Origin of the sequence: Streptomyces sp. NPDC016459, assembly GCF_040632845.1 — a bacterium.
GTDB lineage: Bacteria > Actinomycetota > Actinomycetes > Streptomycetales > Streptomycetaceae > Streptomyces.
The window spans coordinates 55452-113122 of the sequence record NZ_JBEYCR010000001.1 but is presented as its reverse complement, the minus strand read 5'-3'; the positions used below and the strand labels follow the sequence as shown (position 1 = coordinate 113122).

Below are 57671 nucleotides of genomic sequence, written 5' to 3'. Positions count from 1 at the left end.
GAGCCTGGACGGCGTCTTCGGCCTCCTCGCCAACGTCGCCTGGACCTCGCTCGGTCCGGTCGCCGTCGACGACATCGAGAAGGTCCGGCTCAACGCGCGCGCCGAGGGCCTGCACCTCGCCGTGACGAGCATCGACAAGTTCCCGCGCATGACCGACTACGTCGTGCCCGCCGGTGTCCGCGTCGCCGACGCGGACCGGGTCCGCCTCGGCGCCCACCTCGCGGCCGGCACCACCGTCATGCACGAGGGCTTCGTCAACTTCAACGCCGGCACCCTCGGCACCTCCATGGTCGAGGGCCGGATCTCCGCGGGTGTCGTCGTCGGCGACGGCTCCGACATCGGCGGCGGCGCCTCCACGATGGGCACGCTGTCGGGCGGCGGCAACGTCGTCATCTCGATCGGCGAGCGCTGCCTGATCGGGGCCGAGGCGGGCGTCGGCATCGCCCTCGGCGACGAGTGCGTCGTCGAGGCCGGTCTGTATGTCACCGCGGGCACCCGGGTCACCATGCCCGACGGCCAGATCGTGAAGGCCCGCGAGCTCTCCGGCGCCTCGAACATCCTCTTCCGCCGCAACTCGGTCACCGGCGCCGTCGAGGCCCGGCCGAACAACGCGGTCTGGGGCGGACTCAACGACATCCTCCACAGCCACAACTGACCCGGTGACTCTGCGTCACCGTCGGCGTTAGACAGGCGCAGAGTCCCTGCACGCAGGCAAGGCGAGGAGTCGACATGAGGATCAAGCCCACGGCCGTCGGGGTGCTCACGGTGGTGGCGGTGCTGCTCCAGGCCGGCGCGGCCCGCGCGGACGAGACACACACCCGCAACGGGCCCACCGTGAACAACGGCCCCAGCGTCTTCCTCCATACCGGGCAGATCGACGACCCGCTGGAGGACGTCCTGGAGCACGCGGCGATCCTCGGCAGGACCTACACCACCGACGCCGCCTGAACCAGCCTCTCGTGCGCCGCCCGCAGCCCGTCGGCCGTCTCCCGGTCGGCGGGCTGCAGCGGTTCGCGCACCGGTCCGCCGAGCAGCGCCTTCGCCGTCACCGTGCCGGGCAGGCCCGAGGCCATCATCAGCTCGGCCAGCGGCAGGGTCAGGGCGTTGAGCCGGGTGGCCTCCGCCGGGTCGCCCGCGTCGAAGGCGTCCAGGACGGCGCGGAGCTGACGCGGCGCCACGTTGGCCACCGTGCTGACGTAGCCGGCGCCCCCGACCGCGTACAGCGGCAGGTTCAGCTCCTCACAGCCCGAGTAGTACGCGAGCGGGGTCTCCGCGATCAGCCGGGCCGAGGCCAGCAGGTCGTACGAGCAGTCCTTCACGGCCACGATCCCCGGGTGCTCCGCGAGGCGCCGCATCGTCGCCGGTTCGACGCGGGTGCCCGTGCGGCCGGGGATGTCGTAGACCATCACCGGCAGTCCGGTGGCGTCGGCCACCTTCAGGAAGTGCGCCTCGACGGCCGCCTGCGGGGGGCGGCTGTAGTAGGGGGTGACGACGAGCAGTCCGTCCGCCCCCGCCCGCTCGGCCTGGCGCGCAAGCTCGGCGGTGTGCCGGGTGTCGGCGGTGCCGATGCCGGTGAGGACGGAGGGTCCGGGTCCCACGGCCTCCCGGACGGCCCGGACGAGCGCGGCCTTCTCGGCGTCGGTGGTGGTCGGGGACTCGCCCGTGGTGCCGTTGAGGACCAGGCCGTCGCAGCCGTCGGCGACGAGCCGCACGGCGAGGTCCCCCGCCGCGTCGAGGTCGAGTGCGCCGTCGGGCGTGAACGGGGTGACCATGGCGCACAGGGCGCGGCCGAAGGGGCGTTCAGTGCTCATCCCGGCAGTCTGACCGAACCGGATGGTGAAGGTCCACTTAGATCTGCTTGGTTCGAGAGGTAAGCGGAGCTGAAGGGTGGTGCCGCGTCGGCCCCGCCGGGAACGCGGCGGGACACGCCCGCGCTCAGCCTGAGCGCGGGCGCCTGACCGGCCGGATCGCGCTACGGGCGGAAGCGCAGTACCTGCGGGTCGTGGTCGCTGTCCTGGTCGGCGAACTCCGCGTTGATGTGCACGCTGTCGTACGTGAAGTGACGCACGCCGGGGCTGGTCAGGATCTGGTCGAGAACCTGGCTGTTGCCCTGGTAGACGTACGAGTAGCGCTCGCCGCGCGGCAGCGACTTCACGGCCGGGTACAGCACGCCGCCGTCGGTCAGCGCCCGCGTCGTCTCCGAGAACTCGAAGTCGTTGATGTCGCCCACGACGAGGACGTCGGCCTGCTTCTCCAGCGCGACGACGTCCTTCACGAAGGCGTTCACGGCCTGCGCCTGGAGCAGGCGCTTGGCCTCGGAGGAACGGTTCGGCGGCTGGTGGTGCGAGGTCAGGCCCTCGTCGCCGCCCTTCGAACCGAAGTGGTTGGCGATGACGAAGACCGTACGGCCGCGGAAGACGAACTCCCCCGCGAGCGGCTTGCGGCTGCTCTCCCAGGCGGTGTTCGCCGGGTCGATACGGCCCGGCGAGACGGTCAGGGCGGCGTGGCCCTTGTGGCCCGTCACCGCGGTGGCGGTGGTCGCGTCGCCGCTCGCGCGGTCCGTGAAGGAGACCCGCTCGGGGTTGAAGAGGAAGACCTGACGGATGTTGCCGCCGGGCTCGCCGCCGTCCTTGTTGTTCTCCGGGTCGACCGAGCGCCACTCGTAGGCCGGGCCGCCGGCCGCCACGATCGCGTCCGTGAACTTCTTCACCGTCAGATCGGCGGCGACCGTGCCGTCGTTCTTGGCGCCGGTGTTGTCCTGGATCTCCTCCAGGGCCAGGATGTCCGGCGAGGCGAGGTTGTCGACGACCGCCTTCGCGAGCGCGTCGAACTTCTCCTGCGGGTCGCTCGGGTCGAGGTTCTCCACGTTGTACGTGGCCACGGCCAGCTCGTTCTTGTGCTGCCGGTCCGTGGTCTCGCGCTCCAGGCCCCGGTCGACGACCGTGCCGAGGGTGCGGGCCGTCAGCGTGTAGCCGCCGAACTGGTTGAAGTCGAGCGGGCCCTCGGTCGTGCCGGTCAGCCGGTCACCGACGTTCGCCTCGGGGAACGGCTGCTGGGCGAGCGGGGTCAGCGACTGGATCTGGAGCCGCCCGGTGTTCTGCGACTCGTACGAGCCGTAGACCGTGCCGCCGCGCATGGTGCGGTTCTCCCACGGCTTCACCGTCACCCACAGCTCCGCGTACGGGTCGGTGGCGCCGACCACGCGCGAGGAGCCGATCCGGACGTTGGTGCCCTCGAGGGACTCGTAGTAGTCCAGGGCGTACGCCTCGGGGTCCAGCGGGAGGCCGTTGACGGAGCCGCCGGCCGCCGGGTCGCCCTCGGGGGCGTACGCGTCGGGCACGGACCAGGCCGAGATCGTCACGGGGGCCGGGACGGCGTTGCCCTGCGAGAGTACGGTGACGACCGGCTTCGAGAGCTGCGTGAGCGACTGGTTGCCCGAGTTCAGGCCACCGGGGACGTACTCGGTGACCGTGGCGTTCAGGCTGACCGCGTCACCGACGGCCACCGTCGGGACGGAGCTGGTGAAGACGAAGAGACCCTCGCTGGTCGCCGGGTCCGCGTCGGCCTGGGGGTCCTGGATCCAGAATCCGCGCGAGCCGTAGGTGCGGACGCCGGTGACGATGCCCGTCACGCCGGTGACCTGCTTGCCGACGAGGGGCGAGACACGGGTCGTGCCCTGGATGTCGTGGATGCGGACACCGGCGGCGTCCTCGGCCGCGGCGCTCGACGAACCGCCGAGCAGACCCGCGGCGAGGGCCGAGGCGACGACGGCGGAGACCGCGGCGGATCGCGCCACGGTACGGCCGGCAGATCTCGGTATGGAGGAAGGCATCAGGGACTCCGAGGGTGCTTGGAGGAACGGCAGAATCATCTACGCGCGTCAATCTCTTGGCAGAGCGCCCCACTTGTCAAGGGTCGACGGGTGTACGAAGGCTGACGGATCCGTGAACCGCCGGACGTCCCCCCGGATGCGTCTACGCTGAGAGCCGCTGTTCGAGCCCCCTTCACCCACCCCCCGAGGAGACCCCCGAGATGTCAGCGGAGCACCCCACCCTTCCCCCCGTTCGGCTCCTTGCGGACGCGGAGCTGGCGCGGGACGCCCTGGCCGCCCCCCTCCTCGCCCACGCGGTACGGCTCGCCCGCTGGGCCGGACCCGACACCCGGGTCGACGCGGGCGGCGAACTCGTCGACGAGCAGCTGCCCGAGGCCGTCGAAATCCTGGGCCTCGGCGACGACGAGGACGCCGAGATGTGGGCGGGCGACGCCTGGCGGCTCGCCGTCGACACCGGTCTGGTGGCCGTGGAGGACGGCCAGGAGGCCGAGGAGGGCGACACCGCGGGCCGGGCCGCGCCGGGCGAGAACCTGGCGGTCGTCACGGGCGGTTCGCCCCAGGACGTCCTCGCGCTCTGGCTCGAGGGCTTCGACACGGTCTTCGCCGACGCGGTCGCGCCCGTCCTGGACGACCTGGACGCGATCCTCGACGAGGACGGCGAGATCGACATCGAGTCGCTGGACTGGGACCCCGAGGTGGAGGCCGAGTTCCTCGAAGGCGTCCTCGGCAACCTCTACCTGCTGACCGTCAGCGAGGCCGGACCCGGCGAAGGGCCGGTGCCGCTGCCCGCCCTCGCCGCCTCCATGGTCGTCCCCGACGACATGGGCGAACCCACCGACGACGTTCTGGAGCAGGTCTCGGACGCGATGATGCGGCTCGACGAGCAGTTCCGGCTCCTGGAGCCGATCGGTCTCGTCGACTACCAGCCCGTCGACGAGGCCCTGATGGCCGAGGAGGGCGAGGAGCCCGCGCCGCCCGTCGACGACGAGGACGTCACCCGGTACGGCATGGTCCGGCTCACCCCGCTCGGCCTCTACGGCGTCCGGGCCAGGCTGCTGGAGGCCGGTGTGGACGCGCCCGCCGTCGGCGACCTCGCGGAGAAGGGCGCCGACGCGCTCCTCGACGGGATCGCCGCCTACCCGGAGGCCGCGGCGCGGGAGGAGACCGCCGCGTGGCTGGCCGGACGCGACGGGCTCGGTGCGGCCCGGGAGCTGCTCCACGCCGCGCGCGGCGCGGACGCCGGCTCGCCGCTCCGCCGCCTCCACTGCCAGCAGACGCTCTCGCTGGTCGGCCCGGAGGCGGAGCCCGCGGTACGGGAGGTCCTCGACGACGCGGAACTCGGCGGCCTGGCGCGGGTCTGGCTCGCCGAGCGCGGCGCGACGGACGTGCCCGCGCCGCCGGAGTCGATGGTCTTCTGGCTCGCGGTCGACACGATCGCGGCCCAGCTCGACGCGGACGGCGACCTGGAGGAGCTCCAGGAGCTGATCGAGGGCCTCACCGGCCGCCACAGCGGCTTCTTCGAGGGGGCCTGGCGGGTGGAGCACCCGGCGACGGCGGAGGTCCTGGAGGCGATGGGACGCCTGCACCGGGACAAGAACACGGCCAAGGAGGCCCGCAAGGCGGCGTTCAAGGCCCGCTCCAGGTCGGGGTCCTGACGGCCGGGTAGGTAGGGCGGGTCGGGGCGGACGCCGGGTCGGGTCGGGGCGGGTCAGTAGGCGCGTCGGGCCGGTAGGCGGCGGCGTCGGCGTCGGGTCGGCGGGGCGTCCTGCCGGGGCCGGGGCCCGCGCCCGGGGGTTTCGTGCTCCGGTTCCGTGCCCGGCGTTTCGTGCCCGAGGTCAGTGCCCGGCTTTCGTGCCCGGCGGTGTTCCCGTGGCGTTCAGGCGGTGTTCGTGACGGCGCGGGAAGGTGACCCGCGACATCCGGCCAGCACAGGGAGAACGCCACACCATGCCCCTCAACCGCAGAGAGTTCAGCAAGCAGTCCGCCGTCGCCGGTGCGGGGCTCGCCCTCACCGGGGTCGTCGGCGCGCTCGCCACCGCGCCCGAGGCGCTCGCCTCCGACGACATGGAGGCGTACGGCGGCCACGACCACGGGCATGACCACGCGCACGGCCACGGCCACCGGCTCGGTTACGGACCGCTCGTCGCCGACCCCGAGGGGATCCTCGCCCTGCCCGCCGGGTTCTCCTACCGCGTCGTCACCCGCACCGGTGTGACCCGGCTCGAGTCCGGCGAGTTCACGCCGTCCAACCACGACGGCACCGCCGCCTTCGCCGGGCCGCGGGGCACCACGTACCTGGTCAACAACCACGAGCTCAAGGGCACCCGCGACAAGTGGGCCCACCCCGTCCCGCTCACCGAGGGCCTCGTCTACGACCCCGCCGCGGCCGGCGGCTGCACGGTCGTCGAGGTGCACCGCGACGGCACCGTCGCCGAATGGGTCGGCATCGCCGGCACCTCCACCAACTGCGCGGGCGGCAGCACCGCCTGGGGCACCTGGCTGACCGGCGAGGAGAACTCCGACCGCGCCGGCGTCAACGGCATGACCAAGGACCACGGCTACGTCTTCGAGGTCGACCCGCGCGACCGCCGCGCCAACCGCGACCCGAAGCCGATCAAGGCCTTCGGCCGGTACGACCACGAGGCCGTCGTCATCGACCCGAAGCGCGGCCACGCCTACCTCACCGAGGACGCCTCCAACCCCAACGGGCTGCTCTTCCGCTGGGTGCCGCCGAAGGGCTTCGAGCACGGCCGCGGCAAGCTCCGTACCCTCGCCGACGACGCCGGTGTGCTCCAGGCCGCCAAGTGCATCGACTCCGCGGGCCGCTTCGTGGACGACCTGTCGCGGGCGAGCCGGATCGGCACCGTCTACGGCGTGGACTGGGTCGACGTCCCCGACCGCGACGGCCGCACCACCCCCGTGCGCAAGCAGTTCACGGACGGCCGGGTCACCCGCGGCCGCAAGCTGGAGGGCATGTGGTGGGCCGACGGCGGCGCCTACGTCGTGTCCTCCTACGCGCGCGCGGAGAGCCCCGGCGCCGCGCACGACGGCCAGGTCTGGTTCTACGACCCCAAGCGCCGCACCCTCACCCTCAAGGTACTGCTCGGGGTGAACGCGACTCCCGACGACGAAACCGCGGACGGCGCCTACGACGGCCCCGACAACATCACCGTCTCCCCGTACGGCGGGCTCGTCATCGCCGAGGACGGCGAGGGCGTCCAGCACCTCTTCGGCGCCACCGACTCGGGCCGCACCTACCCGATCGCCCGCAACGACCTCAACGACAGCGAGTTCGCCGGGGTCACCTTCTCGCCCGACGGCGACACGCTGTTCGCCAGCATCCAGAACCCGGGCATCATGGTCGCGATCACCGGCCCCTGGCGGCGCCAGCCGCGTCGCTGACCCCTGGTCGGTTCCATGGACCGACATCTAACATGTCAGTCCATGGACGCATTACGGCCGGTGGGCCGGACCCTGCTGCGTGACCGGGCGTACGAGACGCTGCGCGAGGCCATCGTGCGCGGCGACCTCGCCCCCGGCGCTCCGCTCAAGGACGCCGACGTCGCCGAACGGCTCGGGCTCTCGCGCGCCCCCGTGCGCGAGGCCCTGGCCCGGCTCTGCGACGAGGGGCTCGTCGAGACCAAGCCGCAGAGCTACACCCGGGTCACCCGGCCGGTCAGCCGGATCGTCAGGGACGCCGCCTCGGTGGTGCGGGTGATGCACGAACTCGCCGCCAGGACCGGGGTGCCCCTCCTCGGCCCCGAGGGCGTCCGGGCCATGCGCGCGGCCAACGAGCGCTTCGCGGCCGCCGTCAGGGCCTCCGACGTGGAGACCGCCCTGAGCGCCGACGACGAGCTCCACGAGGTCCTCGTCATCGCCAGCGGCAACCACGCCGCGGCCGCCACGATCGCGCGGTACACCCCGCTGATCCGCCGTGTCGAGCGCCGGCTCTTCGGCGACGCCGGAAGCTGCGGATCGGCCGAGCTGCACGCCCGGCTCATCGACGCCTGCGAGGCCGGCGACGCGGCGGAGGCGGTACGGGTCACCACGGAGATCTGGGCGGCGCTCGAACAGCTCGCGGACGACGCCATCGAGGTGGCCGAGGTCACGGGCATCCCCGGCCCCGCCGCACCCCCGTCGCCGATGTCCCCGCCCCCGTAGCCCCGGGGAACGCCGTCCACGCAGCAGTCACCCACCGGGAGCCGCCTTGCCGATCACCGACTTCGACCGCTACCCGCTCCTCTTCGGACCCTCGCCGGTCCACCCGCTCGAACGGCTCTCCCACCACCTCGGCGGCGCCACCCTCTGGGCCAAGCGCGAGGACTGCAACTCCGGGATCGCGTACGGCGGGAACAAGACCCGCAAGCTGGAGTACCTGGTCGCCGACGCCCTCGCCCGGGGCTGCGACACCCTCGTCTCCATCGGCGGCGTCCAGTCCAACCACACCCGCCAGGTCGCCGCCGTCGCCGCCCGCGCCGGACTGCGCTGCGTCCTCGTCCAGGAGAGCTGGGTCGACTGGCCCGACCCCGTCTACGACAAGGTCGGCAACATCCTGATCAGCCGCCTCGCGGGCGCCGACGTGCGTCTTGTCCGGGCCGGTTTCGGTATCGGCTTCAAGGAGAGCTGGGAGCAGGCCCTGCGGGAGGTCGAGGAGAGCGGCGGGACGCCGTACGCGATCCCGGCGGGCGCCTCCGACCACCGGCTCGGCGGCCTCGGCTTCGCGAACTGGGCGTACGAGGTGGCCGAGCAGGAACGCGCGCTCGGCGTCCTCTTCGACACCGTGGTGGTCTGCTCGGTGACCGGCTCCACCCAGGCCGGCATGGTCGCGGGCTTCGCCGCGCTGGCCGAGGAGGGCGGTCCGGCCCGCCGGATCATCGGCGTCGACGCCTCCGCGAAGCCCGGTCCGACGCACGAGCAGATCACCCGGATCGCCCGGGACACCGCCGCCCTCATCGGGGTCGAGCGGCCGGTGACGGCTGCCGACGTCGAGCTGGACGAGCGCTACCACGCCGGGGAGTACGGCGTCCCGGACGAAACCACCCTCGACGCGATGCGGCTCGCCGCCCGCGCCGAGGGCATGGTCACCGATCCCGTGTACGAGGGGAAGTCGATGGCGGGTCTGATCGACCTGGTGGACCGGGGGGAGATCGGCCGGGACTCGACCGTGCTCTACGCCCACCTCGGCGGCCAGCCCGCCCTCAACGCCTACAGCGCGCTCTTCTAGACACGCGGGCCGAGGCCGGTCGCTCAGAGGGCCTGGGCGGCCGGCTTCACCATGCCCCGGACGGTCCGGGACTTCACGAACTCGCCCAGCGCCGTCATCTCCCACTCACCGGAGAACTGCTTGATCAGCTTGGCCATCATCACGCCGGTCTGCGGCTCCGCGGTGGTCAGGTCGAAGCGGACCAGTTCCTCGTCCGTCGCCGCGTCGATCAGCCGGCAGTAGGCCTTGGCGACCTCGGTGAACTTCTGGCCGGAGAAGGAGTTGACCGTGAAGACCAGACCGGTGGCCTCGGCCGGCAGCCGGCCGAGGTCGACGACGATCACCTCGTCGTCGCCCGCGCCCTCGCCCGTGAGGTTGTCGCCGGAGTGCTTGACCGAGCCGCCCAGGATGGTCAGCTTGCCGAAGTAGCAGCTGTCCAGGTGGTTGCGCTGGGGGCCGTACGCGATGACGGAGGCGTCCAGGTCGATGTCCTTGCCCCGGTAGGCGGGCTCCCAGCCGAGGCCCATCTTGACCTGGGAGAGCAGCGGTCGGCCGCCCTTGACCAGGGACACGGTCTGGTTCTTCTGGAGGCTGACCCGGCCCTTGTCGAGGTTGATCTTGCCGGTGGAGACGGGTGCGGCGGCCGGGCGAGCGGGCGGCGTGGCGGCCGCGACGCGGGGGTCCACCGGGGCGACGGGCGGCGCGGGCGGGGCCGGGGGCGCGACGGGGGCGGGCGGGGCGACGGAGGCCGCCGGGGCGGCGGCGGGCGTGTCGTCCACGGAGACGCCGAAGTCCGTCGCGATGCCCGCGAGCCCGTTCGCGTAGCCCTGGCCGACGGCGCGGGCCTTCCACGCGCCGTTGCGCAGATAGATCTCGACGACCACGAGCGCGGTCTCGGTGGCCAGCTGCGGCGGGGTGAAGGTGGCGAGGACGCTGCCGTCGTCCGCGTTGCGCAGGGTCGCCGTGGGCTCGATGCCCTGGAAGGTCTGGCCCGCGGCGTCCGGGCTCGCGGTGACGACGATCCTCTCGATGCCGGGCGGGAGCGCGCCGGTGTCCACGAGGATCGCGTCGGGGGCGGAGCCGCCGCCGGAGCGGTAGGTGACACCGGGTCCTGACGGCTGGTTGTAGAAGATGAAGTCGTCGTCCGAGCGCACCTTGCCGTCGGCGCCGAGCAGGAGGCCCGAGACGTCGAGCCGCACCGGGGCGGCGACGTCCACCGCCACGCGTGCGACGGTGAGAGGGATGTTCGAGCCGGGGGTCATAGCGGTCATGCCAGGGCTAACGATCCGGGCCCCTTTGCCGTTCCCTTACCCTCGCCGGGTTCGGCCACCTTGATTACCCGCCCGTCCCGGTCGGATCCGGCATATGAATATTCTTTCGACCATGGGTGCAGTGGGGGCGGAGGGGCCTCCGGGACCGGTGGGGGGACACACGGTGGACGGGAGCCGTTTCCGGACGGGGGACGTGGACGAGGCGCGCGAGGAGCTCGACGTCCGCTACTACGCGAGCCGTATGGACGTCGTCGACCGGGAGCGGCGGCCCTTCGCGGCGCGGTTCGACACCGTCGAGCTCGGCCCGTTGGTCATCGGCGACCTGAGCTGCGGGGCCGATGTGCGGATGAGCTTCGGGGAGCTGGGCGCTTACCACCTGAACGCGCCGCTCAGCGGCAGGATGGAGATGCGCCAGGGCGGGGCCCCGATCGTGGCGACGGCCGGGGAGGCGCTGCTCCTCGACCCGGCGGGGGACACCTTCCTCGACCGCTGGAGCGGGGACTGCCGGACGTTGTCGGTGAAGGTCGGGGCGGCCGAGCTGCGCGACCGCCTCGAACGGCTGATCGGCCGCCCGCCCCGGGGCCCGCTGGTCTTCGCGCCCGGCCTGGACATCACCCGCGGGCCGGGTCTGAGCTGGGTCCGCTTCGCCCGTCAGGTCGCCGCGGAGGCGCTCGCCGGCGGCGGCCTCGCCCGGCACGAGCTGGTGGCGCGCCCCCTGCAGGAGGCGCTGCTCAACGGGTTGCTGCTCGCCGCCGAGCACCCGTGGCGGGAGGCGCTCGCCAACCCGGCGGAGCCGCGCCGTCCGGCCCCGGTCAAGCGGGTGATGGACGCGGTGCGGGAGCGCCCCGAGCACCCCTTCACGACCACCGAGCTGGCGGCCCTGGCCCGGGTGAGCGTGCGCCGCCTCCAGGAGTCGTTCCGGGAGTACGTGGGGATGTCACCGATGGCGTACGTGCGCGAGGTCCGTCTCGACCGGGTCCGTGCGGAGCTGCGGGCCGCCGCGCCGGACGAGGTGAGCGTCAGCGAGGTGGCCTGGCGCTGGGGCTTCGGGCATCAGGGCCGGTTCGCGGCGCGCTACCGGGAGAAGTTCGGCGAGTCACCGTCCCGCACCCTGCGCGGGTCTGGCTGAGGGCGGTGCGCGCCGGTCCGCGCTCCCTGGGCCGACCCGCCGCGCAATCCGGACAGCTGCCGCGTTCCGCGGCTCGCGATGATCTTCGTCCGGGCCTACGGTGAGCGGGTCCGGTCTGCCAGCGCGCACCGTGACCCGGGCCCCGGCCGGCTCCCCCGTATCAGTCCGGCCGGGTCCTGCGTACCTCCGCCTCCGTGCCGTCGGCGCGGCCGGTGCGGCCACGGGGCGGGTCCACGCGGTACGCGGTCAGTGCGGCCACCGGGGCGGGTCCACGCAGAAGTGGCCGCCCACGTAGAGGTCGTCGGCGCTGCCCTCGGGCGGGAGGCCCTTCTCGGCGATGAGCTTCTCCGCGTACGCCTCCGAGTCGTCCTGCGGTGCGAAGCCGAGCGCCCGCGCGGTGGAGAGGTCCCACCACGCGCGCGTGTTGGCGGAGGAGCCGTACACCACCGTGTGGCCGACGTCCGGAGCGGTGAGCGTGGCGTGCAGGAGGCGTGCGCAGTCGGCGGGGCTGAGCCACATCGACAGCATGCGGACCGAGGTGGGCTCGGGGAAGCAGGAGCCGATGCGGACGGAGACGGTCTCGATGCCGTGCTGGTCCCAGTAGAGCTGCGCCAGGTCCTCGCCGAAGCACTTGGAGAGGCCGTAGAAGGTGTCGGGGCGGTGCGGGGTGCCGACCGGGACGAGCGGTTCGCCCTCGCGGGGGCGGCGGGTGAAGCCGACGGCGTGGTTGCTGGAGGCGAACACCACGCGCCGGACGCCCTCCTCGCGGGCGGCCTCGTAGAGGTGGTGCGTCCCGGCGATGTTGGCGGCCATGATCTTCTCGAAGCTCGACTCCAGGGAGATGCCCGCCAGGTGCACGATGGCGTCGACGCCCCTGACCGCCTCGCGCAGCGCCGCCCGGTCCGCAAGGTCGGCGACGATCGCGTCCGGCGCCCCGGGCACCGGGGCGACATCGAGGAGGCGGAGCTCGTAGCCGTACGGGGGCAGCAGCTCCCGCATCAGCGTGCCGACGCCCCCGGCGGCGCCGGTGAGCAGGACGGTGCGGGGTGCGGACATGGAGCGGATCTCCTCTGTTGGGTGGCATTCACAACCGTGGACACGCTAGGGAGCGGCCCGAGGGAGCGTCAAGGGTGTGAGATACGGCGGGTTCTGTTCTTGACCGGCCCTTCCGCCCTGTTCTAGCGTGCGGAGCGTCAGTGTTCAAGAATATGGATGACAGTCATAACTGTGCACGCGATGGCCCTGCACGACGGACTTCCCTGGGAGCGCCCGTGACCACTGCCCCGCTCGCCGGCCGGCTCGACGGCCTGCTGTTCTTCCCCGTCACCGCCTTCGCGCCGGACGGCTCCGTCGACCTCGACACCTTCCGCGCCCACGTGCGCGCAGGCATCGACGCGGGCGCCGCGGCCGTCTTCGCCTGCTGCGGCACGGGCGAGTTCCACGCCCTCACCCCCGAGGAGTTCCGGGACTGCGTCGCCGCCGCCGTCGACGAGGCCGCCGGCCGCGTCCCCGTCGTCGCCGGCGCCGGCTACGGCACCGCCCTCGCCGTGCGGTACGCCCGGCTCGCCGAGGAGGCCGGCGCCGACGGACTCCTCGCCATGCCGCCGTACCTCGTCGTCGCCGACCAGGCGGGACTGCTCCGTCACTACACCGAACTCGCCGCCGCCACCTCGCTCGACGTCATCGTCTACCAGCGCGACAACGCGATCCTCACCCCCGCCACCGCCGTCGCCCTCGCCCGCACCGACGGCGTCATCGGCCTCAAGGACGGCCTCGGCGACCTCGACCTCATGCAGCGGATCGTCAGCGCCGTCCGCGCCGAAGGCCTCGACCTGCTCTACTTCAACGGTCTGCCGACCGCCGAACTCACCGGCGCCGCCTACCGGGGCATCGGCGTCACCCTCTACTCCTCCGCCGTCTTCTGCTTCGCCCCCGACCTCGCCCTCGCCTTCCACCGCGCCCTCACCACCGGCGACGACACCACCGTGAACCTCCTCGTCGACGGCTTCTACCGGCCCCTCGTCGAACTCCGCGCCCAGGGAAGGGGATACGCCGTCTCGCTCGTCAAGGCGGCGGTACGCAGGGGAGGCCTGGACGTCGGCGAGGTACGGCCGCCGCTGAGCGAACCCGCCCCCGAGCACATCGACGCCCTCGTCCAGCTCGTCGAGCACGGCCGCGCCCTCCTCAAGGAGGCCGGCGCATGAGGACGGGAACCTTCGTCTACCCCTGGGACGTCGACGGCGACCCCGCCGCGCCCGCGCTCCTCGCCGGGCTCGGCCTCGCGCAGGTCACGCTCGCCGCCGCCTACCACTCCACCCGGGCCCTGACCCCCCGCCACCCCGCCCACCGGATCGTCACCGCCGAACACGCCGCCGTGCTCTATCCACCCGACCCGGACCGCTGGGCGGACCGCCCGCTCCGCCCCCACCCGGCCGGGGAGTGGGCACCCGGCGACTCGTTCGGGCGGGCCGCCGACGCCCTCGCCGCCACCGGTCTCGAGGTGCACAGCTGGGTCGTCCTCGCCCACAACTCCCGCCTCGGCGCCGAACACCCGGAGACCTCCGTCGTCAACGCCTACGGCGACCGCTACCCCTGGGCCCCCTGCATCGCCCGCCCCGAGGTCCGCGACCTGCTCGTCGACCTGGCCGCCGAGGCCGCCGTGCGCCCCGGCGCGGCCGGCACCGAGCTGGAGTCCTGCGGCTGGTACGGCCTCGCCCACCTGCACGCCCACGACAAGACCGGCGGCGTCGCCCTGGGGGAGCGGGAGCAGTACCTGATGTCGCTCTGCTTCTGCGCCTCCTGCCGCGAGGGGTACGGGGACGGGGGTGCCGACCCCGACGACCTGGCCGCCGCCGTGCGCCGCGCCCTGGAGCCGGTATGGGCGGGAACGGGACCCGCGGGCGGACTCGGCGCAGGGGAGGCCCCCGCCCTCGCCTGGCGCGCCGGGACCGCCCGAACCCTCCAGGAGGCCGCCGTCGCCGCCGTACGGGCCGCGGCGCCGCCCGGCTTCCGGGTCCTGCTGCACGCCGACCCGGACCCGTACCGCTGCGGCGCCGACGCCGGCACGGACCCGGCACACGTCCTGGGCCTCGCGGACGGGGTGATCGCCCGCCCGCCCCGGGTCGCGGACTTCGCCGCCCACACCCGCCCCGACACCGTCCTCGCCGCGAACCTCTCCGTCGTCGCCGGCATGGGCGGCGCCCCCGACCGGCTGACCGACGACGCCGAACGGGCCCGCGAAGCGGGCGCGACCGAACTGCGGCTCTACCACGCCGGCCTCGCCTCGGACGAGGACCTGACCGCCGTCCGCACGGCCCTGCGGAAACTCGCCTAGGCCTGTCGGCCGCATCCGTCGGGGCCCGCGGGCCCCGGCGCCCGCCGTTCCGGGGGCGGCGGAGCTCCCCCTCACCAGGCCAGGTCCTCCAGCGCGTCCATGTCCGGCAGCGCCGGCGGCGCCGGCTCACCGGCAGCGCCCGGCCGCAGCTCCGCCCAGATCGTCTTGCCGCGCCGGGCGTACCGGGTGCCCCAGCTCTCCGCGTACTGCGCCACCAGATAGAGCCCGCGCCCGCCCTCGTCCGTCGTCGCCGCGTGCCGCAGATGCGGGGAGGTGCTGCTGGCGTCCGACACCTCGCAGATCAGCGTCCGGTCGTGGAGCAGCCGGACCCGGACCGGATCGGCCCCGTACCGCACCGCGTTCGTGATCAGCTCGCTGAGGATCAGCTCCGCCGTGAACGCCAGCTCGTCCAGCCCCCACTCCGCCAGCTTCGCCGCCGCCGCGTTCCGTACGGGCGACACCGCCGACGGGTCCCGTGCCACCTCCCACTCGGCGATCCGGTCCCGGTCGAGGAGCCGCGTCCGGGCCACCAGCAGCGCGATGTCGTCGCGCGGCGAGGGCGAGAGCAGCGTCGCGAGGACATCCGCGCAGATCTGCTCCGGGGTCCGGTCCGCACGGGCCAGCGTGGACCGCAGAAGGCCGAGCCCCGTGTCCAGGTCCCGGCCCCGGTCCTCCAGGAGCCCGTCCGTGTAGAGGACCAGCTTGCTCCCCTCCGTCAGCCGCAGCTCCGTCGTCTCGAACGGCACGTCCCCCAGGCCGAGCCCCAGCGGCAGCCCCGGCGCGAGCTCGGGGAACTCGACCCGCCCGTCGGGACCCACGAGGGCCGGCCCCGGATGGCCCGCGCTCGCCACCGTGCACAGCCCGGACGCCGGATCGTAGATCGCGTACAGGCAGGTCGCGCCGGTGATGCCCTCCTCCCGCCGCCGCCCCTCGCCCTCCGGCCCCTCCGACCGGTCGTCGATCCGGGCCGTCAGCTCGTCGAGATGCCCGAGCAGCTCGTCCGGCGGTACGTCGAGCGTCGAGAAGTTGTGCACCGCCGTCCGCAGCCGGCCCATGGTCGCCGCCGCGTGCAGACCGTGCCCCACCACGTCCCCCACCACCAGCGCCACCCGCGCCCCCGGCAGCGGGATCACGTCGAACCAGTCACCGCCGACGCCCGCCTTCGCCGGGAGATAGCGGTACGCCACGTCCACCGCGCTCTGATCGGGCAGCACCCGCGGCAACAGGCTCCGCTGGAGCGTCACCGCCATCGTGTGCTCCCGGGTGAACCGGCGCGCGTTGTCGATCGCGACCGCCGCCCGCGCCGCCAGCTCCTCCGCGAACGACAGGTCCTCCTCCCCGAACGGCTCCGGGGTGTCCGCACGCCAGAAGTTGGCCATCCCCAGGACCACCCCGCGCGCCCGGAGCGGCACCGTGAGCAGCGAGTGCATCCCGAAGGCGAGGGCCCGCGCCGCCCCTTCCGGGTCCTGCGCCCGCCAGCCCTCCGCCGCCGCCAGCTCCGCCTCCACCACCGCGTGCCCCGCGTCGAGCGCCCTCGCCATCGGGGTGCTGGGGACGTCGAACCGCACGACGTCCCCGACCGGCTGGAGCGGCTGGTCGGGACGCAGCCCGCTCAGCGCCGTCCGCCGCATCTCCGTCGTCGCCGCCGCGGACCCCGGGGGCTCCTCGCCGCGCAGCACCGGTTCCAGCAGCTCCACTGTCGCGAAGTCCGCGAACCGCGGCACCGCCACCTCCGCCAGCTCCTCCGCCGTCCGTACGACCTCCAGCGTCGTCCCGATCCGCACCCCCGCCTCGTACAGCAGCTGGAGTCGGCCACGGGCCACGGCCGCACGGCCGGTGAGCGCGGCCAGCTCGGTGGTGTCCCGCATCGTCATCACACAGCCGGACTCGTGCCCGTCCGGGATCGTGGGCCGCACGCTCACCGCGAGCAGCCGGTCGCCCGCCCGGTGCACCTCGTCCGTCGCCGACCGCCCCGACTCCAGGAGCTCGACCGTCCTCGGGTCGAGCCCGAGCTCCGACACGTGCAGCCGCTCCGCGTCCGCCGTCAGACCGAGCAGCCGGCGCGCCTCGTCGTTGGCCAGCAGCAGCCGACGGTCTCCGCCCACGATCAGGACCCCTTCGCGCACCGCGTGCAGGACCGCCTCGTGGTGCTCCTTCATCCGGGTCATCTCGGCGGGTCCGAGGCCGTGCGTCTGCCGCCGCAGCCGTCGGCTCACCAGGGCGGCCCCGCCGACGGCGGCCACCAGCGCGCCTCCCGCCGCGCCCGCGAGCAGCGGCAGCCGCCCCTCCACCGCGTCGGCGACGCTCTCCAGCTCGACGCCGCTTGTGACCATGCCGACGATCCGGCCCCGCTCGTCCACCACGGGGACCACGGCCCGCACGGCGTCGTTGGGGGCGCCCCGGAACATCTCGGTGAAGGACTCGCCGTCCACCGTCGCGCGCGTGAGGTCACCGGTCGCCCTGCGGCCGATCAGCTCCGGCTGCGAGTCGGTGTACCGCACCCCGGTCGGGCTCAGGACCGCGATGAAGTCCACCCCCGTCGCCCGCCGGGTGGCCTCCGCCCGGTCCTGGAGCTCCGCCGTCGGATCGCGCGAGGCCAGTGCGTCGTCGACGCCGGGTGACTTCGCGAAGGCCTCCGCGACCGCGAGCGAACGGATCCGGGCGTCGTGCTCGGTGTCGCTCCGCGCCTGGTGCAGGGTCACGAACACGGCCGCCGCGATCACCAGGAGCGCGATCAGCGCCTCCAGGACGAACACCTGCCCGGCGACACTCCGGAGCCCGGTCCTGCCCTCCCGCGTCCGCCGCCGGTCGCGTCCCACGGCCCGGTGGGCGCCGGTGCCTGTGCCGTCGCGCCGGTCGCGGGCCGTCATCCCGTGCTCCGTGCGATGAGCAGCGCCACGTCGTCCGCGGCGCCCGGCCGCCGCAGCGCCCGCAGCAGCAGGTCGCAGGTCTCCTCAAGGGGCCCGCGCGCCTCGTCGAGGAGGCCCACGAGCAGCGCGAGCCGGTCGTCGATGGCCTCGTCGCGGGTCTCGACGAGACCGTCCGTGTACAGCACGAGCACGTCTCCGGGCCGGAAGGGCACCCGGGTCGTACGGAACGTGGCACCGCCCACCCCGAGCGGCAGCCCCGGCGGCACGCCCACCAGCTCGGCCGGTCCGTCCACGGGGACCCGCACCGGCGGCAGATGGCCCGCGTTCGAGATCCGGCACCGGCCGCGGGCCGGGTCGTGCACGGCGAACAGACACGTCGCGATGTAGTGCTCGAGGCCCGCCGTGATCCGGTCCAGATGCCGCAGCACCTGGGCGGGCGCGAGATCGAGGTCCGCGAAGGCGCAGGTCGCGGTCCGCAGCCGCCCCATCGTCGCCGCCGCGTCGATGCCGCTGCCCATGACGTCCCCCACGACCAGGGCCGTCTTGCCGTCGGGCAGCGGGATCACGTCGTACCAGTCGCCGCCGACCTCGCTCGACGCCTGCGCCGGCTGGTAGCGGGCCGCGACCTCGAGCCCCGCCCGCTCCGGCGGCGTGCCGGGCAGCAGACTGCGCTGGAGCGTCACCGCCGAGTTCCGCACGCTCTGGTACCAGCGCGCGTTGTCGATGCTGACCGCCGCCCGCGCCGCGAGCTCCGTCGCCAGCAGCACGTCGTCACCGTCGAAGGGCAGCACGTTGCGGTCCCGCTTGAGGTCGAGCGCCCCGAGCACCTCGCCGCGCGCGATCAGCGGCACCGCCAGATACGAGTGCACCCCGGCCCGGGCGAGCTGCTCCGCCGCCTCGGGGCTCCGCGCGATCCGGGACAGGTCGCCGGGGCCGACGTGCTCCACCAGGACCGGCTTGCCGGTGTGCACGCACCGGGTGACCAGCCGGTCCGCCCCGTACATCGCGACCGCCCCCGGCGGGTCCGCCGCCGGCAGCGCCTCCGTCGGGGCCCCCGCCTTCACCGCCAGCGCCCGGAACAGCTCGGGCCCGTGCTCGGGCGCGCCGGGCCTGCGCAGCGTCAGGACGGAGTCGAGGACGTCGACGGCGGCGATGTCCGCCAGCTCCGGCACCACCACGGAGGCGAGCTCGTCGGCGGTCCGCTCCACCTCCAGGGTGGTGCCCACCCGGGCCGAGGCGTCCGCGATGAGCGCGAGCCGCCGCCGGGACCGGTCCGCCACCGCGTCCGCCCGGTGCCGCTCGGTCACGTCGATCACGGAGACCGCGACCCCGAGGACCCGGTCCTCGGCCCCTTCGAGCCGGTAGAAGGACACCGACCAGGCGTGGTCGCGGTCCGGGTCCGCGGGGGTACGCCCGACGACGGGCCGGTCGAGCAGCGGCGTTCCCGTGGCCAGGACGGTGCGCAGCGCCGACTCCAGGGCCGGCGCGTCGACCAGGGGCAGCATCTCGCCCATCCGCCGCCCGATGTGCTCCGCCGCCGGGATGCCGTTGATCCGTTCCAGCATCGGGTTGACCAGGACGTAGCGCAGGTCGGTGTCCAGGACGGCCAGGCCGATCGGGGACTGGGAGACGAGCCGGTCGGAGAGGGCGAGCTCGGTCTCGACCCGCTCGACGGCCGCGTGGTCGGCGGCGATCCCGAGCGCGTACAGACCGCCCAGGTCGTCGGTGAGCCGCATGTTGCGGAACTCCACGCGCCGGACACTGCCGTCCTTGTGCCGTACGGGGAAGGTGCCGGCCCAGGACGTGCCCGCGCGCAGCACCTCGCCGAAGAGGCGCATCGCCTCCTCCCGGTGCTCCTCGCCGACGATCAGCCGTGCCACGTACCGGCCGAGTGCCTCGTCGGCGCTGAACCCGAAGAGGGCCTCCGCCTGCGGGCTCCACAGCACGATCCGGCCCCGCGCGTCGACCACGATGGCGGCGACCCCGATCACGTCGAGGAGACCCCTGCCGTCCAGGGGCACACCCACCCGCCCCGCTGCCCCCGGGAAGGAACCGGCCGTCACACTGCCCTCCTCCCGCCGCGCGCGCCTCCTTCCATGCTCGCCGCCCGCCGACCCTCCCGCACCGCGAGCGGTGCGGGAGGGTGGGGACCGCCTCCGTCAGCGGGAGCCCCGGAGCGGCTCCGGCCGGGCCCGTGGGGACCGCGCCCGCCCCGGCCGCCCCCGTACCGTCAGTCCCGCCGCCCATCCCGCGCCGGCCACCGCGAGCAGCGGCAGCAGGACCCGGATGTCGACCAGGGCGACCAGGCCGGCGCCGAGCGCGAGGGCCAGTGCGTTCGGGACGAAGACCAGGGTGTTCGCGGTGGCCGCCACCCGGCCCGCCGCGTCCGCCGGGGCCTCCCGCTGCACGGCCGTGATCACCGCGACCAGCACCCACGGCAGCCCCAGGCCGATCACCGCGCTGGCCGCCAGGGCCGTCGCCTCGTACGGCAGCGCCCGTACGCCCACCGCCACCGCGAACAGCGCGAGACCGGCGGCGGCGAGCGCGCGCTCCGGCATCCGGCGCAGCAGCGGGCCGGTGACCAGGCCCGCGAGGACCGAGCCGGCGCCCTGGACGGCGTAGAGCACACCGGCGTACGCGGGGGAGTGACCGAGTCCCCGGTCCACGACGGCGTAGACCGCGGCCCCGTTCACCCCGGCGAGCAGCATCGTGAACGCCCCCGTCGCCACCAGCGGCCGCAGCACCGGCGACCCCCGCAGCAGCCGTACGCCCTCGACGGTCTCCCGCCGCCAGTGCCGGGACCCCGAGCGGTCCTGGCGGGCCTCCCGTACCGGCATCAGCGCGAACACGGCCGCCGCGAGCGCGAAGCTCACCGCGTCGAGGACGGCGACGGGCCCGCCCCCGTACCGGGCGAAGAGCCCCGCGGCCACGAGCGGGGCGATCAGCTTCATCGACTCGTTCGCGGTCATCCGCAGCCCGTTGAACGTGCCGAGCCGCTTCTCGTCGAGGACGGACGCGACCAGGGCCTGTTCCGCCGCCTCATGGACGGCGCCCTGCGTCCCGTACAGCACGAGCACCGCGAACAGCAGCCACACGCGGTCCGCCGAGTCCACCCACAGCAGCAGCGGCAGCAGGGCCGCCATCGCCCCGTCCAGGACGACCAGGAGCGGCCGCCGCCGCACCCGGTCCGCGAGCGTGCCGAGCAGCGGCCCGAGGAGCACGGGCGCCCACAGGGCGAAGGCGGTCAACGCCGCCAGACTGTCGGACCCCGTCAGAGACTTCACCCAGATCCCGGAGACCAGCCACATCGCCGTCGTACCGAATCCGGACACGACGACACCTGTCAGATACCAGCGCATGACCTCACGCTGGCCTCTGAGGAGGCCCCGGCGGATCGGTCATCTTCCCTAGGGAATCGTCCGGTTCCCCAGGGACTCGCCCGGTTTCCCAGCTACTCGTCCGGTTCCCTCGGGGTTCCTCAGGGGGTGTCCCGCACTCCCCGCTTCTCGTACCGCAGCGCCGCCCCCGTCGCCACCGCGCCCAGGCCCTCCCACAGGCCCACGCCCAGGAAGCCGGCCGGGGCGCGGCCCGTGACGACCGCGAGGGTGAAGACCGCGCAGGTGAGGAGCCGGAAGGGGACCGTCCAGCGGAAGAAGGGCTTCCAGTCGGCGAGGGCGGCCAGGACGTAGTAGACGCCCATGTTGAGCGCGGCCATCGAGGACGCCGTGACGAAGACGAGGGTGTGGTCGCCGTCCGCGCGGCCGCCTTCGGGCACGGGCTCGAAGCCCATCACCGTGAGCAGGGCGTCCGGTGCGACCAGGCCCACCACCCCCAGCGCGGCGGCCAGCACGCCGAAGACCGCCATGGTCCAGCCGGAGAGGGAACGGGGCAGGCGCACGGCGGTCCTCCGCGAGGTGAGAGCAGGATCGAGGGTTCGAATGTGTGCTTCGAATGTGTGCTCGGAAACGAGCGTGACCCTGCATACCGTGTGACGGGACCCGACGGCCAATCGGGCCCCGCCCGCCCCCGCCCCCGCCCCGCCCCTGCTCAGCTCACCTCAGCGCCGCCGCCATCATCTTCTGCGCCACCGGCGCCGCCAGACCGTTGCCGCTGACCTCGGAGCGGGCCGCGCCCGAGTCCTCGATCATCACCGCGACGGCGACCTGCTTCCCGGGCTTCCCGTTGGAGGGGGCCTTCGCGTAGGACGTGAACCAGGCGTACGGCGTCTTGCTGTTGTTCTCGCCGTGCTGCGCCGTGCCCGTCTTGCCGCCGACCTCGACCCCCGCGATCGCCGCGTTGGTGCCGGTTCCCTCGTCGACGACGGTCCGCATGGCGCTCCGCAGCTGCCCGGCCGTCGCGGAGGAGACGATCCGCTCGGTGTCCCCGTCCTTGACCGAGACCAGCGCGTCACCGTCGGAGTCGACGACCTCGGACACCATGTGCGGGGCCGCGAGGAGACCGTCGTTGGCGATCGCCGCCGACACCATGGCCATCTGGAGCGGGGTGGCGGTCATGTCGAACTGCCCGATGCCGGTGAGCGCCGTCTGAGCCCTGTCCATTCCGGACGGGTACACGCTGGCGTACGCCCGGACCGGCACGTCCAGCTCGTCCTCGTTGAAGCCGAACCTCTCCGCCATCGCCTTCACCTTGTCCTGCCCCAGGTCGGCGGCCATCTTGGCGAAGACGTTGTTGCAGGAGTACCGGAGCGCGGTGCGGATCGTGGCGTTCTCGCAGGGCGCGGAGGCGTTCTCGTTCCTCAGCACGGTCCGGGTGTTCGGCAGGGTGTACGGGTCGGGGCTCTTCGTCGCCGTGTCCACCGAGCCGAAGAGACCGTCCTCCAGCGCCGCCGCCGCGACGACCAGCTTGAAGGTGGAGCCGGGCGGCAGCGGCTGGCGCAGGGCCCGGTTGACCATCGGCTTGTCCTCGTCGGTGGTCCGCGCCCTCCAGGCGTCGCCGTCCGTCGTCCCGGCGATCCTCGACGGATCGTACGAAGGGGTCGAGACCAGGCCGAGGATCCGGCCGGTCGCGGGGTCGACGGCCACGGCTGCGCCCTTCTTGTTCCCGAGCGCCCGGTAGGCGGCCTTCTGGACCTCCGGGTCGATCGTGGTGATGACCGTGCCCGGCTCCTGCTGCTTGCGGGTGAGGGCGTCGAGCGGGTTCTTCAGCCGGTCGTCGGTGCCGTCGAGGACGTCGCCGTAGATGCCCTCGAGCTGCGTGGCGCCGTACGCCTGCGAGCTGTAGCCGGTGACCGCCGCGTACAGCTCGCCGTCCGTGTAGGTGCGTTTGTACGCGAGATCGTCTCCCTCCGTCTTCTTCGAGCCGGTGACCGGCGAGCCGGCCACGACGATGTCGCCGAGCGGCTGCGCGTACTGCGCGATGGTCTTCCGCCGGTTCTTCGAGTCGTCCGCGAGCGCCTTGCCTTCGTACGCCTGCACCCAGGTGGCCCGGCCCAGGAGGGCGAGCACCAGGAGCAGCACGAAGACCGACGTGTTCCTGATCGTCTTGTTCATCGCACTTGTGGTGACGAACGGGCTGGTAGGGGGCGTTCCGGATGTGGCCCGTTTCTCAGCGAACCTTCATCTCGTCGTACCTGCGCACACAAGTGGATGCGGGCACGCGGCCCCTGCGGACCATGCGGGCCGGACCTACGGAGTCCTCACCCCGCCCGTACGAAACCCGACTCGTACGCCAGGATCACCGCCTGCGTACGGTCGCGAGCGCCCGACTTCGCCAGGACCGCCGCCACATGCGTCTTCACCGTCGCCGCGCCGATCCCGATCCGGGCCGCGATCTCCGCGTTCGTCAGGCCCGTCGCCACCAGCCGCAGCACCTCCGTCTCCCGTTCGGTCAGGCGCCCCACCCAGGGCGGCGCCACCGGCGCCCGGTGGCGGGCGTGCTCGGCGGCCAGACCCCGTACCGCCGCCGGGTAGAGCAGCGAGTCGCTCCGCGCGACCAGCCGGACCGCGCCGACCAGCTCCTCCGCGGCAGCCCGCTTCAGGAGGAAGCCGGCCGCGCCGACGCGCAGCGCGTCGTACACGTACGAGTCGTTCTCGAAGGTGGTCACCACCACGATCCGCGGCGGCTGCGCCATCCCCGCGAGGATCTGCTCGGTGGCCCGGATCCCGTCGATCTCCGGCATCCGCACGTCCATCAGGACGACGTCCGGCCGCTCGGCCCGCACCACCGACACCGCCTCGGCCCCGGTGGACGCCTCGCCGACGACCTGGAGGTCGGGCTCCGCGTCCAGGATGACCCGCAGGGCCGTCCTGACCATCCGCTCGTCGTCGGCGACGACCACCCGGATCACCGGCGCCCCGGACCCGGGCGCGCTCATCGGGGGATCCTGACCGCGAGGCGCCAGACGCCGTCCACCGGGCCGGCCTCGGCGGTGCCGCCGAGCAGCCGGGCCCGTTCGGCCACGCCGCGCAGTCCGCGCCCGCCGTTCGGCCGGGCGACCGGGGGCCGCTCGGGCAGGGGGTTCTCCATGGTGATCTCCACCTTCTCGGTTCGGGCGTCGAGCCGTACGGTGACAGGCGATCCGCCCGCGTGCCGGGCCGCGTTCGTCAGGCCTTCCTGGACGATCCGGTACGCCTCCCGCGACAGCGGCTCCGGTACGGGGGCGAGGTCGCCGGACACCGTCAGCGCCACCTCCGGCCCCGCGCCCCGCACCAGTGCCTCCAGGGCGTCGAGCCCCGGGCCCACGCCCTCCTCGACCTCCTCGCCCCGGCGCAGCAGCCCGAGGGCCCGGTCCAGCTCGCCGACCGTACGCCGGGTGGTCTCCTCGATCGCGGTGAGCGCCTCCCGGACGAACTCCAGGTCCGCCCCCTCGCCGGCGCCGAGGACCCGGCGGGCCGCACCCGCCTGGAGGGTGACGGCGCTCAGCGCGTGACCGACGGAGTCGTGCAGCTCACGGGCGAGCCGGTTGCGGGACTCCGCCTCCGCCGCCCGCCGCTCGGCCGCCGCGAGCCGGTCCGCCGGACTCGGCCCCAGCAGCCGGGGCGCCTGCCGGGCGAGCAGGGCTCCGGTCGCGGCGGCCGCCGCGACGAGCGCGAGCAGCATGAGGAACCCCGCCGGCAGCGCCGCCCAGTCCCACCACGGCCGGTCGAGGCCCCAGAGACGGCCGAGCTCCGACCGCCGGAGCCCCGGCGAGAACGGCAGCGCCATCACCGACACCGCGAACGGCGGCAGGGCCAGGGTCGCCCCGCTGATCAGCGCTCCGGCGCCCAGGTGCAGGGTCAGCCAGCCCGCCGCCCGCGCCCGCGCCGCCGCGCCCTGGGCGGGACCGTCCGCGAACCGGTCGGGCGGCACCCCGCACAGCGCCCGCGCCGCCGCCACCGACATCGGCCGGGCCAGCGGGAAGAGCGCGCTGACCGCGACGAGCGGCAGGCCCACCGCGTACGCGCCGAACTGCACCCTGAGCCCCCCGGAGAACATGCCGCCCTCGTCGAGCCAGGGCCCCATGACGAGGGTGCCGACCATCCAGAACGGCATGAACAGCGCGCCGCCCACGATCAGATGGAGCCAGCGCCGCCTGGCCCGCTGCCCGAGGAGGGCGACCGCGCACCGCCTCACGCCCCGGCGCTCCGGCGCCGCAGGAAGACGGCCACGCACGCGGCGAGGAGGAACCCGGTGATCATGTCGCCAGCGTAGGACAGCTGTACGAGTCCGGGGACGTGCTTGGTGGGATCGGTCTCCGGGAGCAGGGCCACGAGCGACATGTAGGCGCCCCAGCAGCCCACGGCGGCCGACGCCGTCCAGGCCGGGGCGAGCGCGGTGCGGACCCGGAGCCGGGCGGGCCGGCGCAGGACCAGGAGGAGCGTGAAGACGACGGCGACGGCGGGGAAGACGAACCCCTGGGCCTCCAGGACGTGGAAGTCGGCGTCGCGTTCGGCGATCCGCCGGGCGGACAGACCGGTGGTCGCCCCGGTCGCCCACAGCAGGTGGAGCGCGGCGGACCCGAGCCCGATCACCGAACCGGCCACGGCGACGGCCCGCACCCCCGGCCCGGACGTACGGGAGGACAGCCCGCCGAGACGGCCGCTCCAGAGGTGACCCCAGCGATCCCGGGCGTACAGGAGGAAGAGGGCGCCGAGGGCGAGGCCCTGGAGGATGAAACCGCCGTAGACCACGCCGAAGACCCACGGGTCGAGGAAGGGTTCGCGGGGCGCGGCGCCCTGTTCGTCGCCGTTGAGGGCGGCGACCGCGAGCTGGGCCGGGTAACCGGTCATGATCGGGGCGAGCAGTCCGGTCGCCGCCCACATGGGGAGGGCGAGCAGCCGGCCGGGGAACCGCCGCCCCCAGGTCTGGGTGAGCAGCAGGGCGAGGACCACGACGAGGGCGTCGGCGACCACCGTCACCGAGTTGGCGATCACCAGCGTCAGCCGGTGCTCCAGGAGCACGCTCCCGGGCGGGATGCCGATCTCGCTGCCCGCCACCCAGGCGACCTTGAGCGAGACGTACGGGACGCAGGCGAGGATCGCGACCACGCGCAGCGCCCGGCGGACGGCGGTCGGGCGGTGGGGCGGGGGCGGCAGGTCGGTGCGGGGCGGGGGAGCGGTCTCTGTCATGGGCCCCACGCTCCCGCGCCCGCCCCCGCGGCACCTCGTGCCGAGCGGTGAACCGCCTCCGCCGCACGGGGGAGACGGCCTCGTCCCGGGGGGCTCCGAGCGTCCGGCCACCCCAGAATTGACCCATGATCTCGAAGATCAATTGACCCATCGACGCGGGTCAATAGGGCCCTAGAGTAGTGATCATGAACGAGAACGCGACCTTCGCCCCGCTCCTGACCCGTGCCGCCGACGCCGAGACCACCGCCGACCCCAGCAGCGTGATGACCCTGCTCGCCGACTCCGACAGCACCGGCGGACAGCTCACCAGCTACCGCTCCTCCTTCGCGAGGGGAGCGGTCGGCGCCCCGGCGCACTTCCACACCAGGGCCTCGGAGATGTTCTTCGTCCTCGGCGGCTCGCTCCAGGTCCTGGTGGGCGACGAGCTGTCCGTCCTGGAGCAGGGCGACTTCCTCCTCGTACCGCCCCACACCCCGCACGCCTTCGCGGCGGCGCCCGGCGCCGAGGCCGACGTGCTGTTCGTCTTCACGCCCGGCATGGCCCGCTTCGACTACCTGCGCCTGCTGGGCCGGGTCATGCGGGGCGAGGCGAGCTTCGAGGAGATCAAGGCCTCCTCGGAGCAGTACGACAACCACTACGTGGACAGTCCGGTCTGGCAGAAGGCACTCGCCGACCGCGCGTGACGACGTGGCTCACAGGCGCCGGGTCGCCAGCGTCAGCCGGTCCCGCGCGTCGAAGAGAGCGTCCTTGATCATCTGCTCGTGAGCCGGGGTGAGCCGCGCCACCGGCACCGAGCAGCTGATCGCGTCCCGCGCCGGCGTCCGGTAGGGGATCGCGATGCCGAAGCAGCGCAGCCCGAGGGTGTTCTCCTCGCGGTCCACCGAGAAGCCCTGCTCGCGGATGACGTGCAGTTCCTCGATGAGCTGCTCGCGGTCGGTGATCGTGTGCTCGGTCAGCGCCGGGAGGGTCTCCGGGAGCAGCTTGCGCACCTGCTCGTCGGTGTGGGTGGCGAGCAGCGCCTTGCCGAGCGAGGTCGAGTGCGCGGGCAGCCGGCGCCCGACGCGGGTGAACGGGCGCAGGTAGTGCTGGGACTGGCGGGTCGCCAGATAGACGACGTTGGTGCCGTCGAGCCGCGCCAGGTGGATGGTCTCGGTGGTGTCGTCGGAGAGCCGGTCGAGGGTGGGCCGGGAGGCGGCCACCACCTCGTCGCCGTCGATGTACGAGGTGCCGACGAGCAGCGCCCGCACCCCGATGCCGTACCGCGTGCCGGTCGCGTCCGTCTCCACCCAGCCCAGCTCGACCAGGGTGCGCAGCAGCATGTAGAGGCTGGACTTGGGGTAGCCGACGGCCTCCTGGACGGCGGCCAGCGAGTGCATCCCCGGGCGTCCGGCGAAGTACTCGAGCAGCTCCACGGTCCGCACCGCGGACTTCACCTGCGCTCCGCCCACGTCGGCAGTCGTCATGACCCCTCGCCCCTTTTCCGTCGTCCGGTCGTCCGCTGGCCACCTGGCTGAGCGGGGCCCCTTGTGGAGACGGCCCGGCCGTCCCTAGAGTCCCGTAGAGAACGTTCATCTACGGGAACTGTGTTCAGAATAGCGAACAGGGGCGTGGCGGTGTCGGCAGAACCAGTGTGGAGTGTGGACCCCCGGACGGGGAAGCCGCGCGAACAGGTCGCGGTGGAGGCCGCGGCGGAGGACGTCGACCGGTCCGTACGGGCCGCCCACGACGTCCGCGAGAGCCTCGCCGACCGGACCGTACGAGCCTCCTTCCTCCGTACCGCGGCCGACGTCCTCGACGGGGCGCGCGAGCGGATCGTCGAGACGGCCGACGCCGAGACCGCCCTCGGGCCGGTCCGCCTCACCGGCGAACTCGCGCGTACCACCGCCCAGTTGCGCGCCTTCGCCGACGTCGTCGACGAGGGCTCCTTCCTCGACATCCGGATCGACGCCCCCGACCCCGACGCCACCCCGCCCCGGCCCGACATGCGCCGCTGGAAGATCCCGCTCGGTGTCGTCGCCGTCTACGCCGCCAGCAACTTCCCGCTCGCCTTCTCCGTCCCCGGCGGCGACACCGCGAGCGCCCTCGCGGCCGGCTGCCCCGTGGTGGTCAAGGCCCACCCCGACCACCCGGCCACCTCCGAACTCTGCGCCTCCCTGCTGCGCGGCGCCGCCGCCAAGGCCGGCCTCCCCGAGGACGTCGTCGTCCTCGTCCACGGCTTCGACGCGGGCGTGGCACTCGTCCGCCACCCGCTCGTCGCCGCGGCCGGCTTCACCGGCTCGGTACGCGGCGGCCGGGCCCTCTTCGACGCGGCCGCCGCCCGTCCCGTCCCCATCCCCTTCCACGGCGAACTCGGCTCCCTCAACCCGGTCGTGCTCACCACCGCGGCGACCGAGGAGCGCGCCGAGGAGATCGGCACCGGCCTCGCCGGATCCATGACCCTGGGCGCGGGCCAGTTCTGCACCAAGCCCGGCTTCGTCCTGGCCCCCACGGGTGAGGCGGGCGACCGCTTCCTCGACGCCCTCGCCGCGGGGGTCTCCGCGGCCGGACCGGGCGTCATGCTCGACCGGCGGATGCGGGACGCCTTCGTCGCCGGCGTCACCGAGCGCGCCGCGCTCACCGGAGTACGCACCCCGGTCGCCCCCGGCGCGGGCGAGGCGCACACGGTCAGCGCCGGAGTCCTCGCCGTCGACGCCGCGCTGCTCACCGAGGACGACCGGCACGACCTGCTCCTGGAGGAGTGCTTCGGCCCGGTCACGGTCGTCGCCCGCTACGCCTCCCGCACGGAGATCACCGAGGTCCTCTCCCGGCTGCCCGGCAACCTCACCGCCACCCTCCACATCGCCACGGAGGCCGCCGAGGACGCCGACGCCGCCTCGCTCCTCGCCGAACTGACCCCGCTCGCCGGCCGCGTCCTCGTCAACGGCTGGCCCACCGGCGTCGCCGTCGCCCAGGCCCAGCACCACGGCGGCCCCTACCCGGCCACCACCTCCACCTCCACCTCGGTCGGCGCGACCGCGATCGAGCGCTGGCTCCGCCCGGTCACCTACCAGTCGACCCCCGACCCGCTGCTCCCGCCGGAACTCCGCGACGGCAACCCGCTGGGACTGCCGAGGCGCTGAGGCCTCCCCTCCCGGCGTCAGGACCCCGCACGCGGCACGGTCTTCCCGAGGTGCGTGCGGGACTCCACCGGCCGATGGGCGTCGGTGATCCGTTCCGGACCGTCGAAGGTCTCGGCGATCACCGGCGCGAGGGAACCGTTCCGCAGCCCCGAGCCGATGGAGCCGGCCGCGCGGCGGTGCCCTCCACGGTCTCGGCGAACGCGCCGTCGGCGTACGCGAGCCGCGGTGGGGTGTCCGACCTGGAGAACCCGCGCGACGGCCGCCGCCTCGTGCTCCGGCTCACACCGGGGCCCGAAACGGAATGAACGCGGCCGGTGGAGACGTTGCGGCGACCGAACACCCCACCGGCACACCTCGGAGAGAAGCCACACATGCGCGTCGAGATCTGGAGCGACATCGCCTGGCCTTGGACCAACTAGACCAGAGCTTACGGCACATAGGCTGACCAGCACAGACGCGGAAGGGCCCCGCCTACGCCTTGGGGGAGGGGCGCAGACAGGGCCCGGCGCAGCCTTACAGGGCCGCACTCAACCTCTCGCACACCTCGGCGCTGGTAGGCCGGTCAGCGGGCGAACGGCTCAGCATGTGAGGGATGAGACCCCCCAGCACTCCAGGCAGGTCCACGGGCCGGTGAGGGCCCGCCACGATGGCTTGCCGCTGAACCTCCCGGGACGCGTCGTCCGGGTAGGCCACATGCCGCCATCCCGTCGCGCTGATGAACAGTGCCGCTCCCAGCGCGTACACGTCCGCTTCCTGTGTCGGCGTCGCCGCACCCGACCCCAGCACGCTGGCCGAGATTTCCGGCGCTTCGTAGTGGACGAGACAACCCCGGTACGGGAAGTCATAGGCGCGGGGAATCCGTCCTCCGCTGGACAGCGCAAGATCGATCAGGAACGCGCCGCCCATCTCACCCAAGAGGAAATGCGCGGGTTGCACATCCCCGTGCACCCACCCCATCCCGTGCAGTCCCGACAGGGCCACAGCGCAGGAAAGGGCCTCTCCAATGTTCGGCTCGGCCGCCTCGTCCCGGCAGGGTGCCCACCGGTCATAGAGACTGTCGCCGCGCCGCCACGGTTGAGCGCCCCACGTGCCGTGTTCCCACTCCCCGCTGAAAATCCGTTCATGGGTGAGCTGTCGCAGAACGGCGGCTTCACGGGCAGGGGCCAGCGCGGTCCAAGCGTGCGTCCGACTCGGATAGCCCACCTTCACCGCGTAGGGACCGACCTCGGTTTTGACCTTCCACACGGACGACCCGCGCCGGTTGAGGACCAGTTCGGCGGGGCCCGGATTGAGAAGTTGCAGCGCACCATCCGGCGGGCTGTACGGGCCATCGAAAATCATGCGTCACCTTCCAACAGCGAGGCCGGTCACCGTAGTTGGCAACCGGCCCCACACTTCACCTGTCTGGTTCGGCCGGCAGTCAGACGGCCCGGTAGTCGCGCCCGCAGTCAGAGTCACACTGCGCCGCGTTCTCGCCGTTCACGGTCCACAGCGAGTCCAGCACCATGAACCCGTTGGCCTTGATCGCGTGCGCCGTCGCCTGCACCTCGGCCAGGACCCGGCCGCCACCACCGGGGCGCGGGTTGTGCTCCAGGAACCGGCCCGCGTACGTCTCGCAGAACTCGCGATAGTCGGCGGTGTGCAGGATGAACGAGTGCAGCGCGCCGTCCACGTCGTCGCTCGGGACCATCTTCACCGTGGCCGTGCCGACCGTGGCGAGGAACGCGAGCGCCTGATCAGTCGCGCGCTCCGCCTTGTCTCGGTCGTAGCCGAAGTGGATCACGGTGAACTCGGCGATGCTGTCGAACAGGTCCGAGCTGACCAGCGCGCGGCCGGTCCGAAGGTCGTTCGCGGTTGCCGTCATTGCTGTGCCTCCTTGTGGTGGATGAGCTGTTCCGCAGCGCACCGAACGAGCACGGGAGCCGCACGCCATATGGCCGCCTCCCATTCCCGGGCCTCCCGCTCCGCGAAGATCCGCACCAATCCGGCGTCGATCTCCGCGCGCTGTTCCGGGGTGAACCTGAGGAGCCCTCTCACATCCGCTCCCTTATCCGCTGGCTCGTGTTGGCAGTGACCACAGCGGCGCTCAGGGCGTCTGACTGGTAGGCGGCTTCCAGGCTCTCGGGGTCGGCCTCCCACTCCCGCCCACCGTTCAGCGGGCGCAGTTGGTAGCGCGGTCCCACGTGGCCCATGACGCGGCCTACGCGGCCTGTGGAGACGTCCAGCGCCGTTTCCCCCGCCTCCCAGTCCCGGGGGTGCTCACGTGCGCTCTCAGGGCTGCTCATGGCTGCACCTCTCGTGCTCGTTCGGCTGCTCACAGAAGGCAACCGCGTAACCACGGCAGAGGGGTACCGTTGCAACAGCGCCAGGACTTAAGAGCTTTAAGCGGCTTGAAGACGTGGGGAGTTGATGACCGGTGACCAGTCCCAACGAATCGCTTGCCCGACTGCACCGGGAAACCGGCTGGACGCTGCGCCAGTTCGCCCAAGAGGTCAACAAGCTGGGCACCGAGCGGGGAACGCCTCTCAAATACCGTGAACCTTCAGTGCACCAGTGGCTCGCCGGGCACATGCCGAAAGAGGCCGTCCGCCCGCTGATCTTGGAAGCACTGGCCCGGAAGCTCGGCCGCCCCATCACGCACAGCGAATCGGGATTCCCGCCCCCTCCCGCCGAAGAGTCCAGCGCGCTCCCCAGTACCGTGGAAGGGCTGCTAGACCTGGGGAGGCAAGATATGGACCCGTCGCGCCGGAGCGTGCTCGGAGTGGGTCTGTTCTCTGTCGCCCTTACCGTGCCCAACTGGCCGGACGTGGTCGGCCGAATGGAAGCCGTCCAGAAGGGCGAGACACAGCGCATCGGAATGTCTGACGTTCAATCGGTCATCGCCATGACCGAACGACTCTCCGACATTGACGACCAGTTCGGGGGACGGACAGCGCGGCCGATGGCTGCTGCCTATCTGGTCAACACCGTTGCCCCCTACTTGCGCGCTGACGCTCCGGAGAATGTCCGTAAGGCAATGATGTCCGCCGCATCGGATCTCTCGTACCTCACGGGATATATGGCCGTGGATGAGGGTGTTCACGGAATGGCACAGCGCTACTACCTGAAAGCGCTTGAACTCGCCGGGGCATCCGAGGATCACCTCACGTTCTGCACCACACTCCGGGGCATGAGCGTTCAGGCCGTGGACCTCGGGCACGGGACCGAAGCAATGCGCCTCGCCGATGCCGCCGCCGCCGCTTCCCCGCAGGCCGGTCCCCGAATGCGCGCGTTTCTTGCCGGACAGCAGGCACACGCAGCGGCGCAGGAGGGCAACGGACGTTTGGCCCTACAGCGGATCCAGGAAGCCGAAGTGGCAATGGAGAAAGCCGAGTCACAGTCAAAGACTTTCGGTTCCTATAACCCGTCCTCGCTGGCCTACCACGTGGGACAGGTTCGCTACGAACTGGGGGACGTGGCAGGCTCGATCGAATCCCTAAAAGAGTCAGACCGGTTGCGACCCAGCGCTTTCCGGCGGACGAGCATTCGCTATCTGTCCATGCTGGCCGAACGGCGACTAGAGGTCGGCCACTTGGAGGCAGCGTGCGAAACGTGGGGCCGCGTGCTGGAGATATACCCACTCGTCCAGTCTGGACAGTGCGACCGCAACATTTCGACAATGCATAGCCGCATTCTCCCCTTCCTGAAAAACCACACAGCGAGAGACCTGCACGAACGGGCGCGACTCGTAACACCCCCCAGCTTGCTCCCACGCTGAGCAGGCGGCGAGCCGAGTTGTAGTTTTGAACGCGTTCAACATGAGAGGGGAGTCCAGGTGCTCGCCCGGGAATGGGTGACGCTGCGGCCTGAGATTCACAGGCAGCATAAAACCCTTGGGAGCACTGGCCGACGCGCCCTCATTACCCCTGAGCCGGCAAACCTAGCGAGCCCCGTCCGCCTCTCTTTCGAAGGCGTCCACCAGGAACGCAGAAAGCCCCCGATGACCAGCCCACATCAGCGGGGCCAGTCATCGGGGGCTAGTAGCACCTCCTGACGTTAGGAGGTGGTCATCGAGAGCCGCAGTTCCGGGGTCGTCCCTCGCGGCGTGCCGGACGGCCAGGCATGAACCGGGGCGGGGCCGGTTGCCGGACAGCGCGGGAGCGAGGGAAGCGCCACGCCACCTTGCCGGGCGGGGCCGGTTCATCGGACGGCTGCCAGCCATTCGGGCCGAGGACTACGCGGGTCGGCTCCACGGCATTACACCCGTCCGTAAGCGTCGAACAGTTCCTCTAGCGCGACCAGCGAACCAGGATCGTTCACGCCGCTGGCGAGGATTTCAGTGAACAGCGCCGTATCAGTCTCAGCATTCCGCCCGAACGCTGCGCCGCCCTCGGTGAATGCGGTGAAGGCTCGGTGCCATTTACGGCAACGCGTGCTGCACCACGGCCTGAACGAATTCCTACCGCAGCGGGGTTGGCGCGGATTCGTGCAACCGAGTCGGATGCATACCGGGATCTCAAACACTCGAACCCCCCGCGCGGCGCGTATGTCCAAGCGCCTGTATGACAGCGCCGGACGGAAGTTTCAGGTAGGCGGCGTAAAGGTCGAGTGCCTGTATGACGGCCTCGCTCGCTGTCTCACAACCGGATAGCTCCTGTATGACAGCGAGGTTCGCGCGGGAGCTATCCGTGTGACGGACGCTGAGGACCTTTGCTCTCTTCATGGTTTCTCTCTCGGACGTGCGGTCGGCGCTCTGCGTAATCAGCGGGTGGGAATGTAAGCGGTGCCGGTATGACGCACTGTGATGGCCGTGCCTTTCGGCGACTCTGAAACCCGTACAGGGACAGAGCTGCTATACGCTAGCGGTTGGGAAAGGCCCTAAAAGGGGGCCATCCCCCCCGGGTATCGTCACTTTCCGTGCCCCCTGACGGCCGGCACCTAGCGTGAAGTGACTGACGAATCCACAGAGAATGCGACGCGCCGACGATCACCAGGGATCAGGCATGGGCTCATTGCGGCCCGTGGGCTCCGGCCTTTTGGTTGCCGCCCTCTTGATTGCTTTCGCTGCTGCTGCCTCTGCCTGTGTCTTCCTGGTGTGGTGCCAGCGACACAGCAATTGCAGGTTGTCTAGCGCGTGGTTATCGCCGGGGGTTATGTGGTCCACATCCGTGCCGGGGTATGTGCAGCGCTCGCCGGTCTCCTCTATGACTCCCTGGCAAACACCCCCCGCCCGGCGGATGGCACGCTGCCGCAGCTTTGCCCAATTGGCCGGTAGCCGCTCACGTCGATTGCTGGTTTCCCATGCCATAAGCGGGGGTCCTTTCCAGAGCAGCGGGGCCAGTGGTTCGGGCCGACCCCGCTTCAACTCATGTGGCTAGATGGCCCAAGGGTTTGCGTTCCGTGCCTTCATCGGGGCCTGTGCCTCTAGCGCTTCCTGCCACTCCTCGTAACGCTGGTCGGCTAGCTCGGGGAGGGCGTCAGCAATAACGCCTAGATCCTCAGTCAGCAGAGTGCCGCCCTTAATCGGGTCAGTGCTAAGCACGTACCGCCGAACGTCGCTCAGAGCCTGACTCAGCTTTGGCGCGGCCCAGCTTTCCTCATTCTCTGTGAACAGGTTCCCGTGCTCCAACTTGGAACCGTTGAACTCAATCGCGCGGACCGTGTCGCCTAGCAAATGGTTTAGCGTGAAGTCCCCGAGCAATGTGTATAGCTCGGCCAGCGCCGGAATCTCCACATCAAGGGTCTTGAATGCCTTCACCGCAGCTTCGCGCCGCTTGAGGAATTCGACCGAGATGGCCGCGCGGTATTCCGTGATGAACGCGTGGTCATCGAACAGCGCGTCATAGCTACGCCGGGCCGACGACAGTCGGGGGATATTGGCGCGGAATGCGGAAAGCGTACCGTCTACGGCCAGCTTGGCATCCTGCACCTTTGCGCCTAGGCCAGCAGGAACGGCCTTACCGGAATCCGCAGCGCGGGCATGTGCGGCGACGGCTTCTAGGCGGGCATCCTCGGCTGCCTCGGACCGCTCATAGAACAGCTCAGATAGCCGCTCCATCTCGCTGATAACGGCCCGTAGAGCCTGCCAGCGGTCCTCTGCCACCTTTGGCGCTAGGGCCCCATGACGCTTGTTGTGCATCATGAATTCGATGTTCGGGGTTAGTAGGTCTTCCGGGGTGGTGATCTCGGTCATTGGGTTATTTCCTCAGTGGTGGTTATCGGGTCCAGGGACGGAAAGTGCCAGCGGCGATACGTGCGGCTAGTTCCCTGCCACTCACCGCCGCTTCGGCCGCTGCATAGCCGTCTTCCCATTGGCGTGCGGCTTCCTGGAAGTCGGCCTCACTCGGAAAATTTCGCCTTACGGGATGACGGTTCGCGGTTAGGAACTCGCGTATCTCTGGTTCCTTTTCCCGCGCTTCCGACTGGGCCACGTCTCGGCGAACTTCCTTTTGGAGTTGGCTTAGCTCCAGGTCGCTTCGCTCAGCTTCCTTACGCGCGGCACGCTCGGCGTAAACGTCCTGCATCGCGTCGTCGTGACTGACAGCGGCGGCCGATTCGGCAATTTGGCGTCGTCGCATCGCCGCGTGATTACGAGAGGCGGATTCGGTCGGGTCCTGCCCGCCCGCTGTATCTCCCCGGGAGGTAGACCCCCGCCCGCCGGTGTTCACGTCATGCCCATTCACGAGCGATCGCCCGTCGCGTGGGTAATAGGTCATCGGATTTCCTCTCGGATACACAAAAAGGCCCCCGCACTCGCCGGATCTCTGCTCAGATCACGGCAGGCGCGGGGGCCCATCGGGGAGGAGTACGCCGACGATGCGCGCGTAGCTACAACTCGCCGAAGATTTAAGGGATTGCGGGAGCAGCCGCAGCGTGAGGGGGCGTCTACCACCTCCTAACGTTAGGAGGTGCCGACGGGCGGACCGGCTGAGGAGAGTCAACCGGCCACGCGCCGACCGAGAGGAGACGAGAGGTAACCACCCACACTGTCAAGAGAGTGTGTTGGTAAAGGGCAAAGGCCGAAAGTCTGTGAATTACGGCACCCGTCGGCCATTCGTTACCCAACCGTGACGGCCGGCACGGAGAGACCGAAGGGCTACACGCCTCTCTAAGCGCCTATCTCCGGCTCGCTGGCACTCGGTACTGGGAATCCCTCAGCGGCCCTTAGGGGGGCTCTCAGCGGCCTTACGGAGGCGGTAAGCCTTTTGCTTGTGGGCGTTGCCGCAGAACCGGCGCGGTGCACCGACTCCGTCCCACCCGGTGTTCTCCTCGCAGCCATCCAGTTCACAGACAGCGTCGTAACGCGCGTCCTCGGCCTTTTGCTGTGCGCCAGCGGAACAGTTCACATTGCAGTATTTCTGAGTGGCCGTGCGGGGATCAAAGGCATCTCCGCAGTGCGCACAGTCGCGGCCCATCAGCCGGTCCAGGTAGTCAGCATCGGTCAGCTTGGCCCCGCGCTTTCGGGCCTGTCGGCATCGGTTAGAGCACAGGATTTCCTGACGCTCGGATAGTGGCCCGTCGCAGACAACACAGCGGCCGTCCGTGCTCTCCCATGGGTAGTACGTCATTCTGGGGTTTCTCGCTTTGAGGGTAGAGGGTGTGTCGAGTGCTGTTTCCGAGGTTCGGTTTTGCTTGGCCCTAGGAAACCCTTAGAGACATACCTTGCTAGGTACATACACTCTTCATTACGTAACAGAGATAGAAAAGTAAGAAGAAAGGGAGACCGGCTCACCCCTCCCGCTGTGCGCGTTCCTTACGTGCGCGGTACGCAGCGCGGTCCTTGCAGCGGCGCGAGCAGTAGAGGGCTGGACGGCCCATTCCCTTGTCAGGCACGGGCTTTGTGCATTCGGGGCCAGCGCAACCACCGGCCGGGAACAGCACCAGGTTCACGAGTTCTAGCGCTTCCATGAGTGCCGCGTGCACCTCATGCGCTGTCGGGTGGCCGGTCGGGAGTGCGTCATAGGCCAGCGACTCGGCCCGCTGGATTGCTCCGCGTATTGCGTCGTAACTCCGCTTAATGGCCGGTCGGTTCCGCGTAAGTCCGTCGTAAGTCGGTTCGGTCATGTCGTGATTCCTCTCAAGTCCGCTAAAGGGGGATGGTGGTTCCGCGTAAGTCCGCGTAAGGATCGGCGGGAAAGAACTCATTCCGCGTTAGTCCGCGAAAGTGGGCCAGAGAAAACCCCCGCCATCTCTGACGGGGGCTCTATCCGGAGGGAGGGCGGAACGACTACGCCACCTTTTCGGCGTAACCGATCAGCAGCGCGAGGCGGGCCGCCTGTAGGTCCGGCGAGTTGCCGAGATTCGCGCGGAACACTCGGACGAGTCGGCCCCGCTTGGTTCGGGGCTCGGCCGCCCACTTGTCCATGCGGGCGCTGAGCGTTTCCAGGTCGAGCGTGTTCGTGATGGGCACCGCGCTACCTCCCTGCTGTCTCTCCTTGGCGGTTTCAACCCCCAGAGAGTGAGCCTGTAAAGGGCCGTTACTAACACATCGTCAGGTATGCCAGGCGGCCGTTCTGCCCGGGTCCCTGTGAGCCCATCTGCGGGCACGGGAAAGCCCCGGCGGGGAAGTCCCTCACCGGGGCTCTCAGTGGCTCTCTGGCGGCCTACAGCGGCTTGCTGGCCGCCCTCTGCCTCTCCCTCTCCTCAACGAGTGCGGCGCGCTCCCTCTCGGCTATCTCCTCGGGGGTCGGGCGGTGCGTCATGCGGGGATCTCCAACTGTGCTGCGTGGCTTTCTGACGGGACGTTAGGGGTCGGCGCTGACATTCCTTCGACCGGTCCCTGTGCGGCCCTCTCGGCGGCCTTACGACGCTGCCGGGTCCGTTCCGCGAACTCCACTCCCGCATCCATGGCAGTGAGCGCGGACGGGTCGCTCTGGTCCCGCCAGTCCACCACTAGCCGGTCAAGGATCGGCGTCCGGTCACCTCGGTACCGGGAGGGAACCAGGGTGATCCCTTGCGGGCCCAATGCCGCTGCCAGTAGTGCACGCTGCCCGCCGATGCCTGCGTTGATCCACAGCGCTGTAAGGGCCTCGGGGTCCATGAGCGGGGAAAGGTCGGCCTCCACCGAAAGAAGCGCTAGTTCTTCCTTGTGGGCGTCGATTTGCTCGTTTAGCTGTCGCCACAGGTAGTCATAGTCAGCCTCGGTCATGCGGCCGAGAACGAACCGCTCCTTCTTGAGCTGCATTTCTCGGCCTACGGCACTTTCTAGGGCCGCTTGCACCTCGGCCTTTCGCGCTTCCTTTTCGGGGTCCTTGTAGGAAAGCCAATCCTTGGCGATGGCGTGCAGCGTCTCGGATTCGGGGGAGAGGGCGAGTACGTGATTGATCCACAGCGTCTCAACCGCGCCGTCTGCCCTCTTACGTTCCGTGGACACGCCAACGCACACAGACGGCCCCTCGTTCTGCCGGACAGAGCACCGGTAGTTGACCCCCCCGTTGGCGACCGCAGAACGGCAGTGAGGGCACCGCATGGCCCCTGACAGCAGCGCGACGGTTTCCCGCTTTCCTCGTGAGCGGTCCCCGATGCTGGTCCCCCTCTGGGCACGGCTTGCAAGAATGGCGTTGATCTTGACGTGTTCCGCGAACGTGATCACACCCTCCCCGCACGAAATCGGGAATCCCTTCTTGTCGAGTAGCGGCTTTCCGCCCCGGTGGTACTTGCCGCTCCAGCGCCCCTTTTCGTCCAAGATCCTGTCTCGCTTGGCCACAAGTCCGGCCCACGTCACAGCGTGCGCTAGGGCGATGATTCCGGTTGCCTGCCAGTTCTTGCCGGTGCGGGTTTTCAGTCCCTCGCTGTTGAGCTTGTTGGCAATCCAGTTGGGCGTTTTCCGGTCTAGGAGGTATTCAGCGATGCGCCGGGCAAGGGGGTATTCCTTGGGGTTCCGGATCAGGGTTTTGCCGCCGGACATGAGCCCGAATGGCGCAACGCCCCCGGTCCATCCACCATCGGCCTTGTGAGCGTCCATGCCGAGTTTCACGAACTCTGCTAGGTCTGAAACCTGTTCGCGTGCCTGTTCGCTGAGAATGGCGAGGAGCATACGGTTTCGGCGGGAGTCGATTCCCTCGGCCACCACGAGAATGCAGGCGGCCATTTCATCGAACGCGTCCAGCAGTAGGCCAACCTGACCCATGCCACGGCGGGAGAGTCGCGAGGTCTTGAAGACAAGCAGGGTCTTAGACAGTGCCAACTCTACGATTGCCGCACACGCCTTTTCGAACTCCTCGCGCCGGACGTAGGACTTAGAGGCGGAGCGCTGCTCAAACCAGACGTGGCGAACAGTAATGCCCTTGTCGCGTGACGCATTCACCATGCGCCGCACTTGCTCCTTGAGGGCGCTGAGAGAGTCCTTTTTCTTGCTCCGCCGTGCGTACATCTCGGCCAGGGATTCGGGGGCGATGCCCACCGCCGGAAGCCAAAGCCCAAGCTCTTTCAGTTCGTCATCATCGAACCCGAGAGCCTTGAGGGCGGGGTAGTCGTCTCGCTGCGTCATGGATCGTCCGTTCGCCGAAGGTTGCCGCTCCGGCGCGGGGCGGCTCTACCGGCGTTCAGAGAGAGAGTCGGTAAAGCGAAAACCGATGAAATCGGTAAAACCCCAGGTCAGAGCGGTATGGCTTCGTTGGTCCATGCATGCCCCTGGTGCTACATCGGAAAGGCCCGTTTCGAGAAGGGGCTCGCGGAGTTCGCCCACCGCGACGACGTCGAGGTCGTGCACCGCTCCTTCGAGCTCGACCCGAACCGCGCGAAGGGGGACAGCGGTCCCGTCCTGGAGATGCTGGCCAGGAAGTACGGCCGTACGCTCGACGAGGCCCGCGCCATGGAGGCGCACGTCGCGTCGAACGCGCACTCCGAGGGCCTCGGCTACCGCACCGAGGGCCGCGACCACGGCAGCACCTTCGACATCCACCGGCTGCTCCACCTCGCCAAGGACCGAGGCCGCCAGAACGAGCTCCTCGACCTGGCCTACCGCGCCAACTTCGCCGAGGAGCGCTCAGTCTTCGACCCGGAGACCCTGGTGACGCTCGGCGTCGAGGCCGGTCTCGACGAGGCCGAGGTCCGGGCCGTGCTCGCCGACGACTCCGCGTACGCCGACGCCGTACGCGAGGACGAGCGCGAGGCCGCCGAACTCGGTGCCAACGGCGTGCCGTTCTTCGTCCTCGACCGCCGTTACGGCATCTCCGGAGGCCAGCCCGCCGAGGTCTTCACGCAGGCCCTGGAGCAGGCCTGGCAGGGCCGTGTCCTCCAGCCGGTCGGCTCCGACGCGGACGTCTGCGGCCCGGACGGCGCCTGTGAGGTCCCGGGGGCCTGACCCGCTGACCTGCCCATCTGACCTGCGTAGATAAGGGCGCCTTGGGTCTCCCCATGATCGGATCGCCATTGACGGGCGATCGTGGGGAATCCAGGGTGAGGGCATGGATTCCCTTGACCAGCCGCTCGGCGGCGCCGAGTTCGCGCCCCAGCAGACCTATCTGAACACCTCGGCCTGCGGGCTCCTGCCCCGCCGGACCGTCGAGGCCGTGACGCTCCTCGCCGAGGAGACCGCCGACGGCCGCCCCGACGGCGCCGGAGACTTCGGCATCGTCGACGAGGCGCGTGCCGCCTTCGCCCGCCTCGCCGGGGTCTCGCACGAGCGCGTCGCCGTCGGCAGCTCGGTCGCCGTGCACTGCGGGCTGATCGCCCAGTCGATGCCCGCCGGAGCCGAGATCCTCTTCCCCGAGGGTGAGTTCTCCTCCGTCATCACGCCCTTCACGGTCCGCGGCGACCTCAAGACCCGCTTCGTGCCCCTGGAGCGCCTCGCCGAGTCCGTCCGCCCCGAGACCGCGCTCGTCGCCTTCTCCGCCGTGCAGTCGGCGGACGGCAGGACGGCCGACTTCCCGGCGATCCGGGCCGCGGCCACCGCCCACGGCGCCCGTACGCTCCTCGACGCCACCCAGTCGGCGGGATGGCTGCCGCTGCGCGCCGGGGAGTGGGACTACACGGTCGCAGGCGGCTACAAGTACCTGCTCTGCCCGCGCGGGGCGTCCTTCCTCACCGTCACCGAGGAGGCGCAGGACTCGCTCCTCGCGATCCACGCCAACTGGGTGGCGGGCGAGGAGCTGTGGGTGAACAGCTACGGCCCGGTCCGCGAACTGGCCCGCACCGCACGCCGCTTCGACGAGCCCGCGGCCTTCCTCTCGTACCACGGGGCGGCCCGCTCGCTCGCGCTCCTCGAGGAGATCGGCATCGAGCGGATCGAGGCCCACGACAAGGGGCTCGCGGCCCGCTTCCGCACCGGGCTCCTCGCCCTGGGCCACCAGCCGGTCATGGACGACTCGACTGTCGTCGCCGTCCCCGGCCTCGGGGACCGCGCGGACACCCTGCGCCAGGCCGGCATCCTGCTCTCCGCCCGCGCGGGCAACCTGCGCGCGTCCTTCCACCTGTACAACACGGCGGCGGACGTGGCCCGGACCCTGGACGTCCTGGCGGGCTGAGCGCGCCCCGGGGCGGCTCCGCTCAGCGGGCCGGCGGGCGAAGGGGCGGGGGCGGGCCCGGACACCGGTAGGCCCCGCCCCTCCCCGTACCGCCGGTCAGGCCCACGCCTCCGTGACCGCCCGGCGTGCGCCCTCCAGGTCCACCGCGCGGCCCGTCTCGCCGAGCGCCGCGCCCAGGGCGGCGAGCGAGGACTGCACGGCGCCCGGCGTCGCGTCCACCCCGTAGTGGTTGACCCGGATCATCTCCGAGGCGAGCGCCCCGCCGCCCGCGATCAGCGGCAGCGACGGGTCGGCGGCCAGCGCCTTCGCCACCAGCTCCGAGGCGTCCACCCCGGCCGGGGTACGCAGCGTCGTCGCGACCGGGGCCGCGTCCTTCGCCTCGTACACGTACGGTTCGAGACCTCCGCCGAGCGCCAGCGCGCCCGCCCGGGTCGCCGCCGCCGCGGAGGCGTGCCGCGCCATCAGGGCGTCCAGGCCCTCCGCCTCGATCCGCTCCACACACGCTTCCAGAGCCAGCATCTCCAGCTGCGCGGGCGCGTGGAGCAGCGTCTTCCGTCCGCCGTCGATCCACCGCTCCTTCCAGTCGAGGAGGGAGAGGTACGAGCGGCGCGGCGCGGCCGGGTTGGCGGCGAACCGCTCCCAGGCCCGCGCGCTCACCGACACCGCCGACACGCCCGCCGGGCCGCCCATCGCCTTCTGCGCGCCGATGATGCACATGTCCACGCCCCACGCGTCCGGCAGCACCGGCTCGGCGCCGATCGACGCCACCGCGTCCAGGTAGAACAGCGCGCCGTGCGCCCGTACGACCTCGCCGATCTCCGCGACCGGGTTGGTGTTTCCGGTCGCCGCCTCCGCGTGCACCAGGGACACGAAGTCGATCTCCGGGTGTTCGGCGAGCGCCCGCTCCACCTGCTCCGCCGTCACGGCCGTGTGGAAGGGCACTTCCAGGTCGACGACGGTCGCCCCGCAATCCCGCAGCCAGTTGCCGAAGGTCTGCCCGTACGGACCGGTGACGACGTTCAGCGCGGTCGAACCGGCCCGCGCGCCACTGCGGATGCACCCCTCCAGGGGGAGCAGCGCCTCGCCCTGGGCGATCACCACGTCCTGCTCCGTGGAGAGCAGCGCGGCCACCCGCCGCTCGATCGACGCGAAGTGCGCGGCGGTCAGCGGGGCCAGGTCCAGGAGCGGATGTGTCACGGTCACGGCGGTGCCTTCTTCGACTCGGTGCGGTGCGGGTGAGCTCCCGATCAGGGTACCGAGGCGCCTCCCGCGGCGACCGCCCGGAAGCCTCCGGGCCCGGACTCCCCGCCGGGTGCCCGCCCTCGTACAGTGCAGGCATGAGCGATCACGCGGTGCTGCACGTGAAGGGGCGGGTGCTCGTCGGCCCCGAGGACGTACGGGACGAACTGTGGTGCGTCGACGGGCGGATCACCTTCGACCGGCCCGCCGCCGAGGCGGTCACCGTCGAGGGCTGGGTGCTGCCCGGACTCGTCGACGCCCACTGCCACGTCGGCCTCGACCGGCACGGTCCCGTCGACGACGCCACCAGCGAGAAGCAGGCCCTCACCGACCGGGACGCGGGCACCCTGCTCATCCGGGACGCCGGTTCGCCCTCCGACACCCGCTGGATCGACGAGCGCGAGGACCTGCCGAAGATCATCCGGGCGGGCCGGCACATCGCCCGCACCCGCCGCTACATCCGCAACTACGCCCATGAGATCGAGCCCGCCGACCTCGTGGCGTACGTCGGCCGCGAGGCCCGGCGCGGTGACGGCTGGGTCAAGCTCGTCGGCGACTGGATCGACCGCGAGGTGGGCGACCTCACCGCCTGCTGGCCGCGTGCCGAGGTCGAGGCGGCCATCGCGGAGGCGCACCGGCTCGGCGCCCGCGTCACCGCGCACTGCTTCGCGGAGGACTCGCTGCGCGACCTCGTCGAGGCCGGGATCGACTGCGTCGAGCACGCCACCGGGCTCACCGAGGACACGATCCCGCTCTTCGCCGAGCGGGGCGTCGCCATCGTCCCGACCCTGGTCAACATCGCGACCTTCCCGCACCTCGCCGACGGCGGCCAGGAGAAGTTCCCCCGCTGGTCGGCCCATATGCGCCGGCTGCACGAGCGCCGGTACGACACCGTGCGCGCCGCCTTCGACGCGGGCGTCCCGGTCTTCGTGGGCACCGACGCGGGCGGCTCCCTCGCGCACGGGCTCGTCGCCGAGGAGGTGGAGGAGCTGACCCGGGCCGGCATCCCGCCGATCGACGCGCTGGCCGCGACCGCCTGGGGGGCGAGGGCCTGGCTCGGCCGCCCGTCCCTGGAGGAGGGCGCCCCCGCGGACCTCGTCGTCTACGGCGAGGACCCGCGCGCGGACGTCCGCGTCCTCGCGGCACCGCGCCGGGTCGTCGTCAACGGTCGGGTGACTGCCTGACCGCCTGACTGCCCTGCCGCTGGACCGTCTCACCGCCTGACTGCATCCCCTGACCGCCTGGACTGCCCCCACCGCCCCGCGCAGGACCAGGACCGCCCCACCGCCCCGCCGTCCGACCGGCGGCTCCGGACCGGCTCAGCGCCTGGTCAGGAAGGCGAGCCGGGCCTTCTTCTCCGGGATGAAGACCTCCGGCAGGTCCACCTCGGGCAGGACGACCTCCGGGCCCAGCTCGAACCCGGCCCGCACCATGCGGGCGATCGCCTTCTCGTTGGCCGCGTCCGGGTCGACCACGATCCGCGTGCGGTCCTGCAGCGCGAACGCGACGAGCACGGTGAGCAGGCGGCCCGTCCAGCCGGGCCGCGGGGCGGTGCCCGGGGCGATCAGCAGGTGCACGCCGATGTCCCCCGGCAGCGCCTCGTAGCACTCGGCGACCCGGTCGGCCTCCGGGTCGTACGTCTGGAAGAGCGCGACCGGCTCGTCGTCCAGGCTGACCAGGAAGCCGTGGTGAGTGGTGAGCGAGTCCAGGTGCGCGTAGATGTCCCGGACCTGCTCGACGGTGGTCCCGACCATGCCCCAGAAGGCGGCCCGCTCCTCGTTGACCCAGCCGTGCAGGAGCGGGGCGTCGCGCTCGGGCTCGACGGGCCGGACCGTGACGGTGCCGAAGCCCTCGACGCGGTGGACGTATGCGGCGGTGGTCATCCCTGCTCCTTGGTGAGGTACTGCCAGTCGGTGGTGACGGGGGCGAGCTCGCCCCTCAGCCACAGGGGGAGTTGGTCGCGGTGGTGCGGGTCGCCCGGGACGCCGGACGCGCCGAACGGCACGATCCAGCCACTGCGTTCGCGGTCCGCGAGGTCCCAGACGTAGCGCGCTGCGGAGGCGCGGGCGCTGCGGTCGGTCCACCCGGGGACGCTGGAGGTGGAGAGGACGCAGTCGTGGTCGCCACCGAGCCCCGGCCACTGCCCGTCGTCGGGGTCGGGCAGCGCCTGCCAGGGCGCGAGCCGGTGCGTCACGCCCCAGGCGGCGGGCGGCTCACCGGCGCCGACCTCGTCGAGCGCCTCCCGCACGATCCGGTCGATGTCCCCCGCGGGCACGGGCCCGGCCACGAGCAGGGTCTCCAGGGCGTACGCGACGCGCGGCCCGAGGGCCAGCCAGGGCCGGAACACCTCGGGGTACGGGGCGGGTTCGCGCAGTGCCGCGAAGGCCTCGTGACCGGCGAGCCGGCGCACCACGGCGCCGCGCACGGCGGCGTACAGCCCGGCGTCGGTGCTCTCCGCGTCCATCCGCCGGTCCCACGCGAGCAGCCGGTCCCGTACGGAGGCGGCGGCGGGGGAGAGGCCGCGCCCCCCGCCGGAGGCGCCGGCACCGGGGCCGGCCGCACCGGGGCCGTCCGCGCCGGAGCCGTCCGCGCCGGAGCCGGTCGCTCCGGGGCCGTCCCCGCCGTCGGCTGCCGCCCCGCCCGCCCGCGCCACCGCCGCCAGGAGGCGGGCCGCCGACGCGTTGTCGGTGTCCCTGTGGACGGCGGTCGTGGTCTCCGGGGTCCAGTCCGCCGAGGCGCCGAGCAGCGCGTCGATACGGGCCGCCCGGTGCGGCGGGGCGAACTCGATGCCGAGGGGCGCGGCCAGGCCCCGGGCGTTGGCCATCACGGCGTGGCCGCGTACCTCGGCACGGGGCAGCGGCGCGGGATCCGCCTCCCAGGCGTGCGCCGGGTCCCAGGCGGGCACGACCCGCAGGGAGTTGGCCCGGTCCCGTACGGGTACGTGGCCGGCGACCCGGTGCAGCAGACCGCCTCCGGTGTCGGCGGCGAGGACGACGTTCACGGGCTCGACCCAGCCGTCGAGGGCCGCGTCCACGTCGGCGACGGTCCGGGCGCGCAGCAGCGAGGGCAGCACGCCGAAGCCGAGCTCACCGGTGACACGGGGCGGGTACCGCAGACTGACGGCCTCCCACGCGGCGGAGCCGCCCTCAGGCTCGTCGTCCACTCCGATGATCACCGGGCCCCGGTCCGTCTCGACCACCTCGACGACGACCGGCTCCCCGCCCGCCACCTCGATCGTCTCCGTGTGCGCCGCCGCCCGGCGCCATCCCTCGGGGCCGTACGCCTCCACCCCGCCGCCCGGGAGGCGCCGCAGCCGCTCCCGGTAGAGGTCCTGGTAGTCCGCCATGGCGTTGGTGATCGCCCACGCCACCGGACCGGTGTGGCCGAAGTGGGCGAGCCCGGGGACGCCGGGGACGGCGATGCCCACGACGTCGTACGCGTCGCAGGCGAGCCTGATCTGCTGGTAGACGCCGGGTGCCTCGATGAACCGGTGCGGGTCGCCGGCCACCAGGGCCGCCCCGCTCGCGGTCCGCTCGCCCGCGACCACCCAGCCGTTGGAGCCGGCGGTGCCGGGCCCGTCGGTCGCGAAGAGCTCGGTCCACTCCTCGCCGAGACGGTCGGCGACCTCCTCGCGCCACAGCTTGGTGGGGAAGCCGGCGAACAGGATGTGGGTCGAGAGCCAGACGGCGAGCGGGGTCCACGGCTCCCACCGTCCGGGCGCGAGTCCGGTCTCGTCGAACTCGGGGGCGCGTCGGGCCCCTTCCGCCAGACCGTCGTTGACGCCGTCCACGTACGCGCGTACCCACGCGGCCGTCCGTGCGTCGGCCTGTTCGAGCCGGTCGAAGCAGCGGCGGGCGGTGTCGGCGAGCCGGGAGCGGCGGGCGAAGGTGTCCCAGCCGAGTTCGGCGGCGCCGAGGAAGGCGGCCGTGGTGCCCTGGGCGCGGTGGCGCTCGACCTCCAGCTGCCAGGCCCGGTCGCGGGCGGTGACCTGCCCCTGGGCGAAGGCGAGTTCGTCCGGGTCCGCGGCCCGCAGATGGGGGACGCCCCAGGCGTCCCGGTAGACCTCGATGCTCACGGAGACCCCGATCCCGTCCATGTTCGCAAAGTTTCTTAGGTTAGGCTGACCTAAATTAATCTACAGGATTTCAGGGGTGGGGATCGCGGTGGGTCACGGTTGGCAGGGTGCCGTTCTCAAGCTGATGCGCGGCAAGGACTTCACGTTCACCGTGACGGGCGCCGAGCAGGTCACGGAGGACTACCGCCGGGTGCACTTCACGGACGGCGGCCTGCTCGCCGCCGCCGGGGTCCACCCGACGATGTGGGTGCGCGTCTGGTTCGACCACGCGGGCAAGCCCCACCAGCGCGCCTACACCCTGGTCGATCCGGACGTGGAGACGGGCACGTTCAGCCTGGAGTTCGCCCTCCATGACGGTGTCGCCAGTCGCTGGGCCCGCGCCTGCGCCCCCGGTGACACCGTGGACGCGACCCTGCAGGGCACCGGCTTCGAGGCCCCGGCCCCGGCCCCCGGGCGGCTGCTCGTGGTCGGCGACCCGGCCTCCCTGCCCGCGATCAACTCCCTGCTCGACGCGCTCCCCGGCGTGCCGGCCACCCTCTGGTTCGAGACCCAGCACGTGTCGGACGAGGATCTGCCGGTCCGGCTCGACCCGAGGTGGCACGAGCTGCGCCGGGTGCCGCGCCGGGACGCCGGCGCCGACCTCGTCGGCCGGGTGAAGGCCGAGCTTCCGGCGCTCGCCGACCCCGCCTCGTACGTCTGGATCGCCTGCGACACCGTGACCACCCGCACCCTCGCCGCGTACGCCCGCAAGGAACTCGCCCTGCCCAAGGAGCGCGTGCACGCGCTCGGGTACTGGCGCGCCGACTGAACCCACGCCGGTTGACGATTCGTTACCTCGGCGAGGTGCGGATCGTTCTCACTTCCGCCGCGCGCCCCCGCTTCCGCCCACGCGTGCGAAAGACGCGGGGCGTCCGTGAACGGTTGTGCCGAAAAGAATCGAATATGAACACGGAAACCCCCCTTTGGAGTGAACTCACGTCAGGCGACTGCCGGTTCACTCTCCGTGCGTAAAGATTCCGGTGTCTCAAGTCGCCGAGGCCGCGCCGACCCACTGTCCCCGTGGTGAGCGGCCGGCGACGCCATGTCTCTTGTGGGGGTTCCACCACCGTGAACAGCAACACCTTCCGCATGCCCGTACGCCGCACGGCCGCCGCCGCGACCGTCGCCGCCCTGACCGTCGGCCCCGTGCTCCTCGGGGCCCCGACGGCGCACGCCACGGGTGACGAAGGGCGCGCCACCGCCGTCGTCCTGCGGACCGGCCTCGATGTCTCCCTCCTCGGCAAGGCGGTCCACGTGCCGCTGCGCACCTCGCTCAACGAGGTCGAGGCGCCGGAGACCGAGAGCGAGACCGCGCTCACCGTGAAGGTGCAGGGAGCCGAGGACGGCAAGCCGATCGACATCCTCGCCGCCGACGTGGCCACCTCGAAGGCCACCGTGGACGAGAAGAAGGCCGAGGGGTACGTCAACCTCGTCAAGGCGCAGGTGCACGTCCCGGGCATCCCGCTGCTCTCGCTCATCGAGGTCGAGAAGGTCACGTCCAAGGCGCTGTGCGAGGTGGGCGAGCGGCCGGTGGCCGAGTCCGCCGTCCTCGGCCATGTGACGGTCTTCGGCAAGAAGACCACCCTCTCCACGGGCGGCCGGACCCAGGTCACCGTCCCGGGCGTCGGCCAGGTCACCCTGGACCTCTCCCGCACCTCGACCACCTCCCGTACCGCCGCGGCGACGGCCCTCGAACTCAAGGTGGCGGTCGACCCGTTGAAGCTCGGCGTCGCCGAGGTCAACGGCACCGTCACGCTCGCCGAGGCGACCTGCGAGACGCCCAAGGGCCCGGCCCCGACCGAGAAGCCCACCGAGAAGCCGACCGAGCGGCCCACCCAGGAACCCAGCGAGCGGCCCTCCGAGCAGCCCACGCAGCAGCCCTCGGCCACGCCCAGCGACGCAGCCGGCATCGACACCGACAACGCCGGCGTCACGCCCGTGGAGAACCTCGCCGAGACCGGCGGCAGCTCCACCACCCCGTACATCGCGGCCGGAGCACTCGCCCTCGTCGTGGCCGGTGGCGGCGCCCTCACGCTGACCCGCTCACGCGCCCGCTCCCGAGGCTGACGGCCCGAGGGGGACGAAAAGGGGACGGGTCCGGGGAGGGCGACGGTGACGACGTCGCCCTCCCCGGACCCGCGTCCGCGTGAGCCGTCAGCCGCCCATCAGCAGAGCCTGGTCGAGGGCCTGCAGGAAGCGGTTCGTCGTCGCCCGGTCCCGCACCGCGAGCCGCAGCCAGTTCCGGTCGAGCCCCGGGAACGTGTCACCGCGGCGCGCCGCGAAGCCCAGCGACCGCAGCCGCTCCCGCACCACGTCCGCCCCGTCGATCCGGAGCAGCACGAACGGCCCTTCCGACTCCTCCACCGTCCGCACCTCGTCGAATTCGGCCAGCCCGGCGAGCAGATGGGCCCGCTCGACCCCGATCCGGTGCGCCGCGTGCTCGGCCTCCGCGAGCGCCACCCGCGACATGCACGCCTCCGCCGCCACCAGCGCCGGCGTCGACACCGGCCACAGCGGCTGCGCCCGCTCCAGGGCCGCGATCGTGTCCGGTTCGGCCAGCGCGTACCCGATCCGCAGCCCCGCGAGCCCCCAGGTCTTGGTGAGGCTGCGCAGCACGACGAGCCCCGGCACGTCGGTCCGCCCGGCCAGCGACTCGCGCTCGCCCGGCACCGCGTCCATGAAGGCCTCGTCCACCACCAGGGTCCGCCCCGGGCGGGCGAGCGCGGTGATCGATGCGGCGGGGTGCAGCACGGACGTCGGGTTCGTGGGGTTCCCGATCACCACCAGGTCGGCGTCCTCGGGGACCGCCGCCGGATCCAGCCGGAAACCGTCCTCCTCGCGCAGCAGCACCCGGCCCACCTCGTGGCCCGCGTCCCGCAGCGCGGCCTCCGGCTCCGTGAACTGGGGATGCACCACCACGGGCCGCCGCACCGGCAGCGCCCGCGCGAGCAGCACGAATGCCTCCGCCGCACCGGCCGTGAGCAGGACCCGGTTCGGCGGCAGGTCGTGCCGCTCGGCGACCGCCGCCCGCGCGGCCCGGCCGTCCGGATAGGCGGCGAGTCCGGTCAGGGAGGCGGCGATGCGCTCCCGCAGCCAGTCGGGTGGGGTGTTCGTCCTGACGTTGACCGCCAGATCGATGAGCTTGTCGTCCCGGACCTCCGCGTCACCGTGGTGGCGCAGGTCGTGGGCGTCGGTATGCGTATGCATGTCCATGGCCGCCGTCGTGTGGGGGGTGGGGATGGTGGGGGGTGAGCCGGGCTCGCCTGCGATGTACCCGTGCGCCGAGGGCAACAACCGTACGCCTGAGGCGTCTTCGTTCGGACGAAACGGGACGGAAGCGGCGAGGGCGCACGTTACGCGCCGGGTTTTCCGCTTCGGCACGAGAAGGACGACCCCGCCATGCCCGCGCGCACCCGTCCCCGTTACGCCACCCGCGCGCGCACCCGTCCCCGGCTCGGCTGCGCCACGCCCGCGCGTACCCGCCCCAGGCTCGGCTTCACCCCCCGTACGCCCCCGCGTGTCCCCGCCCGTCGCTGTCGCCCGCACCGTCGCCTCCGCGGAGGCCCCCGCCGTGCCCCCCACCGCCCCCGCCGCCAGCAGCGCCGCCGCCTCCGCCACCGACGCCGTGCCCGTCGCCGCGAGCGGCCGCGTCGACGGATGCGGTACGGGCACGACCGCGAGCTCCTGCGCCGCGAACCCCCGCACCGGTACGCCGAGAAGCGCCGCCGCCCCCGCGAGGCCCGGTTCCGCAGTCCTCGCGTCGAGCGTGGCGAGCGACCGGACGTCCGCGCGCGTCAGGCCCGCCTCCCGCAGGACCGCGTCCACCAGGGCCAGCACCTCGTCCACCGGGGCCCCCGGCCGGGCCCCGACGCCGAGGTGCGCGGACGCCCCCCGATCCGGTACCAAAGGCCCATGGCTGTGGTCGTCGCGCTCGGCGCGTTCCTCATGACGCTCTTCGGCGGCTGGGTCGCCGGGCGGGTCACCGACCGGCGCCACCTCGTCCTCGGTCTCGCCGGCGGACTCATGCTCGGCGTCGTCGGACTCGACCTCCTGCCCGAGGCACTGGAGGCCGCGGGCTCCGAGGTCTTCGGCGTCCCGGAGGCCCTGCTGCTCTTCGTCGGCGGCTTCCTCTTCGCCCACGTCGTGGAACGCCTCCTCGCCGTCCGCCGTGCGGCACACGGGGTCGGAGCCGCCGAGCGGGTCCCGCAGGTCGGCCTCACCGCGGCCGCCGCGATGGTCCTGCACAGCCTCATGGACGGCATCGCCCTCGGCGCCGCGTTCCAGATCGGCGGCGGCATGGGAGCGACCGTCGCCGTCGCCGTCATCACCCACGACTTCGCCGACGGCTTCAACACGTACACGATCACGAGCCTCTACGGGAACGCGCGCCGCAGGGCCGTCGGCATGCTCCTCGCGGACGCCCTCGCCCCGATCGTCGGCGCCGCGTCCACCCTGCTGTTCACCCTTCCGGAGGAACTTCTCGGCAGCTATCTCGGCTTCTTCGGAGGCGCCCTGCTCTATCTGGCGGCCGCCGAGATCCTGCCGGAGGCCCACCACGAACACCCGGCCCGTTCCACCCTGCTGTGCACGGTGGCGGGCGTGGCCTTCATCTGGCTCGTGGTGGGCGTCTCCGGCGGCTGACCTCACGCGACCGGACCGCCCGCGCACCGCTCGACGAACCGCGCGGCCACGTCGGGGGCCCCCGCCCAGTGGGTGTGCACGTAACTGGCGTGCACGCCTCCCTGGACGAAACCCTCGACGCGCCGCTCCGGCTGCCGCAGCCCCCAGGCGGCCTGCGCCCCGGCGCCCGGCTCGATCACCGTCCGGTGGAACTCGTGCCCCCGCATCCGCGCCCCGGTCGGAGCGAGCACGCTGTCGCTCACGGCGACGGCGTCCCGGTACCCGAGCGTCAGCCGCTCCGACATCCGCGCGTCGGCGTCGAGGACCCCGCACATCGGCCGCCCGTCCAGCGACCGCGCCAGATACAGCAGTCCGGCGCACTCGGCCGCGATCGGCGCCCCCGCGCGGGCGAGTTCGGCGACGGCCTTCCGCAAGGGCTCGTTGGCGGACAGCTCGGCCCCGTACACCTCGGGGAAGCCGCCGCCTATGACGAGCCCGCCCGTCCCCTCGGGAAGCGACACGTCCCGCAGCGGATCGAAGGTCACGACCTCGGCCCCGGCGGCGGTGAGCAGTTCGGCGTGCTCGGCGTACGAGAACGTGAAGGCGGCGCCGCCGGCGACGGCGACCCTGGGAGCGGGCGCGCGCCCGGCGACGGGAATCCCCCCGGACGCGGTCCGCGCGAGGACGGGCTCACCGGGGTCACCGGCGCGCGAACCCACGACCTCGGGCACCCACGGCTCGGCGTGCAGCTCGGGCGCCGACCGCGCGAGCGCGAGCAGCGCCTCCAGATCGCATCCGGCCCGCACCTGCTCCGCCTGCGCCGCGACGGCGGAGACCGCAGCGGCCTGCCGCTCGGCCACCGGCACGAGCCCCAGGTGCCGCGACGGAGTCGCCACGGCGGGCGCCCGCCGCAGCACCCCGAGCACCGGCACCCCGGACTCCCCGAGCGCCTCCCGCAGCAGGTGCTCGTGCCGATCGGTGGCGACCTTGTTGAGGATCACGCCCCCGATCCGCACCTCCGGGTCCCAGGACGCGAAGCCGTGCACGAGCGCCGCCACCGACCGCGACTGCGAGGACGCGTCGACGACCAGGACCACCGGCGCCCTGAGCAGTTTCGACACCTGTGCGGTGGAGGCGAGTTCGCCCTGGTCGGCGGCTCCGTCGTACAGGCCCATGACTCCTTCGACCACGGCCAGGTCGCAGCCGCGCGCGCCGTGCGCGAAGAGCGGTGCGATCAGCCCCGTACCGCACATGTAGGCGTCGAGGTTGCGGCCGGGGCGGCCGGTCGCAAGGGCGTGGTAGCCGGGGTCGATGTAGTCCGGGCCGACCTTGTGCGGGGAGACGGCCAGACCACGGCCGGCGAAGGCGGCCATCAGGCCGGTCGCGACCGTGGTCTTGCCCGCTCCCGACGACGGCGCGGCGATGACGAGACGTGCTACCACTCGACGCCCCGCTGGCCCTTCTGACCGGCGTCCATCGGGTGCTTGACCTTGGACATGTCGGTGACGAGGTCGGCGAAGTCGACGAGCTCCTGCGGCGCGTTGCGCCCGGTGATGACGACGTGCTGCTGCCCGGGACGGTCGCGCAGGACCTCCACGACCTCCTTGACGTCGATCCAGCCCCAGTGCAGCAGGTAGGCGAACTCGTCGAGGACGTAGAACCGGTACTTCTCCTCCGCGAGGTCCCGCTTGACCTGCTCCCAGCCCTCCCGGGCCTTGTCCTCGTGCGACTGCTCGCCCTCGGCGACCTCGCGCTGGATCCAGGACCAGCCCTCACCCATCTTGTTCCAGGTGACGGTGCCGCCCTTGCCGGTCTCGCCGAGCGCCTTGAGGGCGTTCTCCTCGCCGACCTTCCACTTGGCGGACTTGACGAACTGGAACACCCCGATCGGCCAGCCCTGGTTCCAGGCGCGCAGCGCCATGCCGAACGCGGCGGTCGACTTCCCCTTGCCGACGCCCGTGTGCACCATCACCAGGGCGCGGTTGCGGCGCTGGCGGGTGGTGAGACCGTCGTCGGGTACGACGGTCGGCTGTCCCTGCGGCATTAAGCGGCCCTCCTGGCAGTGGTCTTCCCGGCAGTGGTCTTCCGAATTCCCTGGACGTCCCTGACGAGGCCGGCGATGGAGTCGGCCCGCAGTTCGTCCAGGGTGACGGCGGTGCCGCCGAGTTCACGGGCGAGTTCGCCGGCGAGCCCGAGCCGCACCGGTCCCGTCTCGCAGTCCACGACGACGGACGCCGTGCCCTCGGACGCGTGCAGCCGCGCCGCGCGGCAGGCGAGCGCCACCGGGTCGGCGCCGCCGCCGGTGGCCCGCCCGTCGGTCACGACGACGAGCAGCGGGCGGCGCGAGGGGTCCCTGAGCCGCTCGACCCGCAGGACGTCATGGGCCTTGAGGAGCCCGGCCGAGAGCGGCGTACGGCCGCCGGTCGGGAGCTTCTCCAGGCGCGCGGCGGCCGCGTCCACGGACGAGGTCGGCGGCAGGGCGACCTCGGCGTCCCGGCCCCGGAAGGTGATCAGGCCGACCTTGTCGCGCCGCTGGTAGGCGTCGAGCAGCAGCGAGAGGACGGCGCCCTTGACGGCGCTCATCCGCTGCCGGGCCGCCATCGAACCGGAGGCGTCCACGGCGAACAGCACCAGGTTCCCCTCCCGTCCCTCCCGGGTCGCCTGCCGCAGGTCGTCCCGCCGCACCACGAGCCCGGGACCGGTCCGGCCGCGGGCCTTCTGGTGCGGGGCGGCGGCCTGCACGGTCGCGGCCAGGTGCAGCCTGGTCAGCGCCCCGCGCGGGCGTACGGATCCGGTCGTACGGCCGTGCTCGGTGCGGGCCCGGGAGCGGCGCCCGGCCGCGCCCTCGCCGAGACCGGGCACGCTCAGCACCTTCGTACGGAAGGGTTCGGCGGCCTTGACGGCGGCGCGCTCGCCCGCACCGGAGGGCGAGCCCTGCGGGGCGGGCGCCGGCTCCGGGGACTCCTGGGGAGCGGGTACGTCCTCGGGAGCCGGTACGTCGTCGGGCGCGGGGCCCTCGCCCTGCGGCGGAACGCCCCCGCCGGGCCCGCCGTCACCACCGTCACCGCCGTCCCCGGGACCGCCGTCACCCGGGCCGTCCGGCTCCGGGTCCTGGTCGGGCTCCTCGCCCTTGAACCGCTCCAGGGTCTCGTCGAGCTTCTCCTCGTCGAGGCCGGGCGCGTCGAAGGGCGAGCGCCGCCGCCGGTGGGGGAGGGCGAGGAGTGCGGCCTGCCGTACGTCGTCGGACGTGACGTCGGTGCGTCCCGCCCACGCGGCGAGCGCGGTCGCGGTGCGGGCCATGACGATGTCGGCGCGCATCCCGTCCACCTCGAACGCGGCGCAGGTCGCGGCGATCTGGAGCAGGACGGCGTCCCCGAGCGTCACCCGCGGCAGCAGCGCGCGGGCGGCGGCGATCCGGTCGCGCAGCTCGGCCTCCTCGCCCGCCCAGCGCGCGGCGAACGCGGCCGGGTCGTCCTCGAAGGAGAGCCGTCGCCGGACGACCTCGACCCGCTGCTCGGGCTCGCGCGACGCGGCGACCTCCACCGTGAGCCCGAACCGGTCGAGCAACTGCGGCCGCAGTTCGCCCTCTTCGGGGTTCATGGTCCCGACGAGCAGGAACCGGGCGGCATGCCGTACGGAGACGCCTTCGCGCTCGACGTAGGAGGAGCCCATGGCGGCGGCGTCGAGCAGGAGGTCGACGAGGTGGTCGTGGAGCAGGTTGACCTCGTCGACGTACAGGATGCCCCGGTGGGCGTCCGCGAGGAGCCCCGGCTCGAAGGCCTTCACGCCGTCGGCGAGCGCCCGCTCGATGTCGAGCGCACCGACGAGCCGGTCCTCGGACGCGCCGACGGGCAGCTCGACCATCCGCGCGGCCCGTGCGGCCCCGGGGGCCTCGTCGTGCGGTCCGTCGGGGCAGCCGGGGTCGGGCGAGCCCGGGTCGCAGCTGAACCGGCAGCCCGGCACGACCGGCACGGCCGGCAGCAGACCGGCGAGCGCCCGGACGGCGGTGGACTTCGCGGTCCCCTTCTCCCCCCGCACGAGGACACCGCCCACGGCGGGGCTGACGGCGTTCAGGAGCAGCGCGAGCCGCAGGTCGTCCATGCCGACGACGGCGGTGAACGGATACCGGGTGCTCATCGGGTGGTCACTCCTTCGGATCGCTGAGGTTCGCACGACGGCCCGCGGCCGCCGCCGGCGGGTGGCCGCCCACAGGGGCCACCCGCACTGTTCTCGACACGTGGTTCGGGTGATGCGGGTGAGAACCCCCGCACGCCCGGAGGCCGTACACGCCCCCGCCTACTCGCGGCCGGGCCTCCGGCCCGACTTGCCCCCGCGCTCACGGCGCCCCCGGCGGCACGAACGGCAGGCCCGCCGGGGCCCCCTCCTCGATCAGCCGCAGCAGCGCGTCCGTGTCCGCGTGCTCCTCGATCAGGTCGCCCAGCCGGTCGAGCTGTTCCTCGCGCAGCGCCCCGAACGACGTGTCCGGCGCCGGCACGAACCGCCGCCCGGCCGCCGCCGCGACCTCCCGCAGGAACGCCCGCCGGAACCCGTCGCTCTCCAGGGAGCCGTGCCAGTGGGTGCCCCAGACGGAGCCGACCCGGCAGCCGTCGAGAGCGCGTCCCGTGTCATCGGAGAAGAACGGCTCCCCGCCGTCCACCGAGGCGACCCCGTGGTGGATCTCGTACCCCTCGGCCCGTTCCCCGAGCGCCACGCCGACCGGCCGGGCGAGGGTCTTACCGGGCGCGAACCGGACCCGTACGGGCAGCAGTCCGAGCGCGTCGACGGCGCCCGCCCGCGACTCGACCTGGTCCTCGATGTGCTCGCCGAGGATCTGGAAGCCGCCACAGATCCCGAGCACGGGCAGCCCCGCGGCCGCGCGGCGGGCCAGCTCGTCCGCAAGGCCCCGCTCCCGCAGCCACGCCAGCGCCCTGACCGTGCCGCGCGTGCCGGGCACGACGACGAGGTCCGCGTCGACGAGTTCCTCGGGCCGGTCGACGAACCGGACGACCACGCCCGGCTCGGCCGCCAGCGCGTCGACGTCCGTGAAGTTGGACATCAGCGGTACGGCGCAGACGGCGACCCGCAGGATGTCCGCGCCGACCGGCGGCGCCACGACGGACTCGCGGACGGTGCCGCGCAGCGACACCCGGAGGCCGTCCTCCTCGTCGATGCCGAGCCCGTGCGCGTACGGCAGGACGCCGAAGGTCCGGCGCCCGGTCAGCCCGTGGAGCATGTCGAGCCCCGGTTCGAGCAGGGTCACGTCACCCCGGAACTTGTTCACGAGGTACCCGGCGACGAGCGACTGGTCCTCGGGGCTCAGCAGCGCCGTCGTGCCGAAGAACTGGGCGAAGACGCCGCCCCTGTCGATGTCCCCGACCACGACCACGGGCAGCCGCGCGGCCCGGGCGATGCCCATGTTGACGATGTCCGTGCGCCGCAGGTTGATCTCGGCCGGGCTGCCCGCGCCCTCGCAGATCACGGCGTCGTACATGCCCCGGAGTTCCTCCAGGCACGCCATCACCGGCTCGAACAGTTCCTTCTGCCGTCCCCCGTGATAGCCCTTCGCGCTCAGTTCCCCCACCGGCTTGCCCATCAGGACGACCTGGCTGGACCGGTCGCTGCCCGGCTTGAGCAGCACCGGGTTCATCAGCGCGGTCGGTTCGACGCGGGCGGCCTGCGCCTGCATGGCCTGGGCCCGCCCGATCTCGGCGCCCTCACGGGTCACGAAGGAGTTGAGGGACATGTTCTGTCCCTTGAACGGCGCCACCTTCAGGCCCTTGCGGACCAGCCAGCGGCAGATGCCGGCCGTCACGACGCTCTTGCCGGCGTCGGACGTGGTCCCGGCGACGAGCAGCCCCCCACCCCTCATGCGTTCCTCCGCTTCAGCGCGCTCACGATCAGCCGGCCGCCCACGCAGGCGGCCAGGG

48 protein-coding genes (2 of these 48 cut by a window edge) are annotated in these 57671 nt (G+C 72.2%); 18 read left to right on the top strand and 30 right to left on the bottom strand.

Going from position 1 to position 57671, the window contains the following annotated elements; genetic code table 11:
* Both dapD and ABZ567_RS00525 read left to right on the top strand, forming a co-directional pair.
* A protein-coding gene (gene dapD, locus ABZ567_RS00530; protein WP_360782717.1) for a 2,3,4,5-tetrahydropyridine-2,6-dicarboxylate N-succinyltransferase crosses the window boundary here: on the top strand, positions 1-655 show its 3' portion. 329 nt of this gene lie to the left of the window's left edge; only the last 655 of its 984 coding nucleotides appear in the window; its start codon lies beyond the left edge, outside the window; its stop codon occupies positions 653-655.
* A gap of 74 nt (positions 656-729) precedes the next feature.
* Positions 730-948, top strand: a complete 219-nt coding sequence (locus tag ABZ567_RS00525) for a hypothetical protein (RefSeq protein ID WP_360782714.1) — start codon at positions 730-732, stop codon at positions 946-948.
* Here ABZ567_RS00525 and dapA read toward each other — a convergent pair.
* Together dapA and ABZ567_RS00515 are read right to left on the bottom strand one after the other, a co-directional pair.
* Entirely contained in the window at positions 927-1811 is an 885-nt protein-coding gene (dapA, locus tag ABZ567_RS00520; protein ID WP_360782711.1) for a 4-hydroxy-tetrahydrodipicolinate synthase, read from the bottom strand. The genes ABZ567_RS00525 and dapA overlap by 22 nt on opposite strands.
* Positions 1812-1972: 161 nt before the next feature.
* A complete protein-coding gene (locus ABZ567_RS00515) occupies positions 1973-3832 on the bottom strand; it encodes an endonuclease/exonuclease/phosphatase family protein (RefSeq protein ID WP_360782708.1) in 1860 nt (619 codons plus the stop codon).
* 200 nt (positions 3833-4032) lie between these two features.
* Between ABZ567_RS00515 and ABZ567_RS00510 the strand changes: the two genes are divergently transcribed.
* The 4 genes from ABZ567_RS00510 (at position 4033) to ABZ567_RS00495 (ending at position 9056) form a co-directional block, all read left to right on the top strand.
* Positions 4033-5487, top strand: coding sequence for a hypothetical protein (locus ABZ567_RS00510; RefSeq protein WP_360782706.1), 1455 nt, complete (start codon positions 4033-4035; stop codon positions 5485-5487).
* Between the two features lie 292 nt (positions 5488-5779).
* Positions 5780-7234, top strand: coding sequence for an alkaline phosphatase PhoX (locus ABZ567_RS00505; RefSeq protein WP_360782703.1), 1455 nt, complete (start codon positions 5780-5782; stop codon positions 7232-7234).
* 42 nt (positions 7235-7276) lie between these two features.
* Positions 7277-7993 carry a GntR family transcriptional regulator gene (locus ABZ567_RS00500; RefSeq protein ID WP_360782701.1) on the top strand — a complete coding sequence of 239 codons (717 nt, stop codon included), beginning with the start codon at positions 7277-7279 and terminating at the stop codon, positions 7991-7993.
* Between the two features lie 46 nt (positions 7994-8039).
* On the top strand, positions 8040-9056 hold the full coding sequence (locus tag ABZ567_RS00495; protein WP_360782698.1) for a 1-aminocyclopropane-1-carboxylate deaminase: 1017 nt from the start codon (positions 8040-8042) through the stop codon (positions 9054-9056).
* 23 nt (positions 9057-9079) lie between these two features.
* On the opposite strand, the gene ABZ567_RS00490 is transcribed toward ABZ567_RS00495, so the two are convergent.
* The gene (locus tag ABZ567_RS00490; protein WP_360782695.1) at positions 9080-10306 is read right to left on the bottom strand and encodes a TerD family protein; all 1227 of its coding nucleotides are present in this window, start codon (positions 10304-10306) and stop codon (positions 9080-9082) included.
* A gap of 163 nt (positions 10307-10469) precedes the next feature.
* Between ABZ567_RS00490 and ABZ567_RS00485 the strand changes: the two genes are divergently transcribed.
* On the top strand, positions 10470-11435 hold the full coding sequence (locus tag ABZ567_RS00485) for an AraC family transcriptional regulator (protein WP_360782692.1): 966 nt from the start codon (positions 10470-10472) through the stop codon (positions 11433-11435).
* A gap of 246 nt (positions 11436-11681) precedes the next feature.
* Here the strand turns inward: ABZ567_RS00485 and ABZ567_RS00480 are convergent, their stop codons facing one another.
* On the bottom strand, positions 11682-12491 hold the full coding sequence (locus ABZ567_RS00480; RefSeq protein WP_360782689.1) for an NAD(P)-dependent oxidoreductase: 810 nt from the start codon (positions 12489-12491) through the stop codon (positions 11682-11684).
* Positions 12492-12706: 215 nt separating this feature from the next.
* Between ABZ567_RS00480 and ABZ567_RS00475 the strand changes: the two genes are divergently transcribed.
* Entirely contained in the window at positions 12707-13639 is a 933-nt protein-coding gene (locus ABZ567_RS00475) for a 5-dehydro-4-deoxyglucarate dehydratase (protein ID WP_360782686.1), read from the top strand.
* The gene (locus ABZ567_RS00470) at positions 13636-14769 is read left to right on the top strand and encodes a hypothetical protein (RefSeq protein WP_360782683.1); all 1134 of its coding nucleotides are present in this window, start codon (positions 13636-13638) and stop codon (positions 14767-14769) included. The genes ABZ567_RS00475 and ABZ567_RS00470 overlap by 4 nt, the downstream gene beginning before the upstream one ends.
* Positions 14770-14840: 71 nt before the next feature.
* On the opposite strand, the gene ABZ567_RS00465 is transcribed toward ABZ567_RS00470, so the two are convergent.
* From ABZ567_RS00465 to ABZ567_RS00430, 8 genes are all read right to left on the bottom strand, one after another.
* A complete protein-coding gene (locus ABZ567_RS00465) occupies positions 14841-17639 on the bottom strand; it encodes a SpoIIE family protein phosphatase (protein WP_360782680.1) in 2799 nt (932 codons plus the stop codon).
* Positions 17636-19702: a SpoIIE family protein phosphatase gene (locus ABZ567_RS00460; protein WP_360782678.1), complete on the bottom strand. Its 2067-nt coding sequence runs from the start codon at positions 19700-19702 to the stop codon at positions 17636-17638. Before ABZ567_RS00460 ends, ABZ567_RS00465 begins: the two co-directional genes overlap by 4 nt.
* A gap of 96 nt (positions 19703-19798) precedes the next feature.
* Positions 19799-20998 (bottom strand): MFS transporter, encoded by a 1200-nt coding sequence (locus tag ABZ567_RS00455; RefSeq protein ID WP_360782675.1) that lies wholly within the window; start codon positions 20996-20998, stop codon positions 19799-19801.
* A 119-nt stretch (positions 20999-21117) separates the two neighbouring features.
* Complete coding sequence (locus tag ABZ567_RS00450) at positions 21118-21504, bottom strand: hypothetical protein (protein WP_360784965.1); 387 nt, start codon at positions 21502-21504, stop codon at positions 21118-21120.
* A 187-nt stretch (positions 21505-21691) separates the two neighbouring features.
* Positions 21692-23149: a penicillin-binding protein 2 gene (locus tag ABZ567_RS00445; protein ID WP_360782672.1), complete on the bottom strand. Its 1458-nt coding sequence runs from the start codon at positions 23147-23149 to the stop codon at positions 21692-21694.
* Between the two features lie 146 nt (positions 23150-23295).
* Positions 23296-23973: a response regulator transcription factor gene (locus tag ABZ567_RS00440; RefSeq protein ID WP_360782669.1), complete on the bottom strand. Its 678-nt coding sequence runs from the start codon at positions 23971-23973 to the stop codon at positions 23296-23298.
* The gene (locus ABZ567_RS00435; RefSeq protein ID WP_360782666.1) at positions 23970-25211 is read right to left on the bottom strand and encodes a histidine kinase; all 1242 of its coding nucleotides are present in this window, start codon (positions 25209-25211) and stop codon (positions 23970-23972) included. Before ABZ567_RS00435 ends, ABZ567_RS00440 begins: the two co-directional genes overlap by 4 nt.
* The gene (locus ABZ567_RS00430; protein ID WP_360782664.1) at positions 25208-26206 is read right to left on the bottom strand and encodes a hypothetical protein; all 999 of its coding nucleotides are present in this window, start codon (positions 26204-26206) and stop codon (positions 25208-25210) included. The genes ABZ567_RS00435 and ABZ567_RS00430 overlap by 4 nt, the downstream gene beginning before the upstream one ends.
* A 185-nt stretch (positions 26207-26391) precedes the next feature.
* Between ABZ567_RS00430 and ABZ567_RS00425 the strand changes: the two genes are divergently transcribed.
* Positions 26392-26889, top strand: a complete 498-nt coding sequence (locus tag ABZ567_RS00425; protein ID WP_360782661.1) for a cupin domain-containing protein — start codon at positions 26392-26394, stop codon at positions 26887-26889.
* 9 nt (positions 26890-26898) lie between these two features.
* Here ABZ567_RS00425 and ABZ567_RS00420 read toward each other — a convergent pair whose 3' ends face one another.
* Entirely contained in the window at positions 26899-27669 is a 771-nt protein-coding gene (locus ABZ567_RS00420; protein WP_360782658.1) for an IclR family transcriptional regulator, read from the bottom strand.
* Between the two features lie 150 nt (positions 27670-27819).
* Between ABZ567_RS00420 and ABZ567_RS00415 the strand changes: the two genes are divergently transcribed.
* A complete protein-coding gene (locus ABZ567_RS00415; protein ID WP_360782655.1) occupies positions 27820-29325 on the top strand; it encodes an aldehyde dehydrogenase (NADP(+)) in 1506 nt (501 codons plus the stop codon).
* Between the two features lie 513 nt (positions 29326-29838).
* Here the strand turns inward: ABZ567_RS00415 and ABZ567_RS00410 are convergent.
* The 4 genes from ABZ567_RS00410 to ABZ567_RS00395 form a co-directional block, all read right to left on the bottom strand.
* On the bottom strand, positions 29839-30666 hold the full coding sequence (locus ABZ567_RS00410; protein WP_360782652.1) for a protein kinase: 828 nt from the start codon (positions 30664-30666) through the stop codon (positions 29839-29841).
* A gap of 79 nt (positions 30667-30745) precedes the next feature.
* Positions 30746-31189, bottom strand: coding sequence for a hypothetical protein (locus ABZ567_RS00405; protein ID WP_360782649.1), 444 nt, complete (start codon positions 31187-31189; stop codon positions 30746-30748).
* The gene (locus tag ABZ567_RS00400) at positions 31186-31362 is read right to left on the bottom strand and encodes a hypothetical protein (protein WP_360782646.1); all 177 of its coding nucleotides are present in this window, start codon (positions 31360-31362) and stop codon (positions 31186-31188) included. Before ABZ567_RS00400 ends, ABZ567_RS00405 begins: the two co-directional genes overlap by 4 nt.
* Positions 31359-31610: a hypothetical protein gene (locus ABZ567_RS00395; RefSeq protein WP_360782643.1), complete on the bottom strand. Its 252-nt coding sequence runs from the start codon at positions 31608-31610 to the stop codon at positions 31359-31361. The genes ABZ567_RS00400 and ABZ567_RS00395 overlap by 4 nt, the downstream gene beginning before the upstream one ends.
* A 131-nt stretch (positions 31611-31741) precedes the next feature.
* Between ABZ567_RS00395 and ABZ567_RS00390 the strand changes: the two genes are divergently transcribed.
* Positions 31742-33082 carry a tetratricopeptide repeat protein gene (locus ABZ567_RS00390; RefSeq protein ID WP_360782640.1) on the top strand — a complete coding sequence of 447 codons (1341 nt, stop codon included), beginning with the start codon at positions 31742-31744 and terminating at the stop codon, positions 33080-33082.
* Positions 33083-34678: 1596 nt separating this feature from the next.
* On the opposite strand, the gene ABZ567_RS00385 is transcribed toward ABZ567_RS00390, so the two are convergent.
* The 4 genes from ABZ567_RS00385 to ABZ567_RS00370 form a co-directional block, all read right to left on the bottom strand.
* On the bottom strand, positions 34679-35497 hold the full coding sequence (locus ABZ567_RS00385; protein ID WP_360782637.1) for a hypothetical protein: 819 nt from the start codon (positions 35495-35497) through the stop codon (positions 34679-34681).
* 22 nt (positions 35498-35519) lie between these two features.
* A complete protein-coding gene (locus tag ABZ567_RS00380) occupies positions 35520-36020 on the bottom strand; it encodes a hypothetical protein (RefSeq protein ID WP_360782634.1) in 501 nt (166 codons plus the stop codon).
* A gap of 1511 nt (positions 36021-37531) precedes the next feature.
* Positions 37532-37714, bottom strand: coding sequence for a hypothetical protein (locus tag ABZ567_RS00375; protein WP_355409952.1), 183 nt, complete (start codon positions 37712-37714; stop codon positions 37532-37534).
* A 288-nt stretch (positions 37715-38002) separates the two neighbouring features.
* Positions 38003-39793 (bottom strand): recombinase family protein, encoded by a 1791-nt coding sequence (locus ABZ567_RS00370; protein WP_360782631.1) that lies wholly within the window; start codon positions 39791-39793, stop codon positions 38003-38005.
* 117 nt (positions 39794-39910) lie between these two features.
* Here ABZ567_RS00370 and ABZ567_RS00365 point away from each other — a divergent pair, with 117 nt between their 5' ends.
* Together ABZ567_RS00365 and ABZ567_RS00360 are read left to right on the top strand one after the other, a co-directional pair.
* Complete coding sequence (locus ABZ567_RS00365) at positions 39911-40609, top strand: DsbA family oxidoreductase (RefSeq protein WP_360782628.1); 699 nt, start codon at positions 39911-39913, stop codon at positions 40607-40609.
* 103 nt (positions 40610-40712) lie between these two features.
* Complete coding sequence (locus ABZ567_RS00360; RefSeq protein WP_360782625.1) at positions 40713-41771, top strand: aminotransferase class V-fold PLP-dependent enzyme; 1059 nt, start codon at positions 40713-40715, stop codon at positions 41769-41771.
* Between the two features lie 96 nt (positions 41772-41867).
* On the opposite strand, the gene ABZ567_RS00355 is transcribed toward ABZ567_RS00360, so the two are convergent.
* The gene (locus tag ABZ567_RS00355; RefSeq protein WP_360784963.1) at positions 41868-42968 is read right to left on the bottom strand and encodes an aminotransferase class V-fold PLP-dependent enzyme; all 1101 of its coding nucleotides are present in this window, start codon (positions 42966-42968) and stop codon (positions 41868-41870) included.
* Between the two features lie 140 nt (positions 42969-43108).
* Between ABZ567_RS00355 and ABZ567_RS00350 the strand changes: the two genes are divergently transcribed.
* Complete coding sequence (locus ABZ567_RS00350; RefSeq protein ID WP_360782622.1) at positions 43109-44194, top strand: amidohydrolase family protein; 1086 nt, start codon at positions 43109-43111, stop codon at positions 44192-44194.
* A 135-nt stretch (positions 44195-44329) separates the two neighbouring features.
* Here ABZ567_RS00350 and ABZ567_RS00345 read toward each other — a convergent pair whose 3' ends face one another.
* Positions 44330-44893, bottom strand: a complete 564-nt coding sequence (locus ABZ567_RS00345; protein ID WP_360782619.1) for a GNAT family N-acetyltransferase — start codon at positions 44891-44893, stop codon at positions 44330-44332.
* Complete coding sequence (locus ABZ567_RS00340; protein ID WP_360782616.1) at positions 44890-47106, bottom strand: penicillin acylase family protein; 2217 nt, start codon at positions 47104-47106, stop codon at positions 44890-44892. The genes ABZ567_RS00345 and ABZ567_RS00340 overlap by 4 nt, the downstream gene beginning before the upstream one ends.
* A 67-nt stretch (positions 47107-47173) precedes the next feature.
* On the opposite strand from ABZ567_RS00340, the gene ABZ567_RS00335 reads away from it, so the two are divergent.
* Together ABZ567_RS00335 and ABZ567_RS00330 are read left to right on the top strand one after the other, a co-directional pair.
* The gene (locus tag ABZ567_RS00335; protein WP_360784961.1) at positions 47174-47893 is read left to right on the top strand and encodes a siderophore-interacting protein; all 720 of its coding nucleotides are present in this window, start codon (positions 47174-47176) and stop codon (positions 47891-47893) included.
* A 299-nt stretch (positions 47894-48192) separates the two neighbouring features.
* Positions 48193-49191: an SCO1860 family LAETG-anchored protein gene (locus ABZ567_RS00330; RefSeq protein WP_360782613.1), complete on the top strand. Its 999-nt coding sequence runs from the start codon at positions 48193-48195 to the stop codon at positions 49189-49191.
* An 87-nt stretch (positions 49192-49278) separates the two neighbouring features.
* Here the strand turns inward: ABZ567_RS00330 and cobC are convergent, their stop codons facing one another.
* Positions 49279-50958 (bottom strand): Rv2231c family pyridoxal phosphate-dependent protein CobC, encoded by a 1680-nt coding sequence (gene cobC / locus ABZ567_RS00325; protein ID WP_360784959.1) that lies wholly within the window; start codon positions 50956-50958, stop codon positions 49279-49281.
* A 78-nt stretch (positions 50959-51036) separates the two neighbouring features.
* Between cobC and ABZ567_RS00320 the strand changes: the two genes are divergently transcribed.
* Positions 51037-51765 carry a ZIP family metal transporter gene (locus ABZ567_RS00320; protein ID WP_360782610.1) on the top strand — a complete coding sequence of 243 codons (729 nt, stop codon included), beginning with the start codon at positions 51037-51039 and terminating at the stop codon, positions 51763-51765.
* Positions 51766-51767: 2 nt separating this feature from the next.
* Here the strand turns inward: ABZ567_RS00320 and ABZ567_RS00315 are convergent, their stop codons facing one another.
* From ABZ567_RS00315 to ABZ567_RS00295, 5 genes are all read right to left on the bottom strand, one after another.
* Positions 51768-53186 carry a cobyrinate a,c-diamide synthase gene (locus ABZ567_RS00315; RefSeq protein WP_360782607.1) on the bottom strand — a complete coding sequence of 473 codons (1419 nt, stop codon included), beginning with the start codon at positions 53184-53186 and terminating at the stop codon, positions 51768-51770.
* Complete coding sequence (cobO, locus tag ABZ567_RS00310) at positions 53180-53788, bottom strand: cob(I)yrinic acid a,c-diamide adenosyltransferase (RefSeq protein ID WP_360782604.1); 609 nt, start codon at positions 53786-53788, stop codon at positions 53180-53182. The genes ABZ567_RS00315 and cobO overlap by 7 nt, the downstream gene beginning before the upstream one ends.
* Entirely contained in the window at positions 53788-55881 is a 2094-nt protein-coding gene (locus ABZ567_RS00305; RefSeq protein ID WP_360782601.1) for a putative cobaltochelatase, read from the bottom strand. Before ABZ567_RS00305 ends, cobO begins: the two co-directional genes overlap by 1 nt.
* 199 nt (positions 55882-56080) lie before the next feature.
* Complete coding sequence (locus ABZ567_RS00300; RefSeq protein ID WP_360782598.1) at positions 56081-57613, bottom strand: cobyric acid synthase; 1533 nt, start codon at positions 57611-57613, stop codon at positions 56081-56083.
* A protein-coding gene (locus ABZ567_RS00295) for a cobalamin biosynthesis protein (RefSeq protein ID WP_360782595.1) crosses the window boundary here: on the bottom strand, positions 57610-57671 show its 3' portion. 913 nt of this gene lie beyond the right edge of the window; 62 of the gene's 975 nt are visible here — the last part of the coding sequence; its start codon lies off the right edge, out of view — the gene reads right to left on this strand; the stop codon is at positions 57610-57612. The genes ABZ567_RS00300 and ABZ567_RS00295 overlap by 4 nt, the downstream gene beginning before the upstream one ends.

Bases quoted from the DNA above. Each gene is read 5' to 3' on its own strand.
- ABZ567_RS00525 (WP_360782714.1), top strand. From the start codon at position 730: ATGAGGATCAAGCCCACGGCCGTCGGGGTGCTCACGGTGGTGGCGGTG.
- dapA (WP_360782711.1), bottom strand. From the start codon at position 1,811: ATGAGCACTGAACGCCCCTTCGGCCGCGCCCTGTGCGCCATGGTCACC.
- ABZ567_RS00515 (WP_360782708.1), bottom strand. From the start codon at position 3,832: ATGCCTTCCTCCATACCGAGATCTGCCGGCCGTACCGTGGCGCGATCC.
- ABZ567_RS00510 (WP_360782706.1), top strand. From the start codon at position 4,033: ATGTCAGCGGAGCACCCCACCCTTCCCCCCGTTCGGCTCCTTGCGGAC.
- ABZ567_RS00505 (WP_360782703.1), top strand. From the start codon at position 5,780: ATGCCCCTCAACCGCAGAGAGTTCAGCAAGCAGTCCGCCGTCGCCGGT.
- ABZ567_RS00500 (WP_360782701.1), top strand. From the start codon at position 7,277: ATGGACGCATTACGGCCGGTGGGCCGGACCCTGCTGCGTGACCGGGCG.
- ABZ567_RS00490 (WP_360782695.1), bottom strand. From the start codon at position 10,306: ATGACCGCTATGACCCCCGGCTCGAACATCCCTCTCACCGTCGCACGC.
- ABZ567_RS00480 (WP_360782689.1), bottom strand. From the start codon at position 12,491: ATGTCCGCACCCCGCACCGTCCTGCTCACCGGCGCCGCCGGGGGCGTC.
- ABZ567_RS00470 (WP_360782683.1), top strand. From the start codon at position 13,636: ATGAGGACGGGAACCTTCGTCTACCCCTGGGACGTCGACGGCGACCCC.
- ABZ567_RS00465 (WP_360782680.1), bottom strand. From the start codon at position 17,639: ATGACGGCCCGCGACCGGCGCGACGGCACAGGCACCGGCGCCCACCGG.
- ABZ567_RS00455 (WP_360782675.1), bottom strand. From the start codon at position 20,998: ATGCGCTGGTATCTGACAGGTGTCGTCGTGTCCGGATTCGGTACGACG.
- ABZ567_RS00450 (WP_360784965.1), bottom strand. From the start codon at position 21,504: ATGGCGGTCTTCGGCGTGCTGGCCGCCGCGCTGGGGGTGGTGGGCCTG.
- ABZ567_RS00445 (WP_360782672.1), bottom strand. From the start codon at position 23,149: ATGAACAAGACGATCAGGAACACGTCGGTCTTCGTGCTGCTCCTGGTG.
- ABZ567_RS00440 (WP_360782669.1), bottom strand. From the start codon at position 23,973: ATGAGCGCGCCCGGGTCCGGGGCGCCGGTGATCCGGGTGGTCGTCGCC.
- ABZ567_RS00430 (WP_360782664.1), bottom strand. From the start codon at position 26,206: ATGACAGAGACCGCTCCCCCGCCCCGCACCGACCTGCCGCCCCCGCCC.
- ABZ567_RS00425 (WP_360782661.1), top strand. From the start codon at position 26,392: ATGAACGAGAACGCGACCTTCGCCCCGCTCCTGACCCGTGCCGCCGAC.
- ABZ567_RS00420 (WP_360782658.1), bottom strand. From the start codon at position 27,669: ATGACGACTGCCGACGTGGGCGGAGCGCAGGTGAAGTCCGCGGTGCGG.
- ABZ567_RS00410 (WP_360782652.1), bottom strand. From the start codon at position 30,666: ATGATTTTCGATGGCCCGTACAGCCCGCCGGATGGTGCGCTGCAACTT.
- ABZ567_RS00405 (WP_360782649.1), bottom strand. From the start codon at position 31,189: ATGACGGCAACCGCGAACGACCTTCGGACCGGCCGCGCGCTGGTCAGC.
- ABZ567_RS00395 (WP_360782643.1), bottom strand. From the start codon at position 31,610: ATGAGCAGCCCTGAGAGCGCACGTGAGCACCCCCGGGACTGGGAGGCG.
- ABZ567_RS00385 (WP_360782637.1), bottom strand. From the start codon at position 35,497: ATGACCGAGATCACCACCCCGGAAGACCTACTAACCCCGAACATCGAA.
- ABZ567_RS00380 (WP_360782634.1), bottom strand. From the start codon at position 36,020: ATGACCTATTACCCACGCGACGGGCGATCGCTCGTGAATGGGCATGAC.
- ABZ567_RS00370 (WP_360782631.1), bottom strand. From the start codon at position 39,793: ATGACGCAGCGAGACGACTACCCCGCCCTCAAGGCTCTCGGGTTCGAT.
- ABZ567_RS00365 (WP_360782628.1), top strand. From the start codon at position 39,911: ATGGCTTCGTTGGTCCATGCATGCCCCTGGTGCTACATCGGAAAGGCC.
- ABZ567_RS00360 (WP_360782625.1), top strand. From the start codon at position 40,713: ATGGATTCCCTTGACCAGCCGCTCGGCGGCGCCGAGTTCGCGCCCCAG.
- ABZ567_RS00350 (WP_360782622.1), top strand. From the start codon at position 43,109: ATGAGCGATCACGCGGTGCTGCACGTGAAGGGGCGGGTGCTCGTCGGC.
- ABZ567_RS00345 (WP_360782619.1), bottom strand. From the start codon at position 44,893: ATGACCACCGCCGCATACGTCCACCGCGTCGAGGGCTTCGGCACCGTC.
- ABZ567_RS00340 (WP_360782616.1), bottom strand. From the start codon at position 47,106: ATGGACGGGATCGGGGTCTCCGTGAGCATCGAGGTCTACCGGGACGCC.
- ABZ567_RS00320 (WP_360782610.1), top strand. From the start codon at position 51,037: ATGGCTGTGGTCGTCGCGCTCGGCGCGTTCCTCATGACGCTCTTCGGC.
- cobO (WP_360782604.1), bottom strand. From the start codon at position 53,788: ATGCCGCAGGGACAGCCGACCGTCGTACCCGACGACGGTCTCACCACC.
- ABZ567_RS00305 (WP_360782601.1), bottom strand. From the start codon at position 55,881: ATGAGCACCCGGTATCCGTTCACCGCCGTCGTCGGCATGGACGACCTG.
- ABZ567_RS00300 (WP_360782598.1), bottom strand. From the start codon at position 57,613: ATGAGGGGTGGGGGGCTGCTCGTCGCCGGGACCACGTCCGACGCCGGC.